Source organism: Bradyrhizobium sp. SZCCHNS3002 (assembly GCF_032377435.1).
GTDB lineage: Bacteria > Pseudomonadota > Alphaproteobacteria > Rhizobiales > Xanthobacteraceae > Bradyrhizobium.
Genome location: NZ_JAUHHY010000021.1, coordinates 57,672 through 113,862, shown reverse-complemented (window position 1 = coordinate 113,862; position 56,191 = coordinate 57,672). Strand labels below are relative to the sequence as shown.

52 protein-coding genes and 1 riboswitch (1 of these 53 running past the window's edge) are annotated in these 56,191 nt (G+C 66.6%); of the genes, 17 read left to right on the top strand and 35 right to left on the bottom strand.

The genetic code is table 11. The annotated features are described in order from the left end of the window. Positions 1 to 116 precede the first annotated feature (116 nt). The 9 genes from QW845_RS31260 to QW845_RS31220 all read right to left on the bottom strand — a co-directional run bounded on the left by QW845_RS31260 (position 117) and on the right by QW845_RS31220 (position 8,166). On the bottom strand, positions 117 to 1,511 hold the full coding sequence (locus QW845_RS31260; protein ID WP_315805360.1) for a serine hydrolase: 1,395 nt from the start codon (positions 1,509 to 1,511) through the stop codon (positions 117 to 119). Between the two features lie 506 nt (positions 1,512 to 2,017). Next, positions 2,018 to 2,488 (bottom strand): GNAT family N-acetyltransferase, encoded by a 471-nt coding sequence (locus tag QW845_RS31255; protein WP_315805359.1) that lies wholly within the window; start codon positions 2,486 to 2,488, stop codon positions 2,018 to 2,020. Between the two features lie 45 nt (positions 2,489 to 2,533). Further along, a riboswitch (SAM-I-IV-variant riboswitch) is annotated at positions 2,534 to 2,643 on the bottom strand. A gap of 152 nt (positions 2,644 to 2,795) precedes the next feature. Further along, positions 2,796 to 3,044: a DUF3551 domain-containing protein gene (locus QW845_RS31250; RefSeq protein ID WP_409997987.1), complete on the bottom strand. Its 249-nt coding sequence runs from the start codon at positions 3,042 to 3,044 to the stop codon at positions 2,796 to 2,798. A 171-nt stretch (positions 3,045 to 3,215) separates the two neighbouring features. After that, positions 3,216 to 3,827, bottom strand: a complete 612-nt coding sequence (locus QW845_RS31245; protein ID WP_315805358.1) for a hypothetical protein — start codon at positions 3,825 to 3,827, stop codon at positions 3,216 to 3,218. Positions 3,828 to 4,366: 539 nt separating this feature from the next. Further along, positions 4,367 to 5,062 carry a VIT1/CCC1 transporter family protein gene (locus tag QW845_RS31240; protein ID WP_315805357.1) on the bottom strand — a complete coding sequence of 232 codons (696 nt, stop codon included), beginning with the start codon at positions 5,060 to 5,062 and terminating at the stop codon, positions 4,367 to 4,369. A gap of 60 nt (positions 5,063 to 5,122) precedes the next feature. After that, complete coding sequence (locus tag QW845_RS31235; RefSeq protein WP_315805356.1) at positions 5,123 to 5,671, bottom strand: cytochrome b; 549 nt, start codon at positions 5,669 to 5,671, stop codon at positions 5,123 to 5,125. 108 nt (positions 5,672 to 5,779) lie between these two features. Beyond that, positions 5,780 to 7,198 carry a sensor histidine kinase gene (locus tag QW845_RS31230; RefSeq protein ID WP_315805355.1) on the bottom strand — a complete coding sequence of 473 codons (1,419 nt, stop codon included), beginning with the start codon at positions 7,196 to 7,198 and terminating at the stop codon, positions 5,780 to 5,782. Further along, positions 7,195 to 7,860, bottom strand: a complete 666-nt coding sequence (locus QW845_RS31225; RefSeq protein ID WP_315805354.1) for a response regulator transcription factor — start codon at positions 7,858 to 7,860, stop codon at positions 7,195 to 7,197. The genes QW845_RS31230 and QW845_RS31225 overlap by 4 nt, the downstream gene beginning before the upstream one ends. Next, complete coding sequence (locus QW845_RS31220; RefSeq protein ID WP_315805353.1) at positions 7,861 to 8,166, bottom strand: PepSY domain-containing protein; 306 nt, start codon at positions 8,164 to 8,166, stop codon at positions 7,861 to 7,863. A 346-nt stretch (positions 8,167 to 8,512) separates the two neighbouring features. Here QW845_RS31220 and QW845_RS31215 point away from each other — a divergent pair, with 346 nt between their 5' ends. Next, the gene (locus QW845_RS31215) at positions 8,513 to 8,758 is read left to right on the top strand and encodes a hypothetical protein (RefSeq protein WP_315805352.1); all 246 of its coding nucleotides are present in this window, start codon (positions 8,513 to 8,515) and stop codon (positions 8,756 to 8,758) included. Between the two features lie 35 nt (positions 8,759 to 8,793). On the opposite strand, the gene arsB is transcribed toward QW845_RS31215, so the two are convergent. From arsB to QW845_RS31195, 4 genes are all read right to left on the bottom strand, one after another. Beyond that, positions 8,794 to 9,822 carry an ACR3 family arsenite efflux transporter gene (gene arsB / locus QW845_RS31210; protein WP_315805351.1) on the bottom strand — a complete coding sequence of 343 codons (1,029 nt, stop codon included), beginning with the start codon at positions 9,820 to 9,822 and terminating at the stop codon, positions 8,794 to 8,796. Between the two features lie 4 nt (positions 9,823 to 9,826). Beyond that, the gene (locus QW845_RS31205) at positions 9,827 to 10,354 is read right to left on the bottom strand and encodes an arsenate reductase ArsC (RefSeq protein ID WP_315805350.1); all 528 of its coding nucleotides are present in this window, start codon (positions 10,352 to 10,354) and stop codon (positions 9,827 to 9,829) included. Continuing rightward, positions 10,347 to 10,709 (bottom strand): metalloregulator ArsR/SmtB family transcription factor, encoded by a 363-nt coding sequence (locus tag QW845_RS31200; protein WP_315805349.1) that lies wholly within the window; start codon positions 10,707 to 10,709, stop codon positions 10,347 to 10,349. The genes QW845_RS31205 and QW845_RS31200 overlap by 8 nt, the downstream gene beginning before the upstream one ends. A gap of 91 nt (positions 10,710 to 10,800) precedes the next feature. Next, positions 10,801 to 11,451 (bottom strand): Crp/Fnr family transcriptional regulator, encoded by a 651-nt coding sequence (locus QW845_RS31195; RefSeq protein WP_315805348.1) that lies wholly within the window; start codon positions 11,449 to 11,451, stop codon positions 10,801 to 10,803. A 76-nt stretch (positions 11,452 to 11,527) separates the two neighbouring features. Here QW845_RS31195 and QW845_RS31190 point away from each other — a divergent pair, with 76 nt between their 5' ends. The 5 genes from QW845_RS31190 (at position 11,528) to QW845_RS31170 (ending at position 16,809) form a co-directional block, all read left to right on the top strand. Continuing rightward, the gene (locus tag QW845_RS31190) at positions 11,528 to 12,007 is read left to right on the top strand and encodes a hypothetical protein (RefSeq protein WP_315805347.1); all 480 of its coding nucleotides are present in this window, start codon (positions 11,528 to 11,530) and stop codon (positions 12,005 to 12,007) included. A gap of 105 nt (positions 12,008 to 12,112) precedes the next feature. Further along, a complete protein-coding gene (locus QW845_RS31185) occupies positions 12,113 to 12,430 on the top strand; it encodes a metalloregulator ArsR/SmtB family transcription factor (RefSeq protein ID WP_315805346.1) in 318 nt (105 codons plus the stop codon). 47 nt (positions 12,431 to 12,477) lie between these two features. Further along, positions 12,478 to 13,842, top strand: a complete 1,365-nt coding sequence (locus QW845_RS31180) for an NAD(P)-binding domain-containing protein (RefSeq protein WP_315805345.1) — start codon at positions 12,478 to 12,480, stop codon at positions 13,840 to 13,842. A gap of 43 nt (positions 13,843 to 13,885) precedes the next feature. Next, on the top strand, positions 13,886 to 15,073 hold the full coding sequence (locus tag QW845_RS31175) for an MFS transporter (protein ID WP_315805344.1): 1,188 nt from the start codon (positions 13,886 to 13,888) through the stop codon (positions 15,071 to 15,073). Positions 15,074 to 15,234: 161 nt separating this feature from the next. Beyond that, complete coding sequence (locus QW845_RS31170; protein ID WP_315805343.1) at positions 15,235 to 16,809, top strand: EAL domain-containing protein; 1,575 nt, start codon at positions 15,235 to 15,237, stop codon at positions 16,807 to 16,809. A 30-nt stretch (positions 16,810 to 16,839) separates the two neighbouring features. Here the strand turns inward: QW845_RS31170 and QW845_RS31165 are convergent, their stop codons facing one another. Further along, positions 16,840 to 17,268, bottom strand: coding sequence for a CHRD domain-containing protein (locus QW845_RS31165; protein WP_315805342.1), 429 nt, complete (start codon positions 17,266 to 17,268; stop codon positions 16,840 to 16,842). A 207-nt stretch (positions 17,269 to 17,475) separates the two neighbouring features. On the opposite strand from QW845_RS31165, the gene QW845_RS31160 reads away from it, so the two are divergent. Further along, on the top strand, positions 17,476 to 18,132 hold the full coding sequence (locus QW845_RS31160; protein WP_315805365.1) for a TetR/AcrR family transcriptional regulator: 657 nt from the start codon (positions 17,476 to 17,478) through the stop codon (positions 18,130 to 18,132). Positions 18,133 to 18,134: 2 nt separating this feature from the next. Here the strand turns inward: QW845_RS31160 and QW845_RS31155 are convergent, their stop codons facing one another. After that, a complete protein-coding gene (locus QW845_RS31155; protein WP_315805341.1) occupies positions 18,135 to 18,851 on the bottom strand; it encodes a GntR family transcriptional regulator in 717 nt (238 codons plus the stop codon). A 174-nt stretch (positions 18,852 to 19,025) separates the two neighbouring features. On the opposite strand from QW845_RS31155, the gene QW845_RS31150 reads away from it, so the two are divergent. From QW845_RS31150 to QW845_RS31135, 4 genes are read left to right on the top strand one after another with little or no spacing between them, the layout of a single operon-like run. Further along, positions 19,026 to 19,919 carry a VOC family protein gene (locus tag QW845_RS31150; RefSeq protein WP_315805340.1) on the top strand — a complete coding sequence of 298 codons (894 nt, stop codon included), beginning with the start codon at positions 19,026 to 19,028 and terminating at the stop codon, positions 19,917 to 19,919. 25 nt (positions 19,920 to 19,944) lie between these two features. After that, entirely contained in the window at positions 19,945 to 21,498 is a 1,554-nt protein-coding gene (locus QW845_RS31145; protein WP_315805339.1) for a bifunctional 3-(3-hydroxy-phenyl)propionate/3-hydroxycinnamic acid hydroxylase, read from the top strand. A gap of 33 nt (positions 21,499 to 21,531) precedes the next feature. Further along, positions 21,532 to 22,854 (top strand): MFS transporter, encoded by a 1,323-nt coding sequence (locus QW845_RS31140; protein ID WP_315805338.1) that lies wholly within the window; start codon positions 21,532 to 21,534, stop codon positions 22,852 to 22,854. Between the two features lie 9 nt (positions 22,855 to 22,863). Continuing rightward, positions 22,864 to 23,715 (top strand): fumarylacetoacetate hydrolase family protein, encoded by an 852-nt coding sequence (locus tag QW845_RS31135; protein WP_315805337.1) that lies wholly within the window; start codon positions 22,864 to 22,866, stop codon positions 23,713 to 23,715. Positions 23,716 to 23,859: 144 nt separating this feature from the next. Here the strand turns inward: QW845_RS31135 and QW845_RS31130 are convergent, their stop codons facing one another. Together QW845_RS31130 and QW845_RS31125 are read right to left on the bottom strand one after the other, a co-directional pair. Next, a complete protein-coding gene (locus QW845_RS31130; protein WP_315805336.1) occupies positions 23,860 to 25,440 on the bottom strand; it encodes a DHA2 family efflux MFS transporter permease subunit in 1,581 nt (526 codons plus the stop codon). 12 nt (positions 25,441 to 25,452) lie between these two features. Then, the gene (locus tag QW845_RS31125; protein ID WP_315805335.1) at positions 25,453 to 26,718 is read right to left on the bottom strand and encodes an HlyD family secretion protein; all 1,266 of its coding nucleotides are present in this window, start codon (positions 26,716 to 26,718) and stop codon (positions 25,453 to 25,455) included. A 314-nt stretch (positions 26,719 to 27,032) separates the two neighbouring features. Here QW845_RS31125 and QW845_RS31120 point away from each other — a divergent pair, with 314 nt between their 5' ends. After that, positions 27,033 to 30,374, top strand: a complete 3,342-nt coding sequence (locus QW845_RS31120) for a CHAT domain-containing protein (protein WP_315805334.1) — start codon at positions 27,033 to 27,035, stop codon at positions 30,372 to 30,374. Positions 30,375 to 30,382: 8 nt separating this feature from the next. On the opposite strand, the gene QW845_RS31115 is transcribed toward QW845_RS31120, so the two are convergent. The 9 genes from QW845_RS31115 to QW845_RS31075 are packed head-to-tail and all read right to left on the bottom strand — an operon-like array spanning position 30,383 to position 38,059. Beyond that, positions 30,383 to 31,075 carry a YoaK family protein gene (locus QW845_RS31115; protein ID WP_315805333.1) on the bottom strand — a complete coding sequence of 231 codons (693 nt, stop codon included), beginning with the start codon at positions 31,073 to 31,075 and terminating at the stop codon, positions 30,383 to 30,385. A gap of 19 nt (positions 31,076 to 31,094) precedes the next feature. Next, on the bottom strand, positions 31,095 to 32,474 hold the full coding sequence (locus QW845_RS31110) for an alginate export family protein (RefSeq protein ID WP_315805364.1): 1,380 nt from the start codon (positions 32,472 to 32,474) through the stop codon (positions 31,095 to 31,097). Between the two features lie 41 nt (positions 32,475 to 32,515). After that, positions 32,516 to 33,406, bottom strand: coding sequence for a glyoxalase (locus tag QW845_RS31105; protein ID WP_315805332.1), 891 nt, complete (start codon positions 33,404 to 33,406; stop codon positions 32,516 to 32,518). 27 nt (positions 33,407 to 33,433) lie between these two features. Then, positions 33,434 to 33,859, bottom strand: coding sequence for a DoxX family protein (locus tag QW845_RS31100; RefSeq protein ID WP_315805331.1), 426 nt, complete (start codon positions 33,857 to 33,859; stop codon positions 33,434 to 33,436). Continuing rightward, positions 33,859 to 35,736 carry an amidohydrolase gene (locus tag QW845_RS31095; protein ID WP_315805330.1) on the bottom strand — a complete coding sequence of 626 codons (1,878 nt, stop codon included), beginning with the start codon at positions 35,734 to 35,736 and terminating at the stop codon, positions 33,859 to 33,861. The genes QW845_RS31100 and QW845_RS31095 overlap by 1 nt, the downstream gene beginning before the upstream one ends. Beyond that, complete coding sequence (locus tag QW845_RS31090; RefSeq protein WP_315805329.1) at positions 35,733 to 36,020, bottom strand: XapX domain-containing protein; 288 nt, start codon at positions 36,018 to 36,020, stop codon at positions 35,733 to 35,735. Before QW845_RS31090 ends, QW845_RS31095 begins: the two co-directional genes overlap by 4 nt. Before the next feature lie 14 nt (positions 36,021 to 36,034). Continuing rightward, positions 36,035 to 36,679, bottom strand: coding sequence for a hydrolase (locus tag QW845_RS31085; RefSeq protein ID WP_315712755.1), 645 nt, complete (start codon positions 36,677 to 36,679; stop codon positions 36,035 to 36,037). A 27-nt stretch (positions 36,680 to 36,706) separates the two neighbouring features. Beyond that, positions 36,707 to 37,219, bottom strand: coding sequence for a hypothetical protein (locus QW845_RS31080; protein ID WP_315805328.1), 513 nt, complete (start codon positions 37,217 to 37,219; stop codon positions 36,707 to 36,709). Positions 37,220 to 37,234: 15 nt separating this feature from the next. Further along, complete coding sequence (locus QW845_RS31075) at positions 37,235 to 38,059, bottom strand: alpha/beta hydrolase (protein WP_315805327.1); 825 nt, start codon at positions 38,057 to 38,059, stop codon at positions 37,235 to 37,237. 139 nt (positions 38,060 to 38,198) lie between these two features. Here QW845_RS31075 and QW845_RS31070 point away from each other — a divergent pair, with 139 nt between their 5' ends. Then, positions 38,199 to 39,248 carry an AraC family transcriptional regulator gene (locus QW845_RS31070; protein WP_315805326.1) on the top strand — a complete coding sequence of 350 codons (1,050 nt, stop codon included), beginning with the start codon at positions 38,199 to 38,201 and terminating at the stop codon, positions 39,246 to 39,248. 17 nt (positions 39,249 to 39,265) lie between these two features. Here the strand turns inward: QW845_RS31070 and QW845_RS31065 are convergent, their stop codons facing one another. Then, on the bottom strand, positions 39,266 to 39,724 hold the full coding sequence (locus tag QW845_RS31065; protein WP_315805325.1) for an ester cyclase: 459 nt from the start codon (positions 39,722 to 39,724) through the stop codon (positions 39,266 to 39,268). 94 nt (positions 39,725 to 39,818) lie between these two features. Continuing rightward, a complete protein-coding gene (gene thiD, locus QW845_RS31060) occupies positions 39,819 to 40,619 on the bottom strand; it encodes a bifunctional hydroxymethylpyrimidine kinase/phosphomethylpyrimidine kinase (RefSeq protein WP_315805324.1) in 801 nt (266 codons plus the stop codon). 121 nt (positions 40,620 to 40,740) lie between these two features. On the opposite strand from thiD, the gene QW845_RS31055 reads away from it, so the two are divergent. Both QW845_RS31055 and QW845_RS31050 read left to right on the top strand, forming a co-directional pair. Next, complete coding sequence (locus tag QW845_RS31055) at positions 40,741 to 40,986, top strand: Lrp/AsnC ligand binding domain-containing protein (protein WP_315805323.1); 246 nt, start codon at positions 40,741 to 40,743, stop codon at positions 40,984 to 40,986. 368 nt (positions 40,987 to 41,354) lie between these two features. Continuing rightward, the gene (locus tag QW845_RS31050) at positions 41,355 to 42,419 is read left to right on the top strand and encodes a helix-turn-helix domain-containing protein (RefSeq protein ID WP_315805363.1); all 1,065 of its coding nucleotides are present in this window, start codon (positions 41,355 to 41,357) and stop codon (positions 42,417 to 42,419) included. Here the strand turns inward: QW845_RS31050 and QW845_RS31045 are convergent. Then, a complete protein-coding gene (locus QW845_RS31045) occupies positions 42,373 to 44,895 on the bottom strand; it encodes an EAL domain-containing protein (RefSeq protein ID WP_315805322.1) in 2,523 nt (840 codons plus the stop codon). The two genes, QW845_RS31050 and QW845_RS31045, sit on opposite strands and share 47 nt — an antisense overlap. Positions 44,896 to 45,133: 238 nt before the next feature. Here QW845_RS31045 and QW845_RS31040 point away from each other — a divergent pair, with 238 nt between their 5' ends. Continuing rightward, positions 45,134 to 46,294, top strand: coding sequence for an ABC transporter substrate-binding protein (locus tag QW845_RS31040; protein WP_315805321.1), 1,161 nt, complete (start codon positions 45,134 to 45,136; stop codon positions 46,292 to 46,294). 27 nt (positions 46,295 to 46,321) lie between these two features. On the opposite strand, the gene QW845_RS31035 is transcribed toward QW845_RS31040, so the two are convergent. The 6 genes from QW845_RS31035 to QW845_RS31010 all read right to left on the bottom strand — a co-directional run bounded on the left by QW845_RS31035 (position 46,322) and on the right by QW845_RS31010 (position 55,442). Further along, entirely contained in the window at positions 46,322 to 47,242 is a 921-nt protein-coding gene (locus tag QW845_RS31035; protein ID WP_315805320.1) for a cytochrome c, read from the bottom strand. Positions 47,243 to 47,390: 148 nt separating this feature from the next. Further along, complete coding sequence (locus QW845_RS31030) at positions 47,391 to 47,840, bottom strand: cytochrome c (protein WP_315805319.1); 450 nt, start codon at positions 47,838 to 47,840, stop codon at positions 47,391 to 47,393. Between the two features lie 130 nt (positions 47,841 to 47,970). After that, complete coding sequence (locus QW845_RS31025; protein ID WP_315805318.1) at positions 47,971 to 50,280, bottom strand: xanthine dehydrogenase family protein molybdopterin-binding subunit; 2,310 nt, start codon at positions 50,278 to 50,280, stop codon at positions 47,971 to 47,973. 149 nt (positions 50,281 to 50,429) lie between these two features. Continuing rightward, entirely contained in the window at positions 50,430 to 51,959 is a 1,530-nt protein-coding gene (gene murJ, locus QW845_RS31020) for a murein biosynthesis integral membrane protein MurJ (RefSeq protein WP_315805317.1), read from the bottom strand. A gap of 1,268 nt (positions 51,960 to 53,227) precedes the next feature. Further along, positions 53,228 to 54,376: a DegT/DnrJ/EryC1/StrS family aminotransferase gene (locus QW845_RS31015; protein WP_315805316.1), complete on the bottom strand. Its 1,149-nt coding sequence runs from the start codon at positions 54,374 to 54,376 to the stop codon at positions 53,228 to 53,230. 55 nt (positions 54,377 to 54,431) lie between these two features. Further along, positions 54,432 to 55,442, bottom strand: a complete 1,011-nt coding sequence (locus QW845_RS31010) for a Gfo/Idh/MocA family oxidoreductase (protein ID WP_315805315.1) — start codon at positions 55,440 to 55,442, stop codon at positions 54,432 to 54,434. Between the two features lie 360 nt (positions 55,443 to 55,802). Between QW845_RS31010 and QW845_RS31005 the strand changes: the two genes are divergently transcribed. Next, on the top strand, positions 55,803 to 56,191 hold the 5' portion of the coding sequence (locus tag QW845_RS31005) for a DUF1223 domain-containing protein (protein WP_315805314.1). 322 nt of this gene lie beyond the right edge of the window; only the first 389 of its 711 coding nucleotides appear in the window; its start codon is at positions 55,803 to 55,805; the stop codon falls past the right edge of the window.

Below are 56,191 nucleotides of genomic sequence, written 5' to 3'. Positions count from 1 at the left end.
TCCCCCACCAAGCCAACGCGTCCTCGGAACAGCCGGCGTTCACGACGAAACTACTGCCGAGTTTTTCAACGGAATCGACCCTGAACCGACGTCGCGAGCCGATTGCTGCATGCAGATCACTGAGGCAGCGCCACCCCGGCGATTTGCATGACGCCAAGCTGGTCGAACAACTCAATCTGCTCACCGTTCAGCACTGGAATGTAGCAACGACGTCTAGCAGCCGAGACCAAGATACAGAGCTTATCCTCCGCGACCGCCCATGTCCCCGTTGCAGGCCCAAAGGACTCGTCCCAGTGCGGATAAGTCATCCGGCCGTCGGGCTCGAATCGCATGGATAACGGACCATTCTTGAGCTTCGGACCGAAGCTGATCGTCTTGCCCTTGAATTTTGCGGCCAGGGTCTCACCTGTCGGTCTTTCGCCGGTTGCTGCGGTGAGCGAGGCATCGGGCCCCGGATCATAGCCATCGGCCTTCAGGATGAGCCAGAAGAGCCTAGCCATGTTGCGAAATGAAGGTTCGACGTACGGCGCATCGCGGTCGACACGATGCACCACGACAAGGTCGAGTGCGGGTACGACTAAGGCGTATTGGCCGCCGGCACCTTGGGCCATAAAGCTGCCCTCGGGCAAAGTCACCGTAGGCGCAACGTCACCGCCCAGAAAGCCGATCCACCAGAGATAGCCATAGCCCATCCCGAACGCTGCTTTCGAATAGCTGCGCGTGCTCTCTTCCACCCACTCCCGCGGCACGATCTGGTGTCCGGCCCAATTGCCTTTGTGAAGATAGAGAAGTGCAAAACGCGCCAAGTCCCGTGCGCTCATGCGGATCTCATAGGCGGGGTGGATAGACGCTTCGCCGCGGACGTAGCTGCCATCCTGTGGCCGGTAGTCCTGCATGCCGATTGGCTTTGCGATCTTTTGGTCGAGCGCCTCGAAGAGGCCGATGCCAGTTGCGTGCTCGTAGATCGTGCCAAGCGCGTTGAAGTCCCAATTGTTGTAATACCAGAAGGTGCCGGGCGGGTGACTGCCGCGCGGCGGTCTCATCTTGGCATTGTCCGGCGTCTCATAGAGCGCCGCGTGGTAGACCCCGGAACGCGCTTCGAGGAGTTCGCGCACCGTCGCGCCCTTCTCGACCCCGGTCAAGCCAGGCGGGTTATCGTCGATGCCAAGTTCGCCAAGCGTGCTGTCAAGGTTGATCTGGTGATCCGACACTGCGATGCCGATCAGGGCGCTGAGCATGCTCTTGCGGATTGAAGCGACTTCCATCGGCTTCGTCGTACTGCCCCACTCGGCCACGACCTTGCCGTGCTGAACGATCACAACCGCGCTCGAATGAATCTGATCCGAAAAGGATCGCGCTTGGGTCAATCCGGTTTCTGACCAACCCAATTCTGCAGGCGTGACGCGCTCCCACTCCGCTGCTGGGAAGCCATCTTCAGCTTGGGCATGCTCGAACCGAACCAAAGCGCCGAGCAGCAGCACGACAGCGAAAACAATCTGGCGAATATGCATAGGATGATCCCACCCGTTGCGAGCTTGACCAGATTGCTACACACTAATCATTAACGGAATTAAGCAGAACGCCTGTTGAAGTGTTTTCTTTGGATACCCGCCAACCATCCTCATGGCGACGTCTCTTGTTGGCCCACAACGGACATGGAACGAACGGAACTCCCTTACGACCAAACTGTGTGACCGGCTGGTGAGAAATCGCTACTCATCCTTATTCAACGCGGCGATGAGGACGCCAACCTCTTCAACAGGTAAGGATCGTCACGCGCTATCAACTCTTCTGTCCTTGGGAGCTTTCCGAAAGCAAACCGTGCCTCCTCGATGCAAGAAAAATAACACAAGCATCTCCGTGCCATCTGAATGCTCGACCTCAACCATGTAGGATGCTAGCGATGGCGGAGTAACCACCCCATGTAAGGCTGGTCTGAGAGGCGATCTCGATTGTGCAACACGATCGAAAAGCAGACTTGATCATCTATTCCTTGTCGTCACATCGCCCTCGACCATCATTTCGTCAGCCATCTCTCGAAGTACAAATTGATCGGGTTGGAAACGTAAGGGCCATACGCTGGGCACGGAACGAACCCCTTCGCCCGATAGAGCCTCTGGGCATCGGGAAGAAATTCCGTGGTTTCCAGCCGCAGAACCGACAGCTTGGCGGTCAAGGCCGCTTCCACAACGCGCGTCAGGAGCCTGCTGCCTATTCCAGTTGTCCGAGCCTCGGTGACGACATACATGCGCTTCACCTCCCCGGTACCATCCGCGAACACCTGCAGCCCTGCACAGCCAACGGCTTGTCCGGCAATCCGCGCGATAAACATTTGCGTGTCGTCGTGCGCTAGCCGATCAATTGGAGAGCCGTGATTCCTCTCCACCCCGCAGACCTTGTTTAAGAAATCGTCCAGCGCGGTTACGAGATTAATCAGGTCCGGGGACCTTGCATCGGCCAGCTCAATTTCGATTCGATCGACAGTCATTCTCGTCCCCTTCTTCGAAGAGATGAGCGCATGACGCCGTGGTGGCTTGTCCCGTTTAGTTGCCGGACCGGCCACATCTTCTTCCGAAGGAAGAAAGCCACCTTGCTCGGGGAGCAGGTTGGCGCTGGGCGTCGGCCCAACTCTTGATGTTGGAGTTGACGATAGCGGGCACTATCGAGCTTGGCAAGTACGCCCCCAGTTTGAGGAACAACGCGTGGCCGCTCCTGGCTCATCTCGAACCTTTTGGTCGGCTCCGACGATGGCCGCTCCGTCGAAGATCGGGGTCTTGTCAGACCACAATCAGCGCCTACCGGGGAGGCCGACGGCGGCTCGGCTCAGGCGGGCGCTGTGCATAGGGGTTCGGCAAGCACATGGCCGAAAGGCCCGCGGCCCCCGCTCTGCACGCCTCCCACGACCTGTACTGGCACGCGATCGTGCTGGACCCGCCCCAGTCCCATGTCTGGAGGCACACCGGATCATTGCCATCGAACCGCTGAGCCGCGGCTGGAGCGGTTGCAAGCACGATGATTGAAGTCATGAGGAGAAGCGCGCGCATCATCAGCCATCATGACATGAGGCTGACCAATCCGAAAGGGTCTGCCGGCGCGGCCACGTCCAGGCGGGCTTCATCCGCAGGCGCGGCGGGTTTCGGTATCCGCGTCGTCAGGTGACCCTCTCTTGCTCCACGAAAAGCAGGCGATCGCAGCTAGCTTCGGCGGCTCATGACTCAGAAATAGGAGCGCGGCTGCTGCTTGATATGTTGGCCGAGGTAGCGTCTCACGGTCGAAAGATTTTTCGGTTCAGAAAGCTTCTCAAATACCTGATGCACCAATTCATCGTGATCGGAGGCAACCATTGCGACGGCGTCCCTCAGGTTTCTAAGCTGACGCCAGGAAAGAGCAGGCTCCGCTGCTGCCACCAAAGCCCAAAATACAGGGCGCCATAACCCGGTGTCGAAGGGCTTTGACGCTTGAAATATGGAAAACAGCGCCTCTGAACGACTCCCCATGTTTTCAATGGCGCTGGAGGCAGCGACATACTTTGTGAGAAGTTCTTTGGCGGGTGGCCCGTTGCCGCGCTCGAGGTATGCCCTGATCGGCCATGCCGAGACGGCTACACGATTGAAAATATCCTCCTGACAGTCGGCTGCCAGAATCGCCTCTTCAAGGAGGCGGCTATACCTTTCATCGGGCCAATGGCGTGCGACGTGAGATAACGCCTGACACCTGAACCAAGGTGCTTCTATCCCCCTTGCGACGCTTAGCGCTTCGTCAGGGCGAGCAGATGCGAGGCGGATCGCGAGGTCTCTTGCTTTGGTCGGGGTCAGGGTCTTGCTCACCCAAACCGACTACCATAACTCCCCGCAACGGCCAATTGGATGGAACGTCAGATTCTGGCCTAAAGGTGAGCTATGCTGGTTCAAGGCTGACGCATGGTCTCAACCCAACGCCGTCGTCAGGACGTCCAGATCCGCAGAGCACCAACAGTCTCGAACTCGGCGAGCCTAAAGCTCTTTGTCACAGACAACGCTGCCGTAGGGTGGGCAAAGCGACGCCAAGGGCGGCGCGTGCCCACCATCGGTGGCGCTGGGTGTAGGCGGTGGGCACGGCGCGCGTGAAAGCTCGCCCGACAAGGCCGCATCCCGGCGCGCCTTTGCCCACCCTACGGCAGGTTGTTAGTTCAGCGTGCCATCAATCTTGACGCTGCTGGCAAAGCGGCGCGTGACCACCATCGCCACCGCTCGAAACGCGCGGTGGGCCCGATGCGACGCGGCGTTGCCGCGTACGCCTCTTTGCCCACCCTACAGCTCGGGTGACGGGATCATGACCGGCCCGGTGACCTTCGTCCGAACGGCCTAGACCGCAATCCCGCTCCACCTCACCCGAACAGATGCGCCAGCCAGAACGCGGCGCCGGCGGCGAGGCCGCCGACGAGGGCGGTCTGCAGCGCAGACTTGATCTTGTTGACGCCGGTGAAGTGGCCCTTGATGGCGCCGAAGATCAAGAGCGCAATGCCAGTGGCGATCACGGAGATGCGGAGCGCCGACGAGATGTCGGCCGCCAGCATGTAGGGGATCAGCGGGATCAGGCCGCCGATCACGTAGGAGCCGCCGATGGTCACCGCGCTGACCGGCGCGCGCTTCGGATCCGGGCGTTCGAGGCCGAGCTCGAAGCGCATCATGAAGTCGACCCACCGCTTGCGATCGGACGCGATGGCGTCGACCACGGTGGTCAAGGCCTGGCCTTCGAGACCATAGCCGCGAAAGATCGCCGCGACCTCCTCGACCTCGCGACCGCGGAGCTTCTCGATCTCGTCGTGCTCCCGCTTCTCCTCGGCGGCGTAGTGCTCTGCGTCGGAGCGGGCGGCGAGATAGCCGCCGAGCCCCATCGCGATCGCGCCGGCGACGACCTCGGCGAGGCCGGCCGTGACGATCACGTCGGTCCTGGCGACCGCCGCCGAAAGACCGGCGGCGAGCGCGAACGGCACGGTGAGGCCGTCGGCCATGCCGATGACGACGTCGCGGACGACCTCCGACGCGGTGAAGTGCTTTTCGATGTGCGGCGTTGCCGGCATGGCGGCCTCCGATGGCGTGTTCGACGGAGACCTTCTAGCAGGCCCGGATGACAGGCGCGATCACCGCAGTCCCGGCACCATCCGCCGCAGGGTGCGATCGTGCAGCCAGTAATGGTGCAGCAAGGCGGCGCCTGCGTGCAGGCCGATCAGGATCATCAGGCCATTGGCCAGCGCCTCGTGGATCTCCTTCATGTCGTGGGCGAAGCCGCGGTCGCCGATCCAGGGTGAGGCGATCTCGAACAGGCCGAACACCGGCAAGCCGTAGCCGCGGGCAAACTGTGTGACGATGCCAAGCACCGGAATGGCGAACATGATGCCGTAGATCAGCAGATGCGTGATCTCGCCGACATGAACGGTCCACGCGCCGAATTTGGTCGCTTCAGGCACCGGCGGCGGATCGGCCAGGCGCCAGGCCAGGCGCGCCAGCGCGAAGCCGAGCATCGACAGCCCGAGCGAGACGTGCATGAACAGGCCCATGTCATGAGCGGGACGTGGCAGCACGTCGCCGAGATGGCCTGAAATCCAGGCCGCCGGCACCAGCACGGCGACGATCCAGTGCAGTGCGATCGCGACGGAGCCATACGTCTTGGCGGAGTTTCGAATGCGCATGATCAGCTTCCTTCGGCCATTGGCCCCCGCTGCCGGCAGGCCGGAGCGCGGGGTGGTAGGACCGGAGGAAATAGCCGACCGGGGGCGTCGCGCCGCTGACGCGGGATGTCAGCCTGCTGTCAGAATGGACGGCGCCGGGGTGGCCTGCGACGTCGCGGGGTGCGACCAGCGGAGCGCCGAGACGATGGCCGGCGCGATCGTGATCCTGGCGCCGCCGAGCTGGGAACGTCCGATGTGCAGCCGCCAGCCATAGGCTTCGAGCACGTCCTGCACGATCGCGAGCCCCAGCCCGCTGCCCGGCCCCTGCTCATCGAGGCGGCCGCCGCGTTCGAGCACGCGGCCGATCTTCGCGTCCGGAATGCCCGGACCGTCGTCCTCGACAGTGACGATCAGAGGGGTCGCACTGGCGACGATGCGAACCGTGCTCGCCGCATGACGCGCGGCGTTCTCCAGGAGATTGCCGAGCACCTCGGCGAGATCCGTGCGGTCCATGCCGACGCGCAGGCTTGGAGGCACCTCGCCATCGAAGCTGACATGGGCGGCCGCCGGCGTGCGGCCGAGCGTCCCGAGCAGCGCATTCACCAGCGGCGCCAGCTCGGTTGCGGCCTCCGGCCCGCCGCGAGCCTTGCCGCGCAGCCGCGCCAGCGCCAGCTCGCGATCGACCTGCCGGCTCATCGCCTCGGCGACATCCTCGACATTGCGCGCCAGCTCGATCTGGCCGAGCTCCTTCAAGCGCGCGGCGTCGGCCGCGAGTGCGGCGAGCGGCGTCTTGAAGCCGTGGGCGAGATCGGCCGCACGGCTGCGCGAGCGCATGATCTCGCGGCTCTGCGCATCGAGCAGCGCGTTGACCTCCTCGACCAGCGGCGCCACCTCGGTCGGCACGTCCACGGGAAGATGCTGGCGCCGGCCGCTGCGGATCTCGGCGACGCCACGGCGCAGCACGCCGAGCGGACGCAGGCCGAGAGTGACCTGAACCGAGGTGCCGACGGCGAGGATGACGGCCAGCACGGCGAGCGCGATCGACAGATCCTTGGCGAAGGTCCGCACCGCACTGGTGGCGCCGTCGAGGTCGTAGGCCACGGCCGCGCGCACGCGGATCTGGCTTTCCGGATTCATCAGGATGCCGCGCTCGGCAACCAGCACGTGTTCGCCATCCGGCCCGGCGAGCTCATGCTGATGCACGTCGCTCGGTCCGGGCTCGTCGATGGGCAGCGGCAGGATGGTGTCCCACAGCGAGCGCGAGCGCAGCAACTGGCCGTGATCGTCCGAGATCTGCCAGTACAGCCCCGACAGCGGCACCACGAAGCGCGGATCGGCCGGCGGCCGCGCGACCACGATGCGCCCTTCTGCATCGACCTCGAGGCCGTTCAGCAATTGGCGCAGGTGGATGTCGAGATCGGAGGCGAGCGTGCGCGCGACGTGGCGCTTGAACAGCACGACCATGCCGAAGCCGGCGACGCCGAGCGCGACCAGCAGCGCGATGGTGCCCGCCGCCACCAGTCGCAGCCGCAGCGAGCCGAGCCTCATTCCGTCGTCTCCGGGATCATGTAGCCGAAGCCGCGGCGGGTCTCGATGATGTCGGCGCCGAGCTTCTTGCGCACGCGCCGGATCAGCACCTCGAGCGCGTTGGAGTCGTGCTCGTGGCCGAGACCGTAGACGTTCTCCTCCAGCTCATGCTGCGGCACGACGCGGCCGCTCTGCCGCAGCAGATAGGCGATCAGCCGGTATTCGAGCTGCGACAGCGTCACCGGCACGCCGGACAGGCTGACCTTCATCTGGCGCTCGTCGAGCATCAGGTCGCCCGACGAAAGCACCGGAGCGGCATGGCCGGCGGAGCGCCTGATGATCGCGCGCAGTCGCGCCAGCAGCTCCTCGTTGCGAAACGGCTTCGGCAGATAATCGTCGGCGCCGGCATCGATGCCGTCGACCCGCTCGGCCCAGCTCGCGCGCGCCGTCAGGATCAGCACCGGCATATGCCGCGCCGCGCCGCGCCAGCGCTTCAGCACCGACAGGCCGTCCATGCCGGGGAGGCCGAGATCGAGGATCACGGCGCCATAGTCCTCGGTGTCGCCGAGAAACCAGGCCTGCTCGCCGTTGTCGGACGTTTCGACCAGATAGCCCGCCGCCTGCAGCGTCCGCGCCAGGTCGGACGACAGCCGCGGATCGTCCTCGACCAGCAGCACACGCATCTATTTTTCCTCGATCCGCTCGATCTCGCCGCTGCGCGCATCGACATAGACCTCGCGCACGCGGCCATCACGGCCGATCACCCGAAACTCATACCGCCAGCGGCCACGCTGGCGGTCGACATCGATTCCCATCACGTCGCCGGCGATCCGGCCGCGCAATCTCGGCAGGATCTGCGACAGCGGCAGGACGTCGCCCGCCTCCACCGCGCGACGCACGGCATCACGGCGCTCGCGATCGTCCTCGCGCGCCACCGTCGCCGCGGACGCCGCCGTCGAGATCAGCATCGCAAATGCCGTGATGCGCATGAACCGTCCGATTTGAGGCAAATGCATGATCTTCCCGGGGCCTGACGCTCTGATCTTCAAAGCTCGTCGTCATTCGTTGCGCGCGCGCCACTGGGTTCGAATTGCGGGGGTCGACTTGCGGAGCGTTCGCAGATGCTAAGGAGCTGGTGCGGATTTTAGTTTGAACTTCCGATGTCGGAATTGCGCTCAGGCCGATGCGCGGGTGGAAACTCGCAAGGGATCGGCATCCTGCCCGAGACAAGCTGACGTCTCGCTGACTCAACCTGACAGGATGCCGTCAGCCTCGTTGCGACATGATCCCGCCCGGACGGAGCGAGCCGGGGGCGCGGTGAGTTCGGAGACGAGAATGCGTAAGACGATGACATTGGCAGCCGTGCTGGCGGGGCTGGGCGGCCTCCTGGGGATGTCACAAGCCGGCCGGGAGACGGCACCCACGCTGGTGCCGGTGGCCCGTGCCGATGACGGCACCCTGGCGGCCTATGCGCATCTCGCGGCGCTGCATGCGCGGGCCGACAGCCAGCTGCTGAGCTACGAGCCCGCGCGCCGGGACCGCGAAGGCGACGACGACGATCAGGACGAGCCGCGGCGGTGAGGCGAACCGGCTTCTGACCAAGGCACGGACCAAGGCTAGGCCGGCAGGCCTGCTTCGTACCAGCGACGCGTCGCCCTGACGATGCGCACGACCGAGAGCATCACGGGGACTTCGACGAGAACCCCGACGACGGTCGCGAGCGCAGCCCCCGAGTCGAGCCCGAACAGGCTGATCGCGGCGGCAACCGCCAGCTCGAAGAAATTGCTGGCGCCGATCAAGGCGGCCGGAGCCGCGACGCACCAGGCCACGCCGAGCCGGCGGCTCAGCCAATAGGCGATCCCCGCGTTCAGATAGACCTGGATCAGGATCGGCACGGCCAGGATCGCGATGACGACCGGCTGCTTCAGGATCTGCTCGCCCTGGAAGCCGAACAGCAGCACGAGCGTCCCGAGCAGCGCCACGAGCGAGACCGGTTGCAGCACCCGCAAGGCGCGCTCCAACGCCCCGTCCGTGCTACGCAGCAACGCACGGCGCCAGAGTTGCGAGACGATGACCGGCACGACGATATAGAGCAGCACCGACAGCAGCAGGGTGGTCCAGGGCACCGAGATCGAGGCGACGCCGAGCAGCAGGCCCACCAGCGGCGCAAACAGGAACACCATGATGACGTCGTTGAGCGCGACCTGGCTCAGCGTGTAGTGCGGCTCGCCGTCGCACAGATTCGACCAGACGAACACCATCGCCGTGCACGGCGCCGCCGCCAGCAGGATCAGACCCGCCACGTAGGACGACAACTGGCCTGCGGGAAGCATCGGCGCGAACACGTGGCCGATGAAGATGCTGCCGAGCAGAGCCATCGAAAACGGCTTGATCGCCCAATTGACGATCAGGGTGACGCCGATGCCCCGCCAATGCTCCTTCACGTTGCCGAGCGCGGCGAAATCGATCTTCAGCAGCATCGGGATGATCATCAGCCAGATCAGGGCCGCGACCGGCAGATTGACCCGCGCCACCTCCGCCGACGCGACAGCCGCGAACAGCCCCGGCATCAGATGGCCGAGACCGATACCGACGACGATGCAGAGCAGGACCCAGACCGTCAGATAGCGCTCGAAGATCGTCATCGGATCAGGCCACGTCGGAGCGGAACGACGTTGCTCCCTCGCCCGTCCCGATCGCGCGCAGCCGCGTGCCGAGCGACATCGAATCGATGCGGCCGAGCGGCAGATTGATGAAGGCGTCGATCCGGTTCTTCAGATAGCGGAAGGCGGTCGTGAACGCCGCGAGCTTCTCCAGCTCCGTGCCTGCGGCCGCCGCCGGATCCTCGATGCCCCAATGCGCGGTCATCGGCTGCCCCGGCCAGATCGGACACGCCTCGCCGGCGGCGTTGTCGCAGACCGTGAAGACGAAATCCATCGCCGGCGCGCCGGCGGCGGCGAACTCGCTCCAGCTCTTCGAGCGCAGATCGTCGGTCGGATAGTCCATGCGCGCGAGCGTCTCGAGTGCCAACGGATGCACCGCGCCCTTCGGCGTGCTGCCGGCGGAGAAGGCGCGGAAACGGCCGGCGCCGTCCTTGCGCAGGATCGACTCGGCGAGCACCGAGCGCGCCGAATTTCCGGTGCAGAGGAACAATACATTGTAGATGCGGTCAGACACGGCTCTTCTCCTTGCGCTTCGGCGGACAGCAGGGGGTGAGACTTGCGATGACCGGCGCGCAGACCTCCGGCCGGCCGCCGCAGCAGTCCTGCAGCAGAAACAGCGCGACCTCGCGAAACTGCGTGAGATCGGCCCGGTAGACGATCGAGCGGCTGTGCCTGATCGAGCTGACGAGGCCGGCGCGGGCGAGCACGGATAGATGTGCCGACAGCGTGTTCTGCGGTACCTCCAGCAGACGCGCGAGCTCGCCCGCCGGCAGCCCGTCGGGCTCGTGCTGCACCAGAGTGCGGAAGGCCTGCATGCGCGTCGGCTGCGCCAGCGCCGCCAAGGCCAGAACGGCTTGTTCGTTTTCCATATATCCAGAATTATCGATATAACCAGCAAACGTCAAGGCCGGCCGCACCAGGAATGCACGACGGAGCGAGAGGCTCCGCAGACTGGAAGGCTCATCGCAAGCGCAGGCGGGTGCCGTCGACGATGAGTTCGCCGTGCTGCTCCATGCGCGCCAGCGCGCGATAGAGCGCTTCATGGGTGACGCCGAGCTCGCCGGCCCAGTCCTTCTTCGACCGGCCGAGCTCGACCTCGCCGCCCTCCCCTTCGGTCTCGATGAAATGCACGATCCGCTCGCGCGCCGTCTTCAGGCTGAGCCGCTCCGACTGCGCCCGGACCTTGCGCAACTCGCGGGCGAGATGGTCGCACCATCGGTCCCCGATCTCGGGACGGCGCAGCGCCTCGGCGAAGGCCTTGCGGTCGATCGCCAGCAGCGCCGAATCCTGCGCCGCGACGGCGTCGCAATGATACGTCGACTGGTCGAGGCTGGCCTCTGCGAGAAAGCCGCGGCGGGCCCGCTGCAGGACGATGTCGTCGCCGGCGCGCGAGCGGCGCACCAGCCTCACCTCGCCGGTCAGCACGAAGAACATCGCCCGCGGCCGATCACCCCGACAGAACACCGTGCCCTGGCGCGGCACCTGGATGCGCCGAGTCCGCAACCGCGCGGCCGCAGGCAGCGCGGCGAGCAACGGCGACAGCCGTGCAAGAGCGCGCCAGTCGAGCGGCGGGCGCGTGCCCTCGGGCGGGAGATGGTCAATCCTCGGCATATGATCTGGATCATATGCGCCGTCCGGCTGCGCGGTCTAGGGAAGACGTCACCGCGTTCGCTCAATGGAGGTCCTCATGCGCCTGCGTCTCGCCGCCGTTACGCTGGCCCTCGTCGCATCCGCCGGCATCGCGACGGCGCAGCACCACGGCCATCACGACCATGGCAGCCACGGGATGCTTCCGGCAGACCCGCGCGAGCGGGTGGCGTTTCCGCCCGACCTCGCCGAGCATACGCTTGCCAACATGCGCGACCATCTGCTGGCGCTGCAGCAGATCAACGACGCGCTCGCGGCGGGCGAGCCGGACAAGGCCGGCCAGATCGCCGAGCAGCGCCTCGGCATGAGCTCGCTGCGGCTGCACGGCGCCGCCGAGGTGGCCGGGTTCATGCCCCAGGGCATGCAGGAGGCCGGCACCACCATGCACAAGGCGGCGAGCCGCTTCGCCATCGAAGCGCAGAATGCGGGCGTGACCGGCGACCTCAAGCCGGCGCTGAAGGCGCTCGGCGAGACGATGGCGGCCTGCGTGGGCTGCCATGCCGGCTACCGGCTGCGATAGCGCGCCGGACGCGCCTCCCGCCGGCGATGCACCGCGGCGCGTTATTTCCAATATTCTAGAAATATCGTTTGACTTCGGCACGCCGCCTGCCCCATCCTGCTTGTCATGAAGCTCGATGACGCCGCTGCCCGCCTGGAAGCCCTCGGCAACACCACGCGCCTGAAGATCTACCGCGCGCTGGTGCGCGCCGGGCATGCCGGGATGCCGGTCGGCCGATTGCAGGAGCGGCTGAAGATCCCGGCCTCGACGCTGTCGCACCACGTCAAGACGCTGGTCGCGGTCGGGCTGATCTCGCAGCAGCGCGAGGGCACCACGCTGGTCTGTCACGCCGAATACGACGTGATGCGCTCCCTGCTCGGCTTCCTCGTCTCCGAGTGTTGCGCTGAGGAGCAAGGCTGCGGCACCGAGAGGCCGGCCGCCTGATCATTTGACAAATAATTCGATGATTCTAGAAATATGGGAGGAATAGCGTGATGGATGCCAAGACGGTTGCGATCATCGGCGCCGGCCCGGTCGGGCTGGCGGCCGCCGCCCACGCGCTGGCGCGCGGCCTGACCCCGGTCGTGCTGGAAGCAGGTCCAGAAGCCGCGCATGCGGTGCGGCAGTGGCAGCACGTCCAGCTGTTCTCGCCGTGGAAGTACAACATCGACAGCGCTGCGGCGCGGCTGCTGGCGGCGACGGGATGGACTTCGCCCGAGCCCGAGGCCTATCCGACAGGGCGCGAGCTGATCGAATCCTATCTCGCGCCGCTTGCAACGCGCACCGCGCTGCGCGACGTCATCAGAACCTCGCATCGCGTCACCGCGATCGGCCGCGCCGGCTTCGACAAGGCCAGGTCGAAGGGACGCGCCGATGCGCCGTTCGAGATCCGCGCCCACAACGGCAAGGGCGAGGCGGCGCTGCAGGCCGACGCCGTCATCGACGTCTCCGGCGCCTGGTTCTCGCCCAATCCTGCCGGCCATAGCGGGCTGCCCGCGCTCGGCGAGGCCGCGCATGCGGCGCGCATCGCCTACGCGATGCCGGACGTCCGCGGCGCGCAGCGCAGCCGCTATGCCGGCAAGACGGTCGCGGTGCTCGGTGCCGGCCACTCGGCGATCGGCAGCTTGATCGATCTGGCCGCATTGGCCGAGGTCGCGCCGGGCATGCGGGCGATCTGGCTGCTGCGCGGCGACGATCCCGCGAAGGCATTCGGCGGCGGCAGCGCCGACCAGCTCGCCGCGCGCGGCGAGCTCGGCCTGGCCTTTGCCGCGCTGGTGCGTTCGGGCCGCATCCGGCTCGAGTCCGGCTTCGGCGTCATCGGGATCACCGATGAGGACGGCCGGTTGCGGATCGATGCCGCGGGCGACCGCCACGTCACCGCCGACGAGCTGATCGTCGCCACCGGCTTCCGCCCCGATCTGTCGCTGCTGGCGGAGCTGCGCCTGCGGCTCGATCCCGCGATCGAGGCCCCTGTGGCGCTCGCGCCATTGATCGATCCGAACGAACATTCCTGCGGCACGGTGCGGCCGCATGGCGCACGCGAGCTGGCGCAGGCCGACGAGCCCGGGCTCTATCTCGCCGGCATGAAGAGCTATGGCCGCGCGCCGAACTTCCTGATGATGACGGGCTATGAGCAGGTCCGTTCGATCACCGCCGACATCGCCGGCGACAAGGCCGCCGCGCATCGTGTCGAGTTGAAGCTGCCGGAGACCGGCGTCTGCACCCGCGGCGGAGTGGAGAGCATTGCAGCCCTGCCCGGCTGCTGTGGCGGACCGGCGCCATCGGGCGTAGACAGTTGCTGTGCCGATGACGCCAAAGCCAAGGCGGCTGGCCGCAGCGGCTGCGGCTGCTCATGACGCCGAGACTTCGTGACCCAGAACTGAGGAGAGGTCGACGGGAATGCAGGCAAGACGGCTGGGCGTGGTCATCGCTCTCGGCACCGCCCAGACGCTGGCCTGGGGATCGAGCTACTATCTGCCCGCCATCCTCGCCGACCCGATCGCGAGGGATCTCGGCCTGTCCAACAACTGGTTCTTCGCCGCCTTCTCCGCCTCGCTGATCATCTCCGGCCTGTTGGGTCCGCGCATCGGCCGCCAGATCGACCGCGTCGGCGGCCGCCAGGTGCTGTGCGGCTCCAACATCGTGCTGGCGATCGGGCTCGCATTGCTCGGCCTGTCGCATTCGCTGTGGGTGATGGCGATCGCGTGGCTGTGGCTCGGCGTCGGCATGGGGCTCGGCCTCTATGACGCCGCGTTCGGCGCGCTCGGGCGCATCTATGGCAAGGATGCGCGCGGCGCGATCACCGGCATCACCCTGATCGCGGGCTTTGCCTCCACCGTCGGCTGGCCGCTGAGCACCTGGGGGCTCGCCACCATCGGCTGGCGCGAGACCTGCTTTGCCTGGGCGATCGCGCATCTCGTGATCGGCCTGCCGCTCAATCTGTCGCTGCCGCGCGCGACCCAGATGGCACCCGGCGAGATGCCGGGGGGCAAGCCGAACATTCCGCTCGATCGTCCCATGATCCTGATCGCGTTCGCGATGGCGGCGGCCTGGACCGTGACCGCGGCGATGGCGGTGCATCTGCCGCGGCTGATGCAGGCCTTCGGCGCAACCCCTGCACAGGCGCTGTTCGCGGGCATGATGATCGGGCCGGCGCAGGTCGCCGCGCGCGTGTTCGAGGCCGGCTTCCTCAGCCGCTTCCATCCGCTCGCCTCGGCGCGGCTCGCCTGTATCACCCATCCGATCGGCGCCGTGACAATCGGGCTGTTCGGCGGCGGCGCGGCGGCGGCCTTCGCGCTGCTGCACGGCTCCGGCAACGGCATCCTGACCATTGCTCGCGGCACGCTGCCACTCGCGATCTTCGGCCCCGTCAACTACGCCTACCGGCTCGGCCTGATCGGGGCGCCGTCGCGGATCTGCCAGGCCTTCGCGCCGCTGCTGTTCGGCCTGCTCATCGACGGGCTCGGCCGCGGCGTGCTGATCGTGTCGGCGAGCCTGAGCCTGTCGGCGCTCGCCGCCCTGATGCTGCTGCCGGCCGAGCGCGCCGAGACGGCGATGCCGCTCGACACCACCGACAAGGCGGCCTGAGCCGGTAGCCTTTCATTAACCAGCTTCCTGCGCTCACGGCCCACCGTGCCGCTGCGGACGGGCATCCTGGGGCGCATATACGGAAAGTTGAAGGTTGGATTGAAGGATACCCGTGGTCATACGGGGGCGTTCACGACACGATGGCATTGCAACGTAAACACATGCTTCGTGTCGCGGCGGTGGTCGCCTGCGTCGGGATCTTCCTGGCCGGCGCCGATCTCGCCGTGACCGCGCTGATCGGCAACCAGACCGCGCGGCAGCTCAGCGAGCTCAGCAAGCTGGCGCTGCGCCGTTCCGAGGCCGCGATCGACTCGGCCGGATCGATCCTGAACCGTCTGATCGCGAAAGGACCGATGGACTGCAGCGCCGTCGCGCTGCAGGCGCTGCGCCTTCACGTCTATCAAGGCACCATCATCAAGGACATCCGCACCGTCGATCGCGACGGCGCGGTCAAGTGCGCGGCCTATTCCGAAACACTGGAATTCGACAATGGCTGGGCGCGGCGCGACGAGATGTTCAAGTCCGCCGACGGCGAGCTGCGGCTGTTCCGCGTCGAGCAGTTCACCGGCGCCGCGTTCGGCGTGATGCGCGACATCGACCCGCAACGGTCGCTGGCGGCGATCCTGCGCATCGACGGCAATCTGCTGGACGTGATGCCGGTCGGCCTGCGCGCCGAGAGCAACGTCACCCTGACTTTGCCCGATGGCGAGCAGGTGGCCGGCTATCATCCCGACGCATCCGCCAGATCGCCGGCGCAGACCGTCGCGTTCACCACCGTGTCCGACCGCTATCCGCTGCAGGCCACGATCCATGTGCGGCCGCAGAGCCTGAGCGCGCGCGGCGACCTCGCTTATCTCCTGACGATGCTCGCCGCCGGCACGCTGGGCGGCATGTTCGGCCTGCTGCTGGCGAGCTACCTCAGCCGGCCGGTGGACCCGGTCGCCGAGCTCGACCGCGCGCTCGCGGCCAACGAGTTCAAGCCCTATGTGCAGCCGACCTTCCGACTGAAGACCGGCGACATCGTCGGCTGCGAGATCCTGGCGCGCTGGGAGAAGCCGGACGGCCGGCTGATCCCGCCGATGAGCTTCATCCCGCTCGCCGAGAGCTCCGGCCGCATCGAGAGACTGACCTGGCAGCTCCTCAAGACCGCCTTGCGCGAGCTGCAGCCGGAGATGAAGCAGGACAAGCTGTTCAAGCTGTCCGTCAACGTCACCCCGCGCCACCTGCTCGGCGACCGCTTCATCGACGATCTGCGCAAGACGGTCGCGTCGTCATCGGTCTCCACCCGCCAGGTCGTGCTCGAGGTCACCGAGCGCGAGGAGCTCGCCGATCTCGCCAAGGCGACTGATGTCGTGAAGGAGCTCAGCGAGCTCGGCTTCCGCGTCGCACTCGACGACGTCGGCATCGGCCATAGCGGCCTGTCCTATATCCAGCGGCTCGGCGCGCGCATCCTGAAGATCGACAAGTTCTTCGTCGACGCGATCACCCGCGACCAGTCCGCCATCGTGGTGGTGCAGATGCTGGTGGCGCTGGCGCGCGAGCTCGACATGTCCGTGGTCGCCGAGGGCATCGAGCATCAGGAGCAGGTCGATGCGCTGATCGCCTGCGGCGTCGAGGAAGGCCAGGGCTATCTGGTTGCGCCGCCGCTGTCGCTCGGGCGTTTCAAGCAGTTCCTCGACGTGCGCCGGGCCTCGGCCGTTCCCGGCCAGGCCGGCGAACCGGAACTGGCCGCGTGACGGCGAGCCCGCGCGCGTCGGGCACGCGCCTCACTGCCGGGTCATCTGTCCGCGAATCTCGCCGCCCGGGTTCGCCTGGGTGTGGACGTTGGCGTACCATTTGCCGGCCAGCAGGTCGGCCGCCTGAGCGTCCGTGATGACGGCCGAACCGGTAATCGGGGTCTCCGGGCTCTTGAACGGCAGCACGATGCCGGCATTCTTGCCGGGCTCGCTGGGACCGTGGAAATGCGCTCCCATCGCCGGCCCGGTGAGGCCCGAATAGGTAACCTTCCAGCTCAGCGTCCTGGTGGCGGTGTCGAAGCTCGCTTCGGCCGCGCCCGTCGCGGGCGAGGCGTTCGGCGGCACCTCGTTGGCGGCCTTGAGCTCGGACTTCAAGATGACGGTTTCAGCGCGCGCAAGCGGCGCGGCCGCGACGCAGGCGACCGCGAGCAACGACAAATGAACGAATGTCCGTCCCATGGTTTTCCTCCTAAATCGTTTTGTGCAGTCTCAGTGTTCGAGACCCCACGGGCAAGCCGATATTCCGTGGAACGCGTTAACGTCCCAGGCATGAGCAGCGGCCCCCGGCCGCGTTGATTGAACAATCCGGACCCCTGTGCCAAACAGGACGGGAACACAAAGGCCGCGAAAGAAAGCCTCGAAAGAAAGAAAGCCATGGCGGATCGAATGGTTGCTTCCAAGACGGCGCGCGGCAAGGTGGGGCGGCCTCCGCTCGAACGTGCCGGCGAGGTCGAGGAGCGCATTCTCGATGCGGCAAAGACGGTGTTCCTCGCCAACGGCTTCGAAGGCGCGAGCGTCGACGAAATCGCGCAGACCGCGCGTGCCGGCAAGCCGACCATCTACGCGCGATTTCCCAGCAAGGCCGCGCTGTTCGCGGCCGTGATCGCCCGCCATGCCGCGCGCAACACCCAATATGAGAACCTGGTGCCGCAGGGCCGCACCTTCCGCGCCCGGCTGATCAGCCTCGGACTCACCCTGATCGAGCGCGCCTTCGTCGAAGACACGATCGGCCTGATGCGGACCGCGATTGCGGAAAATCCGCGGTTTCCCGAGCTGACGCTCGAGATCCAGGACACCGCGCGCAAGCGCGCCACCTGCAATGTGAGCCATGCGATCGGCGAGCTCGCGCGCGCCGAAGGCCTTGCCGGCAAGGGCGCGTTCTCGGCCGACCGCATCGAGGACAGCGCACGGATCTTCCTCGATCTCGTGGTGTTCGCCGTGCTGATCCGCAGCCTGCTCGGCGAGGACATGCGCACCCTGAAGAAGGAAGCCCAGGCGCATGTCGAGAAGCGCGTCGACTTCTTCCTCGCCGCGACGACGTGATCCTAAATCTGCTTGTCCTTGCGCAGCTCCGGAAAGATCGTCTCGTCCTGCAGGATCACGTCGGCGGTGCGCTGATAGTGCGCCGTGAGCAGCGCAACCGCGCGTTCGGTGTCGGCGTCAAGCACGGCGTTCACGATGTCGGCGTGCTCGTCGCCGACGGGGCGTGACGGAAACGCCTTGCGGATCGACAGCCGGCGGTAGCGATAGAGCTGGTCGGCAAGCTGGCCGCAGAACGCGATCAGCGACTGCGAGCCGCAGTTCGAGATCAGGACCCGATGATAGATCCGGTGCAGCCTCTCCCACTCCGGATTGTCCTCGAACGTGGTCGCGCTGAGCGAGCGCGGCGCGCGGCTGAGCCGATGCTGCGCCAGCACCAGTTGCTCCTCCCAATCAGGCGTCGCCGCCGCCATCGACTCGCGCAGCGCCAGCGCCTCGACCCAGCAGCGCGTCTTGGTCAACTCGGCGAGCTCGGCGCGGCTGATGTCCTTGACGTAGAAGCCGCGCTGCTCGCGCACCTCGACCAGTCCGTCGGCAGTGAGGCGGTTGAGCGCCTCGCGCAGCGGTGTCTGCCCGGTCTGATAGGTCTCGGTCAAAAACCGCATCTGCAGCTTGCGCGACGGCGCCAGCCGGCCGGACAGCAGGTCCTCGCGCAGCCGGTCATACACATGACTCGCCTGCGTCGACGGGCCCTGCCCCTCGGCCTCCAAAACCGCATCCACGCCCGATCTCCTCTGAATCAGACGACATGTATAGAGCGAGGCTACAGAACATAAAATTTATAAATTCTGATTGATTCCTATTTTTTATGTAATAAAAAGGACGAGCCGGTTCTGCCGGCCAGGGATAGAAACGTCGCGCGTCCTCACCCGGGCATCGCGCAGGAGGACACGCTCATGACCCGGTTTCCGGTCGCGGCTCTGCGCAGTGTCGATCTGGGCACGCCAGATCTCGCGCGTTCGGAAGCGTTCTATCGACAGACCTGGGGGCTGGAGCGCGTCGCGGAGGCCCGCGGCATCGTCTATCTCCGTGCGACCGGCAGCGATCATCATGTCGTAGCGCTGCACCAGAGCGAGCGTACCGAGTTGAAGGCGGTGACTTTCCGCCTCGCCGAGTCCAGTGATTTCGGTGCCGTCAGCCGCAACGCCATCCATGAAGGCGCGACGCTGATCGCAGCGCCAGCGCCGAACCCCGGTCCCGACGGCGGCGTGATCATGAGCCTGCGCGGCCCCGAAGGCGGCGTGCTGCGCTTCGTTCATGACGACCTCAGGCACGACGCCAAGCCACCGCGGCCCGAGCTCCCCGAGCGGCTCGCCCACGTCAATCTCAACAGCACCGACGTCGATCGCACGGCTGCGTTCTACGAGAAGGCGCTCGGCTTCAAGCTGACCGATCGCTCCGCGGCGATGGCGTTCGTCCGCTGCAACTCCGATCACCATGCGGTGGTGATCGCCGCCGCCAAGGTCAACGGCCTCAACCACGTCGCCTTCCTGATGCCGACCTGGGAAGGCGTGATGCGCGGCGCGGGCCGCATGATCGATGCCGGCCATCCGATCGCCTGGGGCGTCGGCCGCCACGGCCCCGGCGACAATGTCTTCGCCTACTTCATCGATCCCGTCGGGACCGTGATCGAATACACCGCCGAGGTGCTGCAGGTCGACGACGACTACGTCGTGCGTGGGCCGGAGCATTGGGTCTGGCCGCCCGGCCGCACCGACCAATGGGGCATCGCGCCGCCCAAGGCCGAGCACGTCAAGGCCGCGCAGCTCGCGGTCGGCTACGCCGCCTGACTCGTTGTCCAACTCCAGAGTTTCCATGTCAGCCACGTCCGATCACACGCATTTCGAGGTTGCCGTCATCGGCTTCGGTCCGACCGGCGCCATCGCCGCGAGCCTGCTCGGCATGCAGGGCATCAAAACGCTCGCGATCGATCGCGCTGTCGAGATCTACGACAAGCCGCGCGCGATCGCGCTCGATCACGAGATCATGCGGCTGTTCGACAATCTCGGTATCGCCGAACAGGTCAGCCGGTACGTCGCGCCGTTCCCGGCGTCCGAGCATTTCGGCGCACGAGGGCAGTTGATCCGCCGCATCGACATGGTCGGCCCGCCCTACCCGCTCGGCTACACGCCGAGCATGGTGTTCACGCAGCCGCCGGTCGAACAGATGATGCGCGATCGCGTTCGCGCCTGTCCGTCGGTGACGGTCGAGCTGGGCACGAGCCTCGTCGCGATCCGGCAGGATGCAACGGCGGCGACCGTCGTGCTGCAGCGGGCGGACGGCACGACGCATCAGGTCACCGCCGACTACGTGATCGCCTGTGACGGCGCCTCCAGCACCGTGCGCCAGCAGCTCGGCATCAGCTTCGATGATCTCGACTTCGACGAGCCATGGCTGGTGGTCGATCTTCTCGTGAATGCTGGCAGCGCCGGCAAGCTCCCGGCCACCGCGGCGCAATTCTGCGATCCCGCGCGTCCGACCACCTACATCATCGGTCCCGGGAACCATCGCCGCTTCGAGATCATGCTGCGGCCGGGGGAAGACCGCCACGCGATGGAGCAGCCGGAGCGGGTCTGGCAGTTGCTGTCCCGCTGGCTCGGGCCCGAGGACGCCACACTGTGGCGCGCGGCGAGCTACCGCTTCCATGCGCTGGTCGCGCACCGCTGGCGCGAGGGGCGCGTCCTGCTCGCCGGCGATGCCGCGCATCAGCAGCCGCCCTTCATCGGCCAGGGCATGTGCCAGGGCCTGCGCGACGCCGCCAATCTGTGCTGGAAGCTCGCGCGCGTGTTGCGCGGCCAATCGACCACGGCCCTGCTCGACAGCTATGAAAGCGAGCGCAGCACGCATGTGCGCGAGCTCACCACGCGCATCAAGGCGATCGGCCGCGTCATCTGCGAGCAGGATCCCGCGGCCGCAGCGGCACGCGATGCGCGTATCCTTGCCGAAGGCGGCGGCGCGCCGCGCACCATCACGCGGCAGGAGATCGTGCCGCCGCTGACGCAGGGACTGCTCGCGACCAGGGCAAACGCGGCCAATGGCACGCTGTTTCCGCAGCCCTGGATCGTCGGCGACGGTGGGGGGCGAGCGCTGCTCGATACCATCGCCGGCACCGGATGGCGGCTCGTCCTCGACGGGCGGGGCGCGCTGAACTCGAGCTCGATCGACGCCGCGACCCGCGACGCCGGGATCAGTGTGATCGCCATCGGCGGTCACGGCTTGCACGAGGAGAGCGGCGTCGTCGCACGCTGGTTCGAACGCCACGGCTGCAGCGCCGCGCTGGTGCGCCCCGATCATTATGTCTACGGCGTCGCGACGGACGCGCCGGAGCTCGCCGCGCTGCTGAGCGAGCTGAACCAACGACTGCACTAATCAAAACAAGAGAATGTCAAACGGGGAAACGCCATGACCACATCATCGGACACCGCCAGACCCAGTGTGGGAGGACGCGCGATCGCCGTCCTCATCATGCTGTTCCTGTTCCAGACGCTGAACTTCTTCGACAAGCTGGTATTCGGCCTCTCGGCCGTGCCGATGATGAAGGAGCTTGGCTTGAGCCCGAAGGAGTTCGGGCTGATCGGCAGCAGCTTCTTCCTGCTGTTCTCGCTGTCGGGCATGGCGGTCGGCATGTTCGTCGTCGGCCGCTTCCCGGTGAAATGGCTGCTCCTGATCATGGCCGCCGTCTGGTCGGCGACGCAGATCCCGATCTTCTTCTCCGGCTCGATCGCCGTGCTCGTGATCTGCCGCATCATTCTCGGCGCCGGCGAAGGCCCGGGACTGCCGACCGCGCTGCACGCCTGCTACAACTGGTTTCCCCAGGACAAGCGCAGCGTGCCGAGCGCGGTGGTGCTGCAGGGCATCAGCGTCGGTCTGTTGGCCGGCGGTCCGATCCTGACCTATGTCATCGTGAGCTATGGCTGGCGCACCGGCTTCCTGTTCTGCGGCCTGCTCGGGCTCGCCTGGATGCTCGGCTGGTTCTTCGTCGGTGGCGAAGGACCCTACTCCGCCCATGCGCCGGAGGCTTCGGCGGCGAAGGACAAGGCGTTGCCGGCGCGCGTGCTGTGGGCCGATCCGACCGTGATCGGCGTCATCATCATGTCGACCGCGTCGTACTGGATCGTCGGCATGTCCGCGACCTGGCTGCCGCCCTATCTGCAGCTCGGGCTCGGCTACAAGCAGGTCGATGTCGGCTGGATCATCTCGGGGATCTACCTGTTCCAGTCGCCGCTGCTGCTCGGCGGCTCCTGGCTGACGCAGGTTCTGCAGCGCAGAGGCTTCAGCCTGCGTGCCTGCCTCGGCCACGCCTCCGGTCTCGCGCTGCTCGCCGCCGGCTGCGCGCTGCTCCTGAGCATCGTCACCTCGGGGCCGCTGCAGCTCGCCTGCATCGCGATCGCTTTCGCGGCGCCGAGTCTCACCACGATCTTCGGCCCCGTCGCGCTCGGCGCCGTGGCGCCGGCAATCCAGCGCGGCCGGCTGATCGTCGTGATCTATTCCGGCAACGCGGCCTCCGCGCTGGTGTCGAATGCGCTCACCGGCTGGATCGTCGGCGAGGCCGGCGGCAACGCGCCGCTCGGCTACGCCCACGCCATGACCTTCACCGCCGGCGTGCTGATCGTTGGCGCCATCTCGGCCTTCGCGCTGATCTTCCCGGAGCGCACCATCGCGCGCTTCGCGAAATCGGCGCAAGAACCGGCTTCTCCCTCCGCCGTAGCGGCGGTTTCGACCTGAGGACATCGGATGAGATTTGCAAGCTTCACCGTCGACAATGCGCCGACCTGGGGACTCGTCGAGGGCACCGACGTCGCCGATCTCGGTGCCGTCCTGCGCGACCGCTTCCCGGACCTGAAATCGGCGATCGCAGCGGACGCGCTGAAGGAGGCGGCTGCAGCGGCCTCAGGCGCAAGGCGGCATCCGATCTCGGCCATCAGCTTCCTGCCGGTGATCCCGAACCCGGACAAGATCCTCTGCATCGGCTTGAACTACGAGACGCACCGCAAGGAGACCGGCCGCTCCGAGGTCGAGAACCCCACGGTGTTCGGCCGCTTCGCCAACAGCCAGACCGGGCATCTCACGAATATCATCCGCCCGCGCGTCTCGACCGATCTCGATTTCGAGGGCGAGCTCGCCATCGTGATCGGCAAGCCGGGTCGCTACATCCCGCGCAGCGAGGCCTTCAAGCACATCGCCGGCTATGCCTGCTACAACGAGGGCAGCGTCCGCGATTTCCAGCGCCACACCCACCAGTTCACGCCGGGCAAGAATTTTCCCGCGACCGGCGCCTTCGGCCCGTGGCTCGTCACGCCGGACGAGATCGACGACCTCGGCTCGCTGCGGCTGCAGACGCGGCTGAACGGCGAGGTGGTGCAGGATGCGACGATCAGCCAGATGATCTTCGATATCCCGCGCCAGATCGAATACTGCTCCTCGTTCACCCGGCTCGAGCCCGGCGACGTCATCGCTACGGGCACGCCCGGCGGCGTCGGCTCCCGCCGCACACCGCCGCTGTGGATGAAGCCCGGCGATGTCGTGGAGGTCGAGATCGACAAGATCGGCCTGCTGCGGAACGGCATCGCGGACGAGGCGGTGTGAGCGCCCCTGATGTTCCTGACCGTCATTCCGGGGCAGCCCGCCAGGGCTGAACCCGGAATCTCGGGATTCTCGGGTGCGCAACTGCGCACCATAGTTCGATGCTTGCGCATCGCCCCGGAACGACAGCCGAACAACCGTGCTTCCTCAATGCGCCATCGCCGGGCCGCCGCCGAGCTTGACCTTGCGGAGCGTCAGCGCCAGCGGAATCGCCGACAGCGAGATCAGCATCAGCGCCCAGTAGACGTCGACATAGGCGAGCAGCGACGCCTGCATCTGAACGGTCTGGCCGATCCAGGCGAGCGCCTGCTGCTGCGCCTGGACCAGCGAGCTGCCATGGGCGGTGAAGTAGTTCGTCACCTGGTGCAACGTGTCCTGATAGGCCGGATTGGACGGTATGGCATTCTCGACCAGCCGGCTCTGGTGGAACTGCGCGCGATGCGCCAGGATGTTGGCGGCGAGCGACACCCCGATCGACCCGCCGGTGTTGCGCGCGGCGTTGATCAGCGCCGAGGCCTGGTCGGTCCTCTCGGGCGGAATGCCGTTGTAGGACGCGGTCGTGATCGACAGGAAGATCAGCGGCAGGCCGATTCCGATCAGCATGCGGGATTCGGCGAAGAACCAGAAGTCCACATTGGCATAGACCCGGGTGAGGTCATACATCGCGAAGGCGACGACCGCGGCGCCCGTCATGATCATGTATTTCGGCTGCACCTTGCCCGAGAGCCGTCCGACCACGAACATCATCGCCATGGTGACGAGGCCGCCGGGCGACAACACGAGGCCCGCCCAGGTCGCGGTGTAGCCGAAATCCTGCTGCACCATCTGCGGCAGCATCTGCGTGGTGCCGAGCAGGATCGCGCCGGTCGCCAGCATCACCAGGAAGCTGGCGCCGAACTGGCGCGACGCCAGCATGCGGACGTCGACCGTCGGGTTTTTCTGGTTCATCTCCCACGGGATCATGGCGATGAAGGCGGCAACGCAGACGGCGGCGGTGACCAGTATGAAGCGCGAGTCGAACCAGTCGTCCTCGAGGCCGCGGTCGAGCATCAGTTCGAGCGCGCCGAGGAAGGTCGCGACCAGCACGAAGCCGACGACGTCGAAGCCGTGCGCCTGCTTGCGCCGCTCTTCAGTGACAGCTTCAGGCTCCTTGAGGATCAGCCCGATCAGCAGCATCGCGGCGACGCCGACGGGGCCGTTGATCAGGAAGCACCAGTGCCAGGAGACGTTGTCGGAGAGATAGCCGCCGAGCGTCGGGCCGACGACGGGCGCGACCACGACGGCGACGCCGAACAGCGCGAAGGCCTGGCCGCGCTTTTCCGGCGGGAAGGAGTCGGCGAGGATCGATTGCGCGACCGGCACCATGCCGCCGCCGCCCAGGCCCTGCATGATCCGGAACAGCAGCAGCACCTGCAGATTCCAGGCGAAGCCGCACAGCACCGAGCTCAAGGTGAACAGGCCGAGGCACATGATGAAGAAGGTCTTGCGTCCCAGGCGCTTGGCGAGATAGCTCGACGCCGTCAGGATGATCGCGTTGGAGACGAGATAGGTCGTCACCACCCAGGAGGATTCGTCCTGGCTGACACCCATGCCGCCGGCGATATAGGGCAGCGCGACGTTGGCGATGGTGGTGTCCAGCACCTCCATGAAGGTCGCGAGCGCGACCAGCACCGCGATGATCCACGGACTGCCGGCGCGCGGCGCGGAGAGAGCGGCAGCCTCACGCATGGCGGACCTCTCTCACAGCACGGCCTTCAGCCGCTCATAGAGCGACGGCCTGGGATCGACACGCACGGTCGGCACCACCGACATGCCGGGACCGAGCGCGACGTCCGTCGGCGGATCATCCATGTCGATCTTGACCGGCACGCGCTGCACGATCTTGACGTAGTTGCCGGTCGCATTCTGCGGCGGCAGCAGCGAGAAGGCCGGGCCCGAGCCGGACTGCACGCTGGCGACATGGCCGCGGATCTCGCGCTCCGGATAGGCGTCGATCTCCAGGGTCACGGGCTGGCCTGGACGCATCTCGTCGAGCTGGGTTTCCTTGAAATTGGCGGTCACCCAGACGTCATCGGGCACGAACATCGAAAGCGCCGTGCCTTGTGCCGCGAACTGGCCGTCGGCGGCGCTGAGATTGACAACGCGGCCGGGCTGCGCCGCGGTCACGGTCGTGTAGGACAGATTGAGCTGCGCCTGGTCGCGCTGCGCCTGCGCCTGCGCGAGATTGGCGTCGGCGCTCTCGCGCTGCGCCTTCAAGGACTCCAATTGCCGCTGCGCCACCTGCAGATTGGCCTGCGCCGAGGTCAGCGCCGCCTTCTGCTGCTGGAGCTGCGATGTGTATTGCTGCTCGCTCTGCACCGTGCCCGAGCCGGTGCGGGCGAGGTCCTGATAGCGCTTGGCCTGCTGCTCGGCGAAGGTCAGCCCGGCCTGGGCCTGCTCGACCTGGGCCTGGCCCGCGGTGATCTGCGCCTGCTGCACCTCGATCTGCGCCTCGATGTTGCGGATCGCCGCCTGGGCCGACTTCACCTGCGCATCGGCCTGGGCCAGCGCGGTCTTGTAGTCGCGATCGTCGATGCGCGCGATCACGTCGCCGGCCTTGACGTGCTGGTTGTCGGTGACGGGGACGGCGGTGATGTAGCCGGAGACTTTCGGCGCAATGGAGAACTGGCGGGCCGCGATGAAGGCATCGTCGGTGGTCTCATAGTGACCGGCCGCATCGTAGTAGACGTAGCCGCCGGCGCCGACGGCGAGCAGCAGCACGAGACCCAGCGCTGCCCCAAGCGGATGCCGCCGGATCAGGCTCCTCCGGGCCCCCTCCTGGCGCTGCCCGTGCTCCGTCGGCGACGGACCGGGCTCCGCAGCCGGCGCCTTGGCCTCGATCTGCTGCGGAGTGTCGCCAGAGGCATCCCCGCGCCATTGCCGCACGGCACGATCGCGCGCGGAGACCACCGGATCGTCGTTGGCCGCAGATGGAACCTCAGCCGATGACAGAGCTTGCTGTGTCATCACGTCTCCTTGAAAAGAACGGAACCGTTTCGTTTCTACAGTTGGGCGCGATGCATGTGGGACGCAATGGCGCACCGCGATGCGGCCGGCTAAACTTTTCGTCATTGGAGGTCGCCGACGCGCGTTCCCCTGCGCCTCCACCGCGAACCGCCGTGAGCAAGGTCAACTGCGTGAGGCAGCCGCGGTTGCAGTCTCACGTCATCGCGTTGACTCGATCAACGCGGCTAAATACAACACACGCATAATAAGAAATTGTTAGGGTCGGCAACCGACTACCGCGGAAGATGCCGACGTGATCCTATTGCGAGGCACGCATGCCCGTCCGTCAGGTGCCAGGCTCAGACCTGCAATATGTGCTCATCGCCTTCGATGCGACGGGGCAGGAGCGGCGAGAGGGCGACGGTTCGCTCGCGAGCGAGATGGTGGTGAACCGCCTCCATGCGCTGGGCGCGGCGGTCAGCGATATCATCCTGCTGAGCCATGGCTGGATGGGCGACGTCCCTGCGGCGATCGAGCAGTATGACCGCTGGCTCGCCGCCATGGCGGGGCTCGATGCGGATCGGCTCGCCGCCGCGCAGCAGCATCCCGGCTTTGCCCCCGTCATCATCGGACTGCACTGGCCGAGCCTGCCGTTCGGAGACGAGACGCTGCCGTCGGGCGGCGGCGGGTTACTGTCCGCCGACACGCCGGCGGCATCGCTCGAGGCGGAGGTGGAGCGCTATGCGGCACGCATCGCCGACACGCCGGCGGCGCGCGCCGACATTCGCTCGATCCTCGAGCAGGCGCGCATTGCGCCGGCGGCCACGTTGCCGGACTCGATGCGCGATGCCTATCTCAGGCTGTTCGCTGCGTCCGGCCTTGCGATGGGCGATGTAAGCGGACGCCCTGGCGCCGAGCAGGACCGGTTCGATCCGACCGTGATCGTGAGCGAGGCACGGAGCGGGCCGGCCGATGCGACCGCAGGCACGCTCGGCCTCGGCGACGACCTGCGCGAGGCGCTGCTGGCGCCGCTCCGCATCCTGTCGTTCTGGAAGATGAAGGATCGCGCGCGCCAGTTCGGCGAGGCCGGCGCCCATGATGTCCTCGTCAAGCTGCAGCAGGCGGCGCCGGCGGCCCGGGTTCACCTGATGGGCCACAGCTTCGGCTGCATCGTCGTGTCGGCGGCCGTCGCCGGCACACCCGACGGCCGCGCGCTGCCGCGTCCGGTCGAGACGATGTTCCTGGTCCAGGGTGCACTGTCGCTGTGGTGCTATGCCGAGAGCATTCCGCAGGCCGCGCCAGCGCAGGGCTATTTCCGGCGCACGCTGCTGAAGGGGCTCGTGCGCGGCGCCTTCGTGACCACCCGCTCGAGCTACGACCGGGCGAACGGATGGTTCTACCCGCTCGGAGCGCGGCTGAAGCAGCAATATCTGCTCGATACCGACTATCCGCTGTACGGCGCCATCGGCAGCTTCGGCGTCCGCGGCACCCAGCCTGTGGCGACCGTCGACATGCCGATCCAGGATGTCGGCTTCAGCTACGGTTTCGGCAGCGGCCGGGTCTACAACATCGAGGCGAGCCGGATCATCCGGAACGGCGGCGGCGCGGCCGGCGCCCACAGCGACATCGCCCACCCCGAAGTGGCTCACGCCTTCTGGGCCGCGATCCTGGCCGCGCCCGCGGCCGTCAGGCCGCAACCCGGCAGCATCGGCGGCGGGCTGCTCAGCGACGACATCCGCCACTTCGATCAACAGCGATACGATCAGCAACTCTGGCGGCCGCGGACGTTCGAGCGGACTTCGGAGCAGGTGCAACAGGTTCAGCGGCAGGAACAGCAGCAGCAGGTCGAGCCGGGCCAGCGGCAGCAACGCGAGCAGCAGCAGCGGGAGCAGAGTCAGCATCAGCAGCAGCAACGGCAGCAGGAAGAGCAGCAGCAGGTTCAGTTGCCATATCCGCAATGGGTGGCGCCGCCGACCGTTCCGCAGCCGCCCCCGCTCGACAACCGCAAAGCCTATCCGCCCGGCGAGCAGCGCTGGATCAATGCCGGCTTCGAGGATCTCGATGCGCCGTTGAAGCCGGGCCAGTGGTACACGTTCGCCTTCGACGTCGACATCCAGCAGCGCGGCGTCTCGTCGGTGCCGCTCGCCGACGAGCAGTTGTTCCCGGAAGGAACCTCCGACGTCACTTTGACCATCCAGCTCGACAGCGACGATTTCGAGCTCTCCGACAAGAGCCGCCCGCTGCGCCTGCCGCGCACCGGCAAGTCGCGCAACAAGGCGCGGTTCGATCTGTCGCCGAAGAAGTTCGGCCCGTCGGCGCTGCGGGCGACGGTCCACAAGGACGGCAATTTCGTCCAGCAGATGGACCTCGTCATCGATGTCGGCGCGGCGCCCTCGCCCCGCGTCGAGGGCGCGCATGGCCGGCCCTACTCCTCCGCCAGCGTGCTCAATCCGCGCGATGTCGGCCTGTCGATCATGCCGATCGCGGGCGGCTACGACTGTCTCGTCTGGAAGCCCGTCACGGTCCGCGCCCGGCTGCCGTTGCTGCCGGACTACCTGGCCAAATCGATCGAGATCGTGCGCCAGGAGCTCATGAAGGTCGTGACCCATCAGAACGCGGCCGGCAGCTTCGTCTTCCAGAGCGGGATCGACATCGCCGATGCCGACCGCGACGCCGCCCTGAAGATCATGGCGCGGGCGGGATCGGCGCTGTTCCAGAAGCTGTTCTTCGGGCCCGCCGCGGCGCAGGATTCCAAGGACATCGGCGACTTCCTGCGCAAGCTGACCAGCGACCGCTCCAGGCGGCTGAAGCTGCAGATCGTGGCGGAGGCGACCACGGTGCCGTGGGGCCTGCTCTATGTCGGCGATGCCTCGGCCGGCGCACAGCTCGACTGGGACAATTTCATCGGCATGCGCCACGTGATCGAGCAGATCCCGATGCAGAACACGCCGCGCATCTCCGACTGCCTGATCCCGAGCGACAAGCCCGAGCTCAGCATCAGCCTGAACGTCAACGACAACATCGACCGGCAGATGGGCGCCGACCTCGTCGCCCAGCAGCAGCGGTTCTGGCTTGCGGAAAAGGCGGCGCGCCGCAACGTCCACATCGTCTCGCGCACGACCAGCAAGGAGCTGGTCAAGGCGCTGGCCGACGAGACCACCAACGACCAGATCCTCTACCTCTATTGTCACGCCCGGGCGACCGGCCTCGACGACCCCGGCGGTCCCGACAGCTCCAGCCTGGTGCTGACCGATGCCGGCATCACGCTGGGCGAGCTCAGCCTGGACGCCCCGACCAGCAAGCTGCTTCCCGGCAACCCCCTCGTCTTCATCAACGCCTGCGAGTCGGCCGAATTGTCGCCGGCGTTCTACGACGGCTTCGTGCCGTATTTCATGGCCAAGGGCGCGCGCGGCGTGGTTGGAACGGAATGCAAGACCCCGGCGATCTTCGCCACGGCCTGGGCGAAGCGCTTCTTCGAAAGCTTTCTCGACGGCGTGCCGCTGGGAGAGACGTTCCTCAGCCTGCGCCGGGAATTTCTCCGCGAGCACGGCAACCCGCTCGGACTGCTCTACGCTGTCCACTGCGACGGCGACACCCAGGTTGCGCCGTCGCTGCCGCGGCTGCCGCCGACGGCGCCTGCGCCGAACGTCCAGCCGGCACTCGGCACCGGCACCTGACGGCGTCCTCAGCGCGCCGGCTCGGGCCCGGCGAGGCGCACGCCGAGCGCCAGCGCGGCGATGACCGGCGGCACGACGAAGCACCAGCCTCCCCGGCGCATGAACAGCAGCGCCGCGGCGCCGCAGCCGAGCGCAAAGGCGAGCACGTTGATCGCCATCTGCATCAGCCGCGCCGGCGGCGGCGCTTGCCCCTTGTCGCCGACATAGATCCTGTCGGCGAGGTCGATCATCACCTGCGTGGTCGTGCCGGTCATCAGGGTCGACGGCGGCGAGCTCGGCAGATGGATCCGGTGCACGGCGTTCTGGATCGCCATCGCCGCGACCAGCACCATGCCGGTGATGATCGCCTCGCGGCTGTCGCCGTCATGGAACGGGCCGAAATGGATGGCGAGCACGGCGCCAAGGACGAGCAGCACCAGCTTGACGCCGATCAGGACCTCGAACGCGCGCGACCACCGCCGCGACAGCAACGTGCCGGCCAGCCGCGTCGCGATCACGACCAAGCAGAATACCGGGAGCGCCAGCAGCTTGGCGGTCGCGCCCGAGGTGCCCAATGCCAGCGCCGCACCGAACGTCACGAAGTTGCCGGTGACGTGCGCGGTGAACAGGCCCTGCAGCGCCAGGAAGCCGGCAGTGTCGACATAGCCGGCATTGACGCTGAGCAGCAGCGGCACCACGTTGCGGGACTCGAATTGCGACATGTGGTCCTGCTTTCGTTGTTCAGAGCGCGTATTTCAGCTCGATGCCGATGTAGTTGCTGTCGTGGCCGCCGGCGCGGCGCAGCGTGTCGCCGATCTCATAGTGCACGGCTTCCAACGCGCCTGTGAGGTTGGCGTTGAAGCGATAGTCGGCGCGCAGCTGCGCATAGGCGCCGGACCACGAGCTGCCCTGCCCCGCGGTGCCGGCGACCGCGACATTGGGCTGGACGTAGATCGCGTCCGCATTGGTCGCGCGCCATTGCAGGCCGATCGCGGCCATGAATGAGAGATCTGTCATGGGCTTCACCGTCAGCGACGGTTTGAGGTGAATCAGGTTGGTGTAGCCGGTGAAGCCGGCCAGCGTGAAGTAGTAGCCGTTCGGGAACAGCGGATTGAAGGTCTCGATCTTGCCGTCACCGGGATGGCGGTCGCCGGAGGCGCCGTCGAGCTGAAGGCCGATGCGCGGCTGCCAGGCGACGTCGGCGAAGGTGTAGCCGGCGCGCGCGCCGGCGCCCCAGGCGCGGATCTGCGTCGCCCCGACCGAACCCGCCTGCCCCATCGCCTCGAGATCCCAGTCGAAGCCGGCGAGCTTGCCGGCGAAGCGGATGTCCAGCACGTGGCGCTGCTCGAGGCCTGCGGCATCGAGGAAGCGCGCATCGTCACGCTGATAGTAGGAATAATACGACGACAGCTCGTTGGTGCCGAACACCTGGCGCTCGACGCGGAAGGTGTGGAAGAGGAACGATCCGTTCGACGTGTCGTCGAACGGGCGCACCAGCTTGTATTGCACCGGCTGGCTGACGAAGCCGATGAAGCGCCACGGGCCGCTCTCCCAGTCGGCCCACAGCGCGTCGAAGGACTGGCGCACGTTCGGCCCGTCGCGCGAAGAGACGAAGCGCTGCAGGTCGAAGTCGAAATCCTGCCGCCCGACCCGTGCCTTGAACGTGCCCTTCTCCGTCGCATTGACATAAGCGAGGAAGGCGAGCCGGAGATCGAGCGGGTTCTGGTCGACCGACGTGATGTTGGCCTTGCCGAAGGCGCGGTCGTCCTCGAGCTGGACGAACAGCTGCCAGTGCTCGTTGAGATGCGCGTCAGCATGGATCTGCAGCCGCTGCAACACGTGCTGATCCGGCTTCGCCCCGCCGATGCCGAAGCTCGCGGCATCGAGGCGCTCGAAGCGCTCACGCAGGGTCATGCCGAACGAGACATAGCTCTGCGGCACACCCGCTTGCAGCGGGACGTACTTGATCGGATCGAACGGCGCGGTGCGCAGCGCCGGATCGGCCAGCACCGACCAGTCCTCCTGCCAACGGAAGGTGCGGATCGTGGGACGCCCGGGAGCATCCTCGGCAGCGCCAGCGCCGCAGGACGCAGCGACCAATGCGACGGCCGCCGCCGTCATCGCCAATGCCTGAATGATCCGCACCACCGTCCCCCATCGGGCTACTTTACCAGCGCATGTATCTCCGCGACATAGCCGCCGGGAAACTGCACCAGCGCCTGCTCGCGCTTGTCCGCCGTGAACGGCTCGACCAGCACGGTCGCGCCCGAAGCCTTGGCCTTGTCGAGCGTGGCCTTGAGGTCGGCGACCTCATAGCCGGTCATCTCGCGGCCGAACGGATATGGCAGATGGCCATCGGTGACGAGCACGGTCATGCGGCCGAACACCGACTCGATGCGGATGCGCCGGTAGCGGTCGTTGGGCCGGCCGATCTCGACGCCCGGCGCCTTGGCCTCGTCGGAGATCACCTTGCCCTTTGAGAACCGCAGGAAGGCGCGGGTAAACGCCTCGGCGCGATCGGCCGAGACATAGACGCGGTTCTCCGGAACCTTCTCGAACGCGGCGTAGGACGGCTTGGCCGTGTGCCAGTAGAGCTGCATGTTGACGCCGCCCGGCCATTGGATCACGGCATCACGGCCGATCGGATCAGGAAACGGCGCAACGACGACGTCGGCGCCCGCGGCGTTGGCCGCCTTGATCGCCGCATCCAGATCGGTGACCAGATAGCCGGTGCGCTCTGCGCCGAACGGATACGGGATCGGAGTCTTGAAGCCGAACAGCGACACCGTGCCGACCGGCGTCTGCAGCAGCTGCGAGGTCGTGCTGCTCGGCGTCGGCGTCACCGTCGCGACGACCTGCTTGGTGCTCTGGCCGCCGAAGGTGGCGAGGAAGCTCGTGACGAACTTCTCGACGTCGTCGGGCGCGACATAGACATGCGTCGTGTCGTATTGCGCGCCGACGCCCACGAGCCGCGCGGTGTCCTTGGCGAATGCGGGAGCGCCGAACAAGGCGGTGGCAACGAGTACGCCGAGCAGATGACGGGAGCGGATCATGACAACCTCAGACAAATGGAGACCGGATCAGGCGCGGCGCGCGCGCCAGGACATGATGGAGACGAGCACGAGACCGGCGATCAGGCCGAGATGCTCGAAGAAGGAATTGAGCGCCATGAAGCGGTCATGGCCCTCCATGTGCCAGAAGTCGTTGGCGGTGAGCATGGCGACGAAGGTGAGCACGCCGAGCGCACCGGCGCCGAGCCAGGCGAAGCGGTTGACCACGACGAGCAGCGAGCCGATCAGCTCGACGGCGATTGCAGCGACCGCCCACAGCGCCGCCGGCTGCAGGCCGAAATGGGCCTGCTCGGCGACGGCACCGGGAAAATCCATCAGCTTCTGGACGCCGCCGATCACATAGGCCGAGACGAGCGCGAGCCGCGCCGCGGGCCAGAGCCACGGCCAGGCGAGCACCGCTGCGACCGGCCGCGGCGTGTCCGGGATCACGGCCATCACACCGCCCAGCAGGCGCAGCCGAGCGCGCCCCAGAAGCTCTTGAGGTCGGCGATCGGCAACTGGCTCGACCAGGACCGTGCATGGTCGTGGCCGTGGACGCCGCAGGCATTGGCGCAGCCGCACATCTGCATCGCCTGGGCACGCACCGCGCCGGTCTCATCCTTCGCGAGCCACGCGCCGTAACCGCCGAAGCGGCGCACCGGCGACCAGTCCGGCATCGCCGGCGGCGGCGCGGAGTCGTCCAGCATCTTGAAATCTGACGCCGCATAGACGACGCGGCCGCCGACCATGGTGAGATCGCTGGTGATGTCGGCGATCTCGGCCTCGGGACACGAGAAGAAGTCGCGGTCCGGCACAATCAGATCGGCGAACTGGCCGACCTCGATGCGGCCCTTGCGGCCCTCTTCATTGGAGAACCAGGTGACGTTCTCGGTCCACATCCGCAAAGCGGTCTCGCGATCGAGGCAGTTGCGCTGGGGATACAGCCGCAGGCCGCCGACGGTGCGGCCGGTGACCAGCCAGGACAGCGAGACCCAGGGATTGTAGGAGGCAACGCGCGTCGCATCGGTGCCGGCGGAGACCTTGACGCCCTTGTCGAGGATCTTCTTCACCGGCGGCGTCGCCTCGGCCGCGCCAAAGCCGTAGCGCTCGACGAAGTACTCGCCCTGATAGGCCATGCGGTGCTGCACGGCGATGCCGCCGCCGAGCGCGGCGATGCGGTCGATCGACTGGTCCGAGATCGTTTCGGCATGATCGAAGAACCAGTTGAGACCCTCGAGCGGCGTATCCTGGTTGACCTTCTCGAACACGTCGAGCGCGCGCGAGATGGTCTCGTCATAGGTGGCGTGCAGCCGCCACGGCCATTTGTTCTGGACGAGAATGCGCACCACCTCTTCGAGCTCGCCTTCCATCTCGGCCGGCATGTCCGGCCGCGGTACGCGAAAATCCTCGAAATCGGCGGCCGAGAACACCAGCATCTCGCCGGCGCCGTTGTGGCGGAAATAGTCGTTGCCCTGCTTGTAGGTCGAGCTTTGCGTCCAGCGCAGGAAATCGTCCTTCTCGCCCTTTGGCTTCTGCGTGAACAGATTGTAGGCGAGCCGGATCGTGAGCTGGCCGTCATCGGCCAGCTTCTGGATCACGGCATAGTCGTCCGGATAGTTCTGGAAGCCGCCGCCCGCGTCGATCGCGCCCGTGACGCCGAGGCGGTTCAATTCGCGCATGAAGTGCCGGGTGGAATTGAGCTGATAGTCAAACGGCAGTTTCGGTCCCTTGGCGAGCGTCGCATAGAGTATGGCGGCGTTCGGCTTGGCGAGCAGCAGACCGGTCGGATTGCCCTCGGCATCACGCGCGATCTCGCCGCCGGGCGGTTGCGGCGTGTGCTTGTCGTAGCCGACGGCGCGCAGCGCGGCGCCGTTGAGAATCGCACGATCATAGAGATGCAGCAGGAACACCGGGGTGTCGGGCGCGACGGCGTTGAGTTCGTCGATGGTCGGCAGCCGCTTCTCGGCGAACTGATGCTCGGTGAAGCCGCCGACCACGCGCACCCATTGCGGCGGCGGCGTGATGGCGACCTGGGCCTTGAGCATCGCCATCGCGTCCGCGAGCGAGCGCACACCGTCCCAGCGCAGCTCCATGTTGAAGTTGAGTCCGCCGCGGATGATGTGCAGGTGATTGTCGATCAGGCCAGGCAGCACGCGACGGCCCTTGAGATCGATGACCTTCGTCCTGGGGCCGGCGAGCTTCATCACGTCCTGCTCGTGGCCGACCGCGGTGAACACGCCGTCCTTGATCGCGACCGCGCTCGCCGCGGGATTGGAGCGATCGAGCGTCGTGAACAGGCCGCGATGCAGGATGAGGTCGGGATGATCGGTCATGAGGTCTTCTCGTCCCGCGCCGGAGCGATGGTTGTGTCTGCCCGTCCGTGATGGCCGGGCAGCAGGCCGAAGATGTGCGTGGCGCAGGCCGCCTTCTGCCACGCGGCAGCAAGCGTGGTGCCGTTCAGGAGCTGCCTGCCCACGGGGATCACCTGCTCTCCGACGAGAATGCCGAGCAGGCCGACCAGCGCCACCAATGGCGGCGCCGGCGAGCGGACCTGAAGCAGGCTGTAGATCACGCCGACCAAAAGCCCTGCCCCGAGCGAGAACAGATAGATCTTCATCGTTCGTCCCAGGGCTACTTTGCGCCGCCTTCCGAGGCGTGCTCGCCGAGCGCCCATTTCGAGAAGCGGATCTGGATGCCGTAGGGCGAATGCGCCTTCAGGATCTCCATCATGCCGTCATAGGTCTCGGCCCGTGCCCAGTCCTGCTGCAGCTCGAAGGCGAACTGGCACGAGGTGATCGGCACCGCGCCGGCCTGCACCGCGCGATCCATCGCCCGGTTGTGCGCTTCGAGCGACAGGTCGCCGCAGGCATCGGCCGGGATATAGATCTCATAGCCTTCGCGCAGCATGTCGAGCGTCGGGAACAGCACACAGGCCTCGGTCCAGAGTCCCGCGATGATGAACTTCTTGCGGCCGGTGGCGGCGACCTGCTTGCGGAAGCCGGCATCGAGCCAGGAGTTCATCGCCGTGCGGTCGACGATGTCGTGCTCCGGAAACAGCTCGGTCACTTCCGGCATGAAGGGACCGGAGAACGAGTCCTTGGCGACCGTGGTGAGCACCGTCGGAATCTTGAACAGCTTGGCCGCCTTGGCGACGATCTGGATGTTGTTGAACACGCCGAGGCGATCATGCGACTGCACGCCCTGATACATCGCGGGCTGATAGTCGATCAGCGCCACGGCGCAGTTCTGCGGGGTCAGCATTTCGAGCTTGGACACGAGGTTCTCCTTGAAAGACCGAACGGATCAGGTGAGCGAAGCTCGCGGCGCCAGCGCGGTGGGTGCGAAACGCCGCCACGAGAAGACACCGAAAGCAATGAACAGAGCGAGCGTGACGAGCTGAGCTGCCGCGAACGGCGGCTCGCTCTGCGTCGGCGCCAGCGCATTGAGCACGCCGATCTTCTGGAACGACTGCACGATCGCGACGAAGACGTTGAGATAGAGCGAGAGCAGCGCGGTGACGACATAGACCCGTCGCCACCATCCCGACAGCCCGAACGCATAGAGAGCGGCGCTGGCCGCAATCAGCAGCGCGAGCAGGATGATGCCGATCATGCGCGGCGGGTCGAGACCGAACGGCGGCAGCGGAAAGCCGGTCACGCCGGTGAGGAAGGTCGTCACCAGGAACAGCGCCGCCCAGGCCGCCAGATGGCGGCCTGCCAGCATGCCGGCGAGCGTCACGAGCCCGGTCGCGATTCCAATCAGGCTCAGCACCACGTGGATCTGAAGAAACAGGGCCGTCGGAATTCCCCAGGTCATGCAAGCCTCCCCTGATCAGCTCTTGATGAAGGACAGCAGATCGGCGTTGATGGTCTCGGCTTCCGTGGTCGGCATGCCGTGCGGAAAGCCCTTGTAGGTCTTCAGCACGCCGTTCTTCAGCAGCCTGGCCGACAGCGGCGCGGAATCCGCGTAGGGCACGATCTGGTCGTCCTCGCTGTGCATGACCAGCACCGGCAAGGTGATCGTCTTGAGATCCTCGGTGAAGTCGGTCTGCGAGAAGGCGACGACGCCGTCGTAATGCGCCTTGGCGCTGCCCATCATGCCCTGGCGCCACCAGTTCTGGATCACGGCCTCGGACGGCTTGGCGCCAGGCTTGTTGTAGCCGTAGAACGGCCCAGCGGCGACGTCGCGATAGAATTCCGCGCGGCGCGTGGCGACCTGGGTCTGGAAGTCGTCGAACACGGATTTCGGCAGTCCGCCCGGATTCGCCGCGGTCTGCACCATCAGCGGCGGCACCGCGGCGATGATCGCAGCCTTGGCCGCGCGGCTCTCGCCATGGCGCGCGAGGTAGTGCACGACCTCACCGCCGCCGGTCGAATGGCCGACATGGATCGCGCTGTTGAGATCGAGATGTGCGGTCAGTGCCGCGAGATCGTCGGCATAGTGGTCCATGTCGTGGCCGTCGGCGACCTGCGCCGAGCGGCCATGGCCGCGGCGATCGTGGGCGATGACGCGAAAGCCGTGATTGAGGAAGAACAGCATCTGCGCATCCCAATCATCGGCTGACAGCGGCCAGCCATGGCTGAACACGATCGGCTGGCCGGAGCCCCAATCCTTGTAGTAAATCTCTGTGCCGTCATTGGTTTTCAGAACGGGCATGATTTCTCCTGCGCGCCAGCCATGCGGTCGCACCACCGATTTTGGTATCGCGATCGCCAATATCAGGTGCTATGCAGTCTCATGTGCATCTGCACAATGACCCGAGGATACCAAAGCACTGGCTCCAGAAGGCCAAGGGATGGCTCAGCAGATTCGAACCACATCGTCGTCCTGGATGCGCGGCGTTGCGACGACGCTGAACGAGCAAGGTCTGGATGCCGCCGCGCTGTTCGCCGAGGTCGGTCTGTCGATCGACGATCTCGACGATTGCGACCGCCGCTGGCCGACCGAGGCGCTGAGCCGGTTGTGGGTGCTGGCGGCCGAGCGTTCGGGCAATCCCGATATCGGCCTCGTCAATGTCGCAGCCCCACGCCCACACAACTACGGCGTCGCCGGCTACGCCATGATGTCGAGCCCCGATCTGCAGACCGGCCTGACCCGGCTGATCCGCTACATGTGTCTCGTCAGCGACGCCGTCGCGATCACGCTGGAGGACGGCCCGGGCGGCCGCTGGGTGCGCACCGACGTCTATGGCGGCGAATGCCCGATCCCGCGGCAGCGCTACGATTACGGCATCATCAATCTGCTCAATCTGTGCCGCTGGATGCTGGACCGGCCGCTGACGCCGCTCGCGGCGCGCTTCTCGCATGCGGTGCCGCTGTCGATCGCGGCCTACAACAGGGCGTTCCAGTCACCGCTCGAGTTCGATGCCCCGTTCAATGGCTTCCTGGTGTCGGGAGAGGATCTCGCCTGCAAGCTGACGACCTCCGCGCCCGAGCTGATGCCGATCCACGATCGCATCGCTGACGAGGCGCTGGAGCGCCTGGTCAAGACCGACACCGCGTATCGCGCGCGCGTCGCGATCGCCAAGCTGCTTCCGGACGGCAGCCCGTTGCGCTCGGCCATCGCGGCTGCGCTGGGCCTGAGCGATCGCACCTTCCAGCGACGGCTCGCCGACGAGGGCATCTCGTTCAGCGATCTCGTCGACGAGACCAGGCGCGAGCTCGCCCAGCGCCATCTCGCCGATCAGCGCCTGTCGCTGACCGACATCGGCTACCTGCTCGGCTACGCCGACCAGAGCACGTTCTTCCGCGCCTCGAACCGCTGGTTCGGTGAATCGCCGGGCGAGTATCGGGCGCGCATCAGCAACGGGCCTTCGCGCGAGATCGAGGCCGCCCAGCAGAAGTGAGCGGCCGCGCCGCGGCGCTAGAACATGCCGTTGGTGTTGGCCGACTGCTCCGGGATCGGCTGCACCGAATCCCAGTGTTCTTCGATCTTGCCGTCCTTCAGGCGGAAGATGTCGACGATCGCGTTGCCGCGGGTGCCGGGCTCGCGGACGGCATGCACGCGCAGGATGACGAAGTCGCCATCGACCAGCACCTTGGTGATCTCGCTGCGGGACTGCGGATACTTCGCCTTCAGGAATTCGATGAACTTGCGAAATCCCTCCGGGCCATCCTCGGCGCTCGGATTGTGCTGGATGTATCTGCCGAGATATTTCGAGGCGGCAGCGAAATCCTTGCGGTTGAGCCCCTGCTCATAGAAGTCGAGCACGATCTGCTCGTTGCGCTCCTCCTCGGCCGAATAGGCGCGCTCCGCCAGCGCGGGCGTCGCAACGATGCCGGCGAGCGCAACAGCCAGAGCCGCGACGATACCTGTCCTCATCAGTGATCCCCTGATCTGCGCGCCGTCGGTGATGATCGACGGACCGTCTCCACGTAGCATGGACCGCAGACTGCGGTCTCAAAACCGTGTGACCTCAATAATAGCGGTGGAGATGATGCACCGGGCCGTGGCCGTGTCCGACCGTGAAGCGATCGGCCGCCGCGATCGCGCCGGAGATGAAGGCCTTGGCGTTGCGCACGGCCGCCTCGAGGCTCTCCCCCTTCGCCAGCCCTGCGGCCACGGCCGACGACAGCGAACAGCCCGTGCCGTGGGTGTTCTTCGTGTCGATGCGCGGCGACGGCAACGGGATGCTGGTCGCTGATGTGATCAGGTAATCGGTGCTGTCGGCGCCCTGCCCGTGACCGCCCTTGATCAGTACGGCCGGACAGCCGAGCGCGAGCAGCCGGCGGCCTTGCGCCGCGATCGCCTCGTCCGTATCAGCGACCGGCTCGTCGAGCAGCGCGGCCGCCTCGGGCAGGTTCGGCGTGATCAGCGTCGCCTGGGGGATCAGCCGGCGGCGCAGCGCGTCGATCGCATCCTCCGGCAACAGCCGCGCGCCCGAGGTCGCGACCATCACGGGATCGAGCACGACATGCCGCGGCCGCCAGCGCGCAAGGCTTGCCGCGATGGCGTCGGCGATCGGCGCCTGCGCCACCATGCCGATCTTGACCGCGCCGACGTCGAGGTCATCGAACACCGCATCGATCTGCGCCGTGACGAAATCGGGCGGCACCAGGTGCACCCCGGTCACGCCCCTGGTGTTCTGGGCGGTCAGCGCTGTCAGCACCGAGGCGCCGTAGACGCCGAGCGCCGCGAAGGTCTTGAGGTCGGCCTGGATACCGGCTCCCCCGGAGGAATCCGAACCGGCGATGGTGAGTGCGACGGGGGTGCTCATGCCCCTTCCTAGCGCGGGCCGGCCGCGCCCGGCAAGCAGGCCCGGTCGCCGGAGAAAGCGTATCGACTTCGCCGGAAAACGCTATATTGAGGCGAAAGATGCCTTCCGGAGACAGCCCGCAATGGTTCCCTTCTTCGTCCAGATCAAGTGCAAGCTCGGCCAGTCCTACACGGTCGCCAATGCGCTGGCGGAAGCCGAGATCGCCTCCGAGATCTACTCGACGGCGGGAAATTACGACCTGCTGGTGAAGTTCTACGTCGACAATGACACCGACATCGGCCACTTCGTGAACGAGAAGGTCCAGGTCCTGCCTGGCATTCAGGACACCCACACCATCATCACGTTCAAGGCCTTCGGCGCCACCTAGCGACGCGCTCATCCTGACCCGGTGCCTGCCCGCCGGTCGCCTGCCCCACGACAAAGGCGCCCGTCGTGACCGACGGGCGCCGAGGTCCTGAAAATGGGTCAAGCATGGTTTCGTCATGAAAGACGGTGGCGGCCGGAGACCGTTGTCCGCCAATTCGCGCCAGTGGGCCGGAAAGCCGGACCTTTCGATCGTGAGGGGCAATGGGGGACCGTCGAACGGCCCGGCTTTCCCTTTCGGCAACTTGGCGACAGGCGTTCTATAGCGGGTGCGCGGAGCACCCGGTCAAGGCGAGCGACCGATCCGATACGGTCGATCAAGAGGTTGAGACGAAAACTCAAGAATGACTGCGGCGCCGTGTGAAGAGTGAGATCAAAGCCGTTTCGTCCCTGCTGCCGAGCTACGGCTTTTGCGCCGAGCAGATGGACACCGAGGCGAACATCGCGGCGTGGCGCGAGGCCACTTCGACGTTCTTCGAAGTCGACGAGCTCGCGGCCGGCGAGGCCGCTCCGTTCAGGGCGGACGTGCTGTCCTACGCGCTGGGCTCCGTGCTGCTCGGATCGGCCCGGGCGAGCGGCCAGCGGTTCCGCCGATCGGCCGAGACCATTGCCCGCAGCGGCGTCGATCACATCATCCTGCAGCTCTACGTGAGCGGCAGCTATGAGGGGGTCGCGGCGGCCGCGCCGATCCGGGTCGAGGCCGGCGACCTCTGCGTGCTCGATCTCGCCCAGACACTCGAAACGCGCGCGACGCCGTTCGAGAACATTACCTTGGTCGTTCCCCGTCCGATGTTCGATGCGCGCCTGCTGCAGGTCGACGACCTGCACGGCCTGGTGCTGCCGCGCAGCGGCGCGCTGGCGCCGCTGCTGGCGCGGCATTTCGGCGCACTGCTCGACTGTGCGCCGCGCATGAGTTTCGACGAGTGCCAGGCCGCGGTCGAGGGCACGATCGCGCTGATCTCGGCCTGCCTGCGCGGCGAGCTCGAACGCCGCGATGCCGACCGCAGCGTGACGCCGGATGCTTCGCTGCTCCGCATCCGCCAATACATCGAGGCGCAGCTGTCGAGCCCCGAGCTCAGCGCCGACGCGGTGGCGCTGCATTTCGGGATGTCGCGCGCGTCGCTCTATCGCCTGTTCGCGCCGATCGGCGGCATCGCCGACTACATCCGCAGCCGCCGCCTGCATCGCGCGTTCTTCGATCTCGCCGGGACCGGGTCGCGGACACAGCGCATCAGCGAGGTGTCGCGGCGCTGGCAGCTCGGCACCGATGCCCATTTCACGCGGCTGTTCAAGACCGCCTACGGCATCACGCCGAGCGCCGCGCGCGAGGCCGCCATGCTGGGCCTGCCACGCCTGCCGGTCGACGCAGATGCCGAAGCCGCCTCGCCGCTCAGCCGTTGGATGCGAGGGATAGCAGCGCCCCGGACCGGGGAATGAGCGCGACGACGGCCGCCGAGCGCGGATCGTCGTCCTCGGATGCGTCGTCCTCGGATGCGTCTTCGGCCGGCTGCGGCTCGTCGGCCTCGGATGCAGCGCGGGCGATCTCCAGATGCTGCTCGAGCTGCTCGACCGGCATCGGCCGGCCCAGCAGATAACCTTGCGCGAAGTTGACGCCGAGCGAGCGCAGTTGCACCAGCTGCTCTTCGGTCTCGACGCCTTCGGCGGTGATCTGGATGCCGAGCCCCCGCGCCAGCGTCACGACCGATGAGATGACGGCGGCACTTTCGTCGCGCACGCTCAGATTGGCGACGAAGGACTTGTCGATCTTGATCTTGTTGAACGGGAACGCCGTCAACGAACGCAGCGACGAATAGCCGGTGCCGAAATCGTCGAGCGCCAGAGAGATGCCGAGGCCCTTCAGCCGATCGATGAAGCTCTCGTTCTCGGCCGCGCGCTCCAGCAGCACCGACTCCGTGATCTCGATCTCGAGACGCTTCGGATCGAGGCCCGACCGCGCGAGCGCCGACTGGATCACGTCGAACAGCTCGGCCTGCTTAAACTGGACCGGCGACAGATTGACGGCGATCTTGACGTCGTCGGGCCATGCGGTGGCGTCGTCGCAGGCGCGCCCGATGATCCATTCGCCGAGCGGCACGATCAGGCCGGTCGACTCCGCAAGCGGGATGAACTTGTCCGGCGGCACCAGCCCCTTGACCGGATGGCGCCAGCGCACCAGCGCCTCGACGCCGCACCGCTCGCGCGTCTCGGCGTCGTAGAACGGCTGATAGTGCACCTCGAACTGGCACTGCGCGATGGCGTCGCGCAGATCGCCCTCGAGCGTGTTGCGCGCCTCGAGCTCGGCCGACATCGCATCGTCATAGAGCGTGTAGCAGCTGCGGCCGGCGGATTTCGAGCGGTAGAGCGCGAGGTCGGCCTTCTTAAGCAGGTGCTCCTGGTCGCGGCCGTGCTGGGGCGCGAGCGAGATGCCGATGCTGGTGCCGATCTCGACGCGCTGTCCGCCGAGCTGGTACGGCTCCGCGATCAGTCGGGTGATGCGCTGCGCGAGCTCGATCGCGGCGGCGCGCTGGTCGGAGGCGCCGGCCTGGATCAGGGCGAACTCGTCGCCGCCGAGCCGGGCCAGCACGTCCTCGTCGCGCAACTGCGATCTCAGCCGCTGTGCCACCTGCACCAGCAGCTCGTCGCCGGCGCCATGGCCGAGCGAATCGTTGACGTTCTTGAAGCGGTCGAGGTCGAGCAGGAAGACGGTGAAGCGGCCGCTCTTCTCGTCGTTGATGCGCTCCATTTCCTCGAGGAAGAAGGCGCGGTTCGCAAGGCCGGTCAGCGCGTCGGTCTGCGCCAGCTCGAGCACGCGGCGATTGGCGAGGGCGAGCTGCAGGGCGTTGCGGCTCGACAGCGCGAGATACACGGCAAGGAAGATCGTCGTCGCCATGCCGGCCGCATACAGCGCCAGCGCGCGATTGTGGCTCGCCATCAGGCTGCCACCGGCGGGCGCCGCCTGGAACACCCAGTCGGCATCGCCGATGCGCAAGGTCGTCGACCAGATGCTGGGGTCCGCGGGCCAGCGCTGCGGGTCCACGCCGGAGGCATTGATCACGCGCTCGGGCGGCAGCAGGTTGATCGCGAGCGCCGGGCTGTTGGGATTGTTCGCGCGCACCGACTGCAACAGCGTCGGCAGGTCGAACACGCCGATGATGAAGCCAGAGAGATTGCGCCGGCGGTCGGCGACCGTCGTGCGCGACGTCCCCTTGGCGTAGACGGGGATGCCGATCATCACGGCGTTATTGCGCTCGTTCTGATTGATCAGGTTCTGACGCGTGCGCAACGCGCCGATCACGTCGTAGTCGCGCGACTGCTCCAGCACGGCGCGATGGTCGGGAATGCTCCAATAGTCGAGACCATAGACCGGCGAGGTCTTCGCCTCGGTGGAGAAGTAGACCGGATAGTATTCGTCGCTCTCCGGCGCGACGGTGCCGTCGGGATAGGACTTGATGCGAAACGCGGGAACGCCGTCGGTGATCGCCGCCGCCTCGTATTCGCCGCGCTCCTTGCGCTTGATCCGCGGCAGCCACGCCAGCCGCAGCATGCCGCGATGCGACTCGAACAGGCGCGCGCTGAAGGTCTGGTACTCGCTGCGCGTAATGTCGTCGTTGGCGGATTCGAAGCGGGTGCGCAGCGCGGTCAGCCGGCTGACATATTCGTTGACGCCGTTCTGGACCAGGATCGCCTGGGCTTCGGCCAAGCCTTCGAAATCGGTGCGCGCCAGCCGGTTCTCCCAGCGTCCCACGGCAACCGTCCCGACCACCGACAGCACGACGCCGACGCATGCCGCGATGATCGCAGGGCGATAAAGGCGGTATCGCGATAACGACGCGCGCAGCCTCTCGCGCCCGCTACCGCTGCGAGCATCATCCTTTTCCTGCAGCGTCGGTGCGCTGTACTCTTCAACCTGCAATATGGCCCCCGCCAAACGGCTGCCCCTCACCACGATGCGGCCGATGCTGGCCGCGGTAAGTTAAGGACGGTCAAAGATGATCCGTTGTGGCGTACCAGAAACCGGGGCTTGGTTAACGGCTGACTGTTGAGGGCCGCCCAAAACGCGATCAAGCGCGGGCTACGTCTTTAGCGAGGTCTTCATTCAACACGCCTAGACTGAGTTGTCATCAAGTGTACCCCGTGCATCGAAGATCGCAATGAACTGGTTTTCAAGCCTTCGGATCTCCTTCATTCTCATCTTGATCGCCGGCGTGCTCCCGCTGGGGTCTGCGCGCGCCGACGAGCTCGGCGTCACCAACGACACCATCATGTTCGGCCAGGTGGCGGCGCTGGAAGGCCCGTCGGCCGCGCTGGGCCAGGCGGCGCGCCAGGGACTGCTGGCGGCCTTCAACGAGCTCAACGCCAAGGGCGGCGTCTACGGACGCAGGCTCAAGCTGTTGAGCCGCAATGACGGCTACGACCCCGATCGCTCGGTCGTCGAGACCATCAAGCTGATCTACGAGGACAAGGTGTTCGCGCTGATCGGCGCCGTCGGCACGCCGACCGCGATGGCCACTGCGCCGATCGCGGCCTCCAACGACGTCCCCTTCATCGGGCCGATCTCCGGCGCCGAATTCCTGCGGACGCCTGAATTCCAGAACATCGTGAACATCCGCGCGAGCTACGCGGCGGAGGCGGAAGCCTCGATCAAGTATCTCACCGAAGAGCTTCACCTGACCCGCATCGCGATCTTCTATCAGGATGACGCGTTCGGCCGCGACGTACTGGCCGGCGTGAAGACGCATCTCGATCGCCGCGGCCTCGAGCTCGCGGCCGAAGGCACGTTCGAGCGCAACACGCGCGCTGTCGGCGCGGCGCTCAAGGTCATTCGGCGCGCGGAGCCTGAAGCGGTGATCCTGGTCGGCACCTACGGCCCGTGCGCCGAGTTCATCAAGATGGCGCATCGCAGCGGCTTCAATCCGACCTTTACGGCGGTCTCCTTCGTCGGCGGCAACGCGCTCGCCAAGGAGCTCGGCCCGGAAGGCCGCGGCGTCGTCGTCTCCGAGGTGGTGCCGTTTCCGTGGGACACCGACCTCCGCATCGTCGCCGACTATCAGGCCGCGATGAAGACGCTCGATCCGAGCCAGACGCCGGACTTCATCGGCCTCGAGGGCTACATCACCGGCCGACTGGTGGCGCGCGCCCTGGCGATGACCGGGCCGAACCCGACCCGCGCCGAGCTGCTCCGCATCATCAACGAGGTCGGCCAGTTCGACATCGGCGGGCTGGTGGTCAGCTTCGGCAACGCGCGCAAGGAGAATCCACCGCCGGTGTCGCTGACGGTGATCCAGAGCGACGGCAGCTTCAAGCCGATCTGACCTGAGCGCGCGCGCCCGCCGAACTGATCAGCTTGCCGGCTTCTTCGGCTTCGGCGGGCCTTCCACCGGCGGCAGCGATTTCAGATAGACCGCCATCGCCTTGCGATCCTCGGGCGAGAGCTGCGAGGTGTTGCGGATCACCCGCGCCATCGAGCCGCCGACGTTGTCGCCGTCGGGCAGTTGTCCGGTCTCGAGGAAATAGCTGATGTCGCTCTCGTTCCAGTCCGACAGGCCCTTCTGGGTGATGTTCGGCACGAAGCCCTGACCTTCCGGCTCTGGCCCACCCGCCAGCCGCTGCGCCGAGACGATGCCGCCGAGCGCATTGCGCGGGCTGTGGCACTCGGCGCAATGGCCGAAGGTGCTGACCAGATAGGCGCCGCGATTCCACTCCGCCGGGCGCGAGGCGTTGGCGGCAAAGGGCTTGCCGTCGAAGAACAGCAGCTTCCAGACCCCGACGGTGCGACGGATGTTGAACGGAAATGGCATGTCGTGCGCGCGCGAGGCGCCCGCAACCGGCGGCAGCGTCTTCATGTAGGCGAAGAGATCGCGGACGTCGTCGATCTTCGCAGCCGCGTAGGAGGGATAGGGAAACGCCGGGTAGTAGTGGCTGCCGCCCGGCGACACGCCCCTCACCACCGCATTGACGAACTCGGCCTCGCTCCAGCGCCCGATACCGTCAGTGGGATCGGGCGAGATGTTGGGCGCATAGAACGTCCCGAACGGCGAGCTCAGCGGCAGGCCGCCGCCGAGCTTCAGCCGGTCCGGCTGGTTCGGCACGGCGTGACAGGACGCGCAGCCACCGATGTTGAACATCTCCTGCCCGTTGGCGAGATCCGGCGCGCGCGTCGCCGCTGCGAGCGTGATCGTCGACGGCTGGGTCAACCACCAGAACACCGTCAGGCCGGCGGCGCCGAGCACGCAGAGAGCAAGCAGGAGGCGGCGTAGCATGGTGGCTCCGTCACAGCAGGAGGAGATCGTCGGCCCGGCGATCATTACCGGAGCTCGGCGGCGCCGTGATACGTCAGGACGCCCGCACGGCGCAAACAAACGGGGGCGGACGCAATGTCGCGTCCGCCCCCGTGGATGGCAGGTCAGATCAACTGTTCTTGAGACGGAAGGTCTCGTGGCAACCGCCACATTCCTTGCCGATGCCCGGCGCGGTCGCCTTCAGACTGTCGAGATCCTTGATCTTCGCCTTGGCCTCGGTGACGACCTTCGCGAAGCTGTCGATCTTGGCCTTGAAGCCGGCCTGGTCTTCCCAGATCTTCGGCGACGGACCGTAGTCGCCTTCGAACTTGGCGCCCTTCAGGCTCGCCGGATACATCGTCGGCAGCTTCTTGGCGGTGTCCTCGAGCTGGGCCAGAGCGGCATTGACGGCGGCCTGGTCATACGGCTTCTCGCCCTTGACCATCGCGATCAGGACACCGCCGAGGTTCTTGGCGTTGGCCTTCATCGTGTCCTGGCTATGCTTGACCAGATCCTGCTGTGCCATCACGGCGCCGGCCCCTAGCAGCAAAGCTGCGACAGCCACGACAGTCCGCTTCATCAATTCGCTCCTTTGTTGTCACAATCCCGTCCAGCCCACCCGGACGGGGTCGCTCGGTTGGTCAACCCCTCAGCCGGCGGATTATTCCGGAATTGAGGCGGATATCGGAGGAGATCCGGAGGGAGAGTACTCAGAGACTATGACGGCGATGCTGCTCCCGGATCGCGATCCAGACGCGCTCCGGGGTCGCCGGCATGTCGATGTGATCGATCTTGTACTCACGCCAGAGGGCTTCGACGATCGCATTGACGACGGCCGGACAGGAGCCGATCGCCCCCGCTTCGCCGGCGCCCTTGACGCCCATCGGATTGGTCTTGCAGGGCACGTTGTGGGTCTCGAAGGTAAAGGACGGCGCGTCGGCGGCGCGCGGCAGCGCGTAGTCCATGAAGCTGCCGGTGACGAGCTGGGCGTCGGAGTTGCTGTAGACCACCTGCTCCATCAGCGCCTGGCCGATGCCCTGCACCGCACCGCCATGCACCTGGCCGGCCAGCAGCAGCGGATTCAGCGTCACGCCGAAATCGTCGACGATGACGTAGTTGACGATCCTGATGATGCCGGTCGCCGGGTCGATCTCGACCTCGGCCACGTGGGTGCCGTTCGGATAGGTGCCGTCGGCGCTGGCGAAGGTGGCGCTGCCCTTGAGCTTGTCAGGATCGACGCCGGGACGCTTGGCGAGGTCGGCAAACGAGATCGCGCGGTCGGTGCCGGCGACGCGGATCACGCCGTCGGCGATCTCAAGATCGCCGAGCCCGGCTTCGAGGGCTTCGGCCGCGATCTGCTTGAGCTTGTCGCCGAGCTCATGGGTGGCGCGCTGCACGCTGACGCCGCCGGAGGGGATCGAGGCCGAGCCGCCGGTGCCGAGGCCGGTCGCGATCTCGGCCGTGTCGCCCTGATGGATGTGCACGCGCTCCGGCGCCAGGCCGAATTGCTCGGCGACGATCTGGGCGTAGGCGGTCTGGTGGCCCTGCCCGCTCGACTGCGTGCCGATCAGGATGGTGACGTCACCGTTCGGGTCGAGCCGCACATTGGCGGTCTCCTCGCCCATGGTGCCGCAGACCTCGACATAGCTCGCGAGCCCGATGCCGCGAATGAGACCGTGCTTCTTGGCGGCCTTGGCGCGCTTCGAAAACTCCTTCCACTCGGCGATCTCCATGGCGCGCTTGAGGTGCGCGTTGAAATCGCCGGAATCATAGACCTTGCCGGTCGCGGTCTTGTAGGGCAGCGCGCGCGGCGGAATGAAGTTCTTGCGCCTGATCGCATCGACGGACATGTCGAGCTTGCGCGCGCAGGCGTCGACCAGACGCTCGATGACGTAGGCCGCCTCGGGACGGCCCGCGCCGCGATAGGCGTCGACCGGAACGGTGTGGGTGAAGATCGTGCGCACCCGGCAATGGAACGCCTGGATGTCGTAGAGGCCCGGCAGCATGCCGGCGCCGCCGTGCGGGATGTAGGGTGCGAAGGTCGACAGATAGGCGCCCATGTCGCCCATCAGGTCGACGTCCATCGCGAGGAACTTGCCGTCCTCGGCCAGCGCCATCTTGGCGGTGGTGACGTTGTCGCGGCCCTGCGCATCGCCCATGAAATGCTCGGAGCGGTCGGCGGCCCAGCGCACCGACTTGCGCAGCCGCTGCGCGGCGACCGCGACCAGCGCGTATTCCCGGTAGGGAAACAGTTTTGTGCCGAAGCCGCCGCCGACGTCGGGGCAGATCACCCGCATCTTCTCGGTCGGGATCTTCAGCACGTTCTGGCAGAGGATGTCGCGCAGGCGGTGGCTGCCCTGGCTGCCGGCCGTCAGGGTCAGATGGTCGCGCTTGGTGTCGTAGTCGCAGACCGCGGCGCGGGTCTCCATGAAGCTCGCCACCACGCGCGGATTGACGATGCGGATCTCGGCGACCGCATGCGCCTTCGCGAACGCCGCCTCGACCGCCGCCTTGTCGCCGATCCCGACATCGAACAGCACGTTGCCCTTGTGCTCGGCCCAGACTTGCGGCGCATCCGCCTTGATCGCGTTCACGACGCCGGTCACCGCCGGGAGCGTCGTCCACTCGACCTTGATCGCCTCCAGCGCATCGCGCGCGTGGTCGAGCGTGTCGGCGACGACGAAGGCGATGGCATCGCCGACGTGGCGCACCTCGTCCTTGGCGAGGATCGGATAAGGCGGCGCGGTGAACGGATCGGTCTCGAGATTGAACAGGCACGGCAGCCCGCCGAGCTCGGCGGTGTCCTCGGCGGTCAGGATCAGCGCCACGCCCGGCAACAGCCGCGCCGGGGTGACATCGATGGCGAACCGGGCATGGGCATGCGGCGAGCGCAGCACCAGCGCATGCAGGGCAGCGGATGGCGCGAGATCATCGGTGTAGCGGCCCTTGCCGCGAATCAGCGCGTCATCCTCTTTCCGGAGAACGCTTTGTCCCATACCGAACTTGATCGGAGCTGCCATCTGGTTTCACTTCCCACTGCATTGTCGCGACGATTGGCCGGCATATTGCAGCGGATCACGCCCTCGCGCAAACGGCATATGGCCGCTCCCCGAACACGCGCGGTCAACTCTCGGCAGGCATGCCAGCACGCGATGTTGCAGCGCAAACGTCAGCGCCGCACGAGGGCCTTCAGCCAGCGCGGACCGAACAGCACGAGGATGGCGCCCACGTAGATGACGGCGCCGACGATGATCAGCAGACCGAGAACGGCTTCGTCCTGCATGCGGCCGAGCGACGCGAGCCGGGTCGATGCCACCAGGGCCGTTGCCCACAACGCCGCCGCGAGCACCACGCCGGTCCCGGCGAACTTCAGCAGCGACGAGGTGAGCCGCCGATCGAAGTGCAGATAGCCTTTGTGCACGGCGAAGCCGAGCACCAGCAGCAGATTGATCCAGGCGCCGACGGCCGTCGCCAGCGCGAGTCCGACCTGGGCGAGCGAGCCCATCAGCAGCACCTTCAGCACGACGTTTGCGGTCAATCCCGTCAGCGAGGCCTTCACCGGCGTCGCGGTGTCCTTGCGCGCGTAGAAGGTCGAGACCGCGCTGCGAATCATCACGAACGGGATCAGGCCCACGGCATAGGCGGCGAGCGTCGCCCCGGCCGCGGCGGCGTCGCCCTTGGTGAAGGCGCCGCGCGCGAACATCGCGCGGGTGATCACGTCGGGGACGGCGAGGAAGGCGGCGACGAACGGCACCGAGAACAACAGCGTGAACTCGAACGCCCGGCGCTGCTGCTCCATGGCGCCGTCGTGATCGTTCGCCGTGAGCCGCCGTGACATCTCCGGCAGCAGCACCGTCCCGATGGCGATGCCGATCACGCCGATCGGCAACTGGTTGAGGCGGTCGGCATAATACAGTGCCGAGATCGCGCCGGCGGGGAGGAACGTCGCGATGATGGTGTCGGCGAACATCGCGACCTGCGTGCCCATCGAGCCCAGCGTCGCCGGTCCCAGCGCCTTGAAGAAGGCGCGGATGTCGTCGTCGAGCTTGAGCGGCGCAAAGCGCGGCAGGCCGCCGTGGCGGGCGAGGTCGCCGGCGAGCAGGAAGTATTGCAGGAAGCCGGAGATCAGCACGCCCCAGGCGGCCGCGTGACCGACACCGGGGAAGAACGCCGCCAGCGCCAGGGTCGCCATCATGGCGAGATTGAGGAAGATCGACGCCGCCGCGGCGCTCGCAAACCGCTGCATCACGTTGAGCATGCCGCCATAGAGCGTCACCAGCGTGATCAGCAGCAGATACGGAAAGGTGATTCGCGTCAGCGTGATCGCAAGCTCGCGCTGCCCGGGATCGTCGGTGAAGCCCGGCGCCAGGATGGTCATCGCCTGCGGCATGAACACCCAGGCGAGGATCAGCAGCACGACCTGCGAGGCCAGCAGCAGCGTAAAAATGCGGTCGGCAAACAGGCTGGCGGAGGCCGGCCCCTTCTCGCCATGCACATGCGCATAGGCCGGCACGAACGCCGCGTTGAACGCCCCCTCGGCAAAGATCGCCCGGAAATGGTTCGGCAGCCGGAACGCGATGAAGAACGCGTCGGCGACCGGCCCGGCGCCGAGAATCGCCGCCAGCATGATATCGCGGGCAAAGCCGGTGAGCCGCGACAGCAGCGTATAGCCGCCGACGGTGAAGATACGTCCGAGCATGGGGGGCTTCTAGAGCATTGGGGGGCGAGTTTGAAGCGGAACGTCCGCGCTCCCGCGCAGCCGAAGTGTGACCGTCCGATCGCGGTCGCCTTCCCGTTTGAGGAAGCGACTGGCATGGACCGACTGCGGCCAGCGGGTGCCGGCAGAAACCTCTCCCGTTTCCGGCGGGCCTGAGCTGCCGGTGCTCCAACTGTTGCGCCCATCTGCTTCCACGTCGTCATGGCCGGGCTTGTCCCGGCCATCCACGTCGGCCCAGTGCCCTCGGAACGACGTGGATGCCCGGGACAAGCCCGGGCATGACCGAGCAACTCATTCGCGAGTTGGACGTTACGGAGGACAACGGGTTAACTTCCGATAAAAATAATCATATTGCTATTTTACAGAAATCATGATTATCTCCGCGCATCCCGCCTCACCGCAGAGGGGCGTTGCGCGCGATCGTCACGACACGCGAGGCGGGGATGCGATGGCCGCGAGAGCTCGCAGCATGTCCTTGTGGCGTGCGGACGAACGGGCGCTTGCGGACGGTCAAGTCGCGTGGTCCTGGCCTCCCGACGCTGAGGTCAAGTTGGCGCTGCTGCTGATGCACGGCGTGGACGACGGTGGCCAACGAGCCGGCGCACCGGGGAGATCGCGGAGCAGCCGTAAGCCCGTCGCGCAGGGAATGCCGGATTGTCGGCTGAACCTGTGGTACCTGCCGCCTGCATTTTTTCAGCAGGCGGGCCATGGGTGAGGCCTTCACCCGGCATTCCCTGCGCCCTCTGCATGTTTGCGAGGGCGAACTGATCGTAAGACTCGGGCATCACGTGCCGCGAGAACGCGCCCCTATGTCGATCGCTGTTTGAGATGTAAATCGGAATTGAGCCACGCGGCCGTAGGGTGGGCAAAGCAGCCGCCCGCAGAGCGGTCGCGTGCCCACCGCGCATCGGCATCGGTGGTGGGAATGGTGGGCACGGCGCGCGATGGCTCGGCGTAACAAGCATTCAGATGGGCGCGCCTTTGCCCACCCTACAGACCGACCCCACCCATGTCGTCCCGGACAAGCCTGCCGACGCGAAGCGGCGGCGGGCGCCGATCCGGGATCCATGCGCCGTGCAGCCGATGGGGCGCGCGGAACGGGCCGCCTGCCCCTTCCAGACATCACGCGGTATGGGTCCCGGCGTTCGCCGGGACGACAGTGTTTGTTGGAGCTGCCGGTGGGACAGATCATTCATACACGCTGCGGCCGGTCGGGCCGCCAGCGGAGATGCGCGACGATGCGTAAGACCTCAGGCCAGTGCGCCGCGCACGACGTCGATGATGCGCCCTTGCGTCGCCTCGTCCAGATAGGCGTGCATCGGCAGGCTGATGACGTCGCTGGAGAGCTGCTCGCTGACCGGGAGGCCGCCATCGGCGCTCGGGAAGATGCGGTAGGCCGTCTGCTGGTGCATCGACTTCGGATAGTAGATCGCGGTCGGGATGCCCTGCGCCTTCAGCGCGGCGGCGAAGGTGTCGCGGTCGACGCCCTTGGGCAGGCGGATGGTGTATTGCGCCCAGACCGAGGTGCAGCCGTCGACGAGGCGCGGCACCTTCACGACGTCGGCCAGCGCCGCCGTGTAGCGTTCAGCGACGACATTGCGCGCGGCGATCTCGTCCTCGAAAATCCTGAGCTTCTCGAGCAGCACCGCAGCCTGGATGGTGTCGAGCCGCGCGGTGAGGCCGAGGCGGACGTTGTCGTATTTGTCGCTGCCGCCGCCATGGGCGCGCACGCTGCGCAGGCGCTCCAGGAGGCCTGCATCATCGGTGAGGATGGCGCCGCCGTCGCCGAAGCAGCCGAGCGGTTTTGCCGGATAGAAGCTGGTCGCGGTCGCGAGACCGAAGGTGCCGATGCGGCGGCCCTTGTAGCTGGCGCCAAAGCCCTGCGCGGCGTCGTCGAGCACGAACAGGCCCTCGTCCGCCGCGATCGCTGCGACCGAATCGTGGTCCGCGCTCTGGCCGAACAGATCCACCGGAATGACGGCCTTCGGCTTCAGGCCGAGCCGCTTCGCGGTGGCGATGCCGCGGCGGAGCGAGGCCGGATCGATGTTGAAGGTGTCCTCCAGCACGTCGACGAAGACGGGCGTGGCGCCAGTCAACGCCACGGCCTCGCCGGTGGCGCAGAAGGTGAAGGACGGGCACAGCACCGCGTCACCCGGGCCGATGCCTTGGGCCATCAGCACCATCAGCAGCGCGTCGGTGCCGCTGGAGCAGCTCACCGCGTATTTGGCGCCACAATACGCCGCCAGCTCGGCCTCGAGCTGAATGATTTCGGGGCCGCCGAGAAACTGGCAATGCGCGAGCACGCGGGCGACGGCGTCGTCGAGCGACTTGCCGAGCCGCTGGCGCTGCGCGGCGGTGTCGATGAACGGAATGGGCTGATGACGCAGGTGCTGGTTCATGAGCTCTGACAAAGGTTCGGAAACGGAAATGAGGGTGAAGCGGAAGCCTGGGCGGCTAGCCGGCCACGGCGCGCCGCTTGGTGGCAGCCGCCTCGGCCGGACGATGGCTCGACGTCTCCAGGCACTGTGTGGCGATGGCGAGGCTCGCGACGCCCTCGTCGCCGGTGACGGCGGGTGCCGTGCCCGAGCGCACCGCGTGCAGGAAGGCGATCAGCTCGGCGCGCAGCGGCTCGTCATGGCCGACCGGCAGATGGCGCATCGAGTAGCTGCCGTCCGGCTTGAAGCCGAAGCACTCGGTGACCTGGCGGGTGAGCAGATCGCCCATGATGTATTTGCCGCGCGTCGCCACCGTGACGTTGCGCGCCTTGAACGGCGTCAGCCAGTTGGTGTTGATGTGGGCGAGCACGCCGGAGGCGGTGCGGAATTGCAGGAGCGCGATGTCCTCGCGCTCGGCCACCGCGCTCGACAGTTGCGGCTGCACCTCGATGATGTCGGATTCGGTGAACCACCGGATGAGATCGATGTCGTGCACGGCGAGATCGATGACGACGCCGACATTGGACATGCGCGGCGGGAACGGGCCGACGCGGGTGATCGCGATCGACAGGATGTCCTCGCCGGCGATCGCCTTCTTGATCGCGGCCACCGCCGGATTGAAGCGTTCGACATGGCCGATCATCAAAGTGACGCCGGCGCGATGCGCGGCCGAGACGATCTCCCTGCCCTCGTCCACCGTCGAGGCGATCGGCTTCTCGACCATCAGGTGAACCTTGCGTGCGATGCAGGCCAGCGCGAGCTCATGATGCAGATGCGTCGGAGCCGCAATGGTCACGGCGTCGACGCCCTCCGCGACGAGCTGGTCGAGGCTCTCGAAGGTCGGGCAGTTCGCAAGCTCGGTGACGCGGGTGCGATGCGCGGGCAGCGGATCGACCACGCCGACCAGATGCACATCGGGCAGTCCGGCGAGCACGCGGGCATGATTGCTGCCCATCACGCCGGCTCCGATCACGCCTACGCGCAGCGCCTGCCTCAGCTCGGCCTTGTGGCCCGCCCCCTTGGAACTCATGTCATCGACCCCATCAATGCCCCCGGCTTGCGACGTCACGGATTGGCCGTAACGGTTAACGAACTGCAAATCACCGGTCGAAGCTCTCCTAGCATGCCGCTCGAAGCGAGGCGAATGCGGAAAGCCTTTTCAGGACACGATTTGATTCAGAAAGTTACATCCGGCACGGACGAAAAACGCTGTCTTTTGAATGGCGTGCGCGATGCGCCTCAGGTGTGGCGGGCGCCCTGCTCACGCGTCACGACAGGTCGCGAAAGTAACGGTGGATGCGTCTTCACGCCTGCGTGTTGGCCGCGGCAGGAGGTAACGCGATGGCTCCCGCCAGCGAAGGAGATCACGTCACAACGCGGGAGAACACCCATGCCCCTCAGCCTCGCCTCGTTCCGCCACGCCTCCGCCTTCGCCGTGCTGCTCGCATCGCTTGCCCCGTGGTCGCCATCGGCCGCCGCAACGGATCGGCCCGTCGTCATCGAGCTGTTCACCTCGCAGGGCTGCTCCTCCTGCCCGCCTGCAAATGCCTATCTGAACGAAATGGTGCGGCAGCGCCGCGACGTGCTGCCGCTCGCCTTTCACGTCACCTATTGGGACCGGCTCGGCTGGAAGGACCCGTTCTCGCTGCCGGCCGCCACCGATCGCCAGGCCCGCTACGGCAGCCGTTTCGGCGACGGCTCCTACACGCCGGAGATCGTCGTCGACGGCACGACGAGCCATGTCGGCTCCAACCGGGCGGAGGTCGGACCTGCGATCGA

Coding starts and splice junctions, on each gene's coding strand:
- thiD (WP_315805324.1), bottom strand. CDS start 40,619: ATGAGCACCCCCGTCGCACTCACCATCGCCGGTTCGGATTCCTCCGGG.
- QW845_RS31075 (WP_315805327.1), bottom strand. CDS start 38,059: ATGCCCGTTCTGAAAACCAATGACGGCACAGAGATTTACTACAAGGAT.
- QW845_RS31160 (WP_315805365.1), top strand. CDS start 17,476: ATGGTTGCTTCCAAGACGGCGCGCGGCAAGGTGGGGCGGCCTCCGCTC.
- QW845_RS31195 (WP_315805348.1), bottom strand. CDS start 11,451: ATGCCGAGGATTGACCATCTCCCGCCCGAGGGCACGCGCCCGCCGCTC.
- QW845_RS31190 (WP_315805347.1), top strand. CDS start 11,528: ATGCGCCTGCGTCTCGCCGCCGTTACGCTGGCCCTCGTCGCATCCGCC.
- QW845_RS31240 (WP_315805357.1), bottom strand. CDS start 5,062: ATGCCGGCAACGCCGCACATCGAAAAGCACTTCACCGCGTCGGAGGTC.
- QW845_RS31145 (WP_315805339.1), top strand. CDS start 19,945: ATGTCAGCCACGTCCGATCACACGCATTTCGAGGTTGCCGTCATCGGC.
- QW845_RS31150 (WP_315805340.1), top strand. CDS start 19,026: ATGACCCGGTTTCCGGTCGCGGCTCTGCGCAGTGTCGATCTGGGCACG.
- QW845_RS31100 (WP_315805331.1), bottom strand. CDS start 33,859: ATGGCCGTGATCCCGGACACGCCGCGGCCGGTCGCAGCGGTGCTCGCC.
- QW845_RS31220 (WP_315805353.1), bottom strand. CDS start 8,166: ATGCGCATCACGGCATTTGCGATGCTGATCTCGACGGCGGCGTCCGCG.
- QW845_RS31260 (WP_315805360.1), bottom strand. CDS start 1,511: ATGCATATTCGCCAGATTGTTTTCGCTGTCGTGCTGCTGCTCGGCGCT.
- QW845_RS31035 (WP_315805320.1), bottom strand. CDS start 47,242: ATGCTACGCCGCCTCCTGCTTGCTCTCTGCGTGCTCGGCGCCGCCGGC.
- QW845_RS31105 (WP_315805332.1), bottom strand. CDS start 33,406: ATGATCCGCTCCCGTCATCTGCTCGGCGTACTCGTTGCCACCGCCTTG.
- QW845_RS31115 (WP_315805333.1), bottom strand. CDS start 31,075: ATGTCGCAATTCGAGTCCCGCAACGTGGTGCCGCTGCTGCTCAGCGTC.
- QW845_RS31255 (WP_315805359.1), bottom strand. CDS start 2,488: ATGACTGTCGATCGAATCGAAATTGAGCTGGCCGATGCAAGGTCCCCG.
- QW845_RS31040 (WP_315805321.1), top strand. CDS start 45,134: ATGAACTGGTTTTCAAGCCTTCGGATCTCCTTCATTCTCATCTTGATC.
- QW845_RS31110 (WP_315805364.1), bottom strand. CDS start 32,474: ATGACGGCGGCGGCCGTCGCATTGGTCGCTGCGTCCTGCGGCGCTGGC.
- QW845_RS31170 (WP_315805343.1), top strand. CDS start 15,235: ATGCTTCGTGTCGCGGCGGTGGTCGCCTGCGTCGGGATCTTCCTGGCC.
- murJ (WP_315805317.1), bottom strand. CDS start 51,959: ATGCTCGGACGTATCTTCACCGTCGGCGGCTATACGCTGCTGTCGCGG.
- QW845_RS31215 (WP_315805352.1), top strand. CDS start 8,513: ATGCGTAAGACGATGACATTGGCAGCCGTGCTGGCGGGGCTGGGCGGC.
- QW845_RS31010 (WP_315805315.1), bottom strand. CDS start 55,442: ATGAGTTCCAAGGGGGCGGGCCACAAGGCCGAGCTGAGGCAGGCGCTG.
- QW845_RS31175 (WP_315805344.1), top strand. CDS start 13,886: ATGCAGGCAAGACGGCTGGGCGTGGTCATCGCTCTCGGCACCGCCCAG.
- QW845_RS31120 (WP_315805334.1), top strand. CDS start 27,033: ATGCCCGTCCGTCAGGTGCCAGGCTCAGACCTGCAATATGTGCTCATC.
- QW845_RS31130 (WP_315805336.1), bottom strand. CDS start 25,440: ATGCGTGAGGCTGCCGCTCTCTCCGCGCCGCGCGCCGGCAGTCCGTGG.
- QW845_RS31165 (WP_315805342.1), bottom strand. CDS start 17,268: ATGGGACGGACATTCGTTCATTTGTCGTTGCTCGCGGTCGCCTGCGTC.
- QW845_RS31095 (WP_315805330.1), bottom strand. CDS start 35,736: ATGACCGATCATCCCGACCTCATCCTGCATCGCGGCCTGTTCACGACG.
- QW845_RS31185 (WP_315805346.1), top strand. CDS start 12,113: ATGAAGCTCGATGACGCCGCTGCCCGCCTGGAAGCCCTCGGCAACACC.
- QW845_RS31250 (WP_409997987.1), bottom strand. CDS start 3,044: ATGCGCGCGCTTCTCCTCATGACTTCAATCATCGTGCTTGCAACCGCT.
- QW845_RS31030 (WP_315805319.1), bottom strand. CDS start 47,840: ATGAAGCGGACTGTCGTGGCTGTCGCAGCTTTGCTGCTAGGGGCCGGC.
- QW845_RS31080 (WP_315805328.1), bottom strand. CDS start 37,219: ATGACCTGGGGAATTCCGACGGCCCTGTTTCTTCAGATCCACGTGGTG.
- arsB (WP_315805351.1), bottom strand. CDS start 9,822: ATGACGATCTTCGAGCGCTATCTGACGGTCTGGGTCCTGCTCTGCATC.
- QW845_RS31090 (WP_315805329.1), bottom strand. CDS start 36,020: ATGAAGATCTATCTGTTCTCGCTCGGGGCAGGGCTTTTGGTCGGCGTG.
- QW845_RS31125 (WP_315805335.1), bottom strand. CDS start 26,718: ATGACACAGCAAGCTCTGTCATCGGCTGAGGTTCCATCTGCGGCCAAC.
- QW845_RS31140 (WP_315805338.1), top strand. CDS start 21,532: ATGACCACATCATCGGACACCGCCAGACCCAGTGTGGGAGGACGCGCG.
- QW845_RS31025 (WP_315805318.1), bottom strand. CDS start 50,280: ATGGCAGCTCCGATCAAGTTCGGTATGGGACAAAGCGTTCTCCGGAAA.
- QW845_RS31015 (WP_315805316.1), bottom strand. CDS start 54,376: ATGAACCAGCACCTGCGTCATCAGCCCATTCCGTTCATCGACACCGCC.
- QW845_RS31135 (WP_315805337.1), top strand. CDS start 22,864: ATGAGATTTGCAAGCTTCACCGTCGACAATGCGCCGACCTGGGGACTC.
- QW845_RS31055 (WP_315805323.1), top strand. CDS start 40,741: ATGGTTCCCTTCTTCGTCCAGATCAAGTGCAAGCTCGGCCAGTCCTAC.
- QW845_RS31065 (WP_315805325.1), bottom strand. CDS start 39,724: ATGAGGACAGGTATCGTCGCGGCTCTGGCTGTTGCGCTCGCCGGCATC.
- QW845_RS31235 (WP_315805356.1), bottom strand. CDS start 5,671: ATGCGCATTCGAAACTCCGCCAAGACGTATGGCTCCGTCGCGATCGCA.
- QW845_RS31225 (WP_315805354.1), bottom strand. CDS start 7,860: ATGCGTGTGCTGCTGGTCGAGGACGATCCGCGGCTGTCGTCCGACCTG.
- QW845_RS31200 (WP_315805349.1), bottom strand. CDS start 10,709: ATGGAAAACGAACAAGCCGTTCTGGCCTTGGCGGCGCTGGCGCAGCCG.
- QW845_RS31230 (WP_315805355.1), bottom strand. CDS start 7,198: ATGAGGCTCGGCTCGCTGCGGCTGCGACTGGTGGCGGCGGGCACCATC.
- QW845_RS31070 (WP_315805326.1), top strand. CDS start 38,199: ATGGCTCAGCAGATTCGAACCACATCGTCGTCCTGGATGCGCGGCGTT.